Origin of the sequence: Anabaena sp. UHCC 0399 (genome assembly GCF_034931465.1) — a bacterium.
In the GTDB taxonomy this organism is placed as follows: domain Bacteria; phylum Cyanobacteriota; class Cyanobacteriia; order Cyanobacteriales; family Nostocaceae; genus Trichormus; species Trichormus minutissimus.
This window is the reverse complement of the sequence record NZ_JAYGGZ010000015.1, coordinates 64,163-108,510: the sequence shown is the minus strand read 5'-3', so window position 1 is coordinate 108,510 and position 44,348 is coordinate 64,163. Positions and strand designations below refer to the sequence as shown.

Genomic DNA, 44,348 nt, shown 5'->3' with positions numbered 1-44,348 from the left:
CTAAATTTCTGACTTGCCATCTAGAAAAAGAGATGCCAAAACTATAGGTAAATTCTGCAAATTTGGTACAGTCAGGAAAATAAAATGGCAAATTTTGAAATTATTGAACGAGAAAGTTTACGTTTAGTTAAAGTTACATTACAAAACGAAACAGTTCGTACTGAATCTGGGGCAATGTATTATATGCGTGGCAATATTACCATGCAATCTAAAGCACCCTCAGCCGGGGGCTTTTTAAAATCTCTAGCCACAGGAGAAAATATTTTCCGTCCCACTTATACAGGTACAGGCGAATTATATTTAGAGCCTTCATTGTCTGGATATCACATTTTAGAATTAGACGGTAATGAATGGATACTAGACAGTGGTGCTTATTGGGCTAGCGATGGCAATATTGAAGTCGGAATTGAGCGCAATAAATTAGTGTCTGGCTTAATTGGTGGAGAAGGTTTGTTTCAAACCAAAGTCAAAGGTAGAGGGACAGTAGTAATGGTGGCGCAAGGGCCTGTAGAGGTGGTCAACTTGCGAAATGAGCGATTAGTAGTGGATGGTAACTTTGCGATCGCCCGGACAAATACTATAAACTATCGCGTTGACAAGGCTACTAAATCTCTCTTAGGTTCAATGACCTCTGGCGAGTTTTTAGTTAATACTTTTGAAGGAACTGGTACTGTCTTGCTTGCACCTATACCTTATTGGCAAGTAATGATGTTACGCCAAATTACAGCAGCAATTCCCAACACTTCGAGGTAATAATTATCAGTTGATTGCAGCAAGGAATTAAAATTTAAGCATTTACTATGGCATATTTTTTGACTTAAAATTTTAATTCCTTTAATTCTATTGCTGAATCAGCAATTAACCAAAAGCAAAATTGTATAAAATTACAAAGTTAACTAAAGGCACAATCATTAACAAAATCAGCCAAGGATTTTTACCTAATTTCTTGACAATATTGACAAAGGCGATAATCAAGAAAATTAAAGCCACAAAATTCACCAGAGGTATGAATAATCCGATAATCCACCAAGGAGACTGATCGCCTGCTTTTAACATGATCCAAGTATTGAGAATGGGAACCCAAGCAAACCAAGCGTTAGCTTCTCCTAGCTTTTGATAAATTGTGTAGAAGCAATAAGAACCAAAAACATAGCCCACAAGCCCAAATATTAAACCAAATAAACCTCCAGCACCAGCTCCAGCACTTGAGTCACTTTGAGCTAAAAGATAAACTAAGCTCCAATCATAAGTAAGTAGAAACACTTTTATCCTTTGGGTAACATAGTAGTGATTGCCACTTTACTTATCTTATAAATATTGATTTAAATGATAATTTAACTAAAATTTTGGTTTTACGTAAATAAAATACACAGTGTAAAGTTTTTGCAACAAAAAGTTAATAGAATTACTCACCAAAATCAGACAACATCCCCAATTTCTAGCACTGCAAATTGATGCAGATGTCACAATCGGCGATGTTACCCAATTTCTCAATGCGCTTGTCTAGACGGAAATCAAATGTAAAATTTTTGGCTATTTGCTGCTTCGCTACAGCAATACAATTTAAATTTGTGCTGATGGGCGTGGATGGAAGAGGTGGTTGATGGAGAAACATAATCTTCTGGACTTGGCAAATGGCATTACTGAAAGCTGGAAAAGCTTTAACATCAGTCAAGTGAATGGCAATAATGTTCGCCTCAGAATCATGGAGGATGTAACAGCACGTTGGCATTCACACGATGCAAGTGATGAGTTGTTCTATGTGATCTCAGGTACTGTTCACATTGATACTGAAGACGAAACGCATACACTTAATGCCAATGAGCTTTTTGTAGTTAGAGCCAAAACTAAACATCGCGCTAGAGTTGAAGGAAGGGCAACAATACTTGTGATAGATAATATTTCGTGAGCAATGGTGATTTGTCTACAGTTTTTACAGGACAATTCATGTTTTAGAACCCTATGTGCATACCCTATTATCGCAGCTATCAATATCAAGGATGAAGGTTTAGGACTTTTGGCGGGAGGGCATCTCGCTACTGCTTCTGGAGAAAGAGTCAGACCAAGTAAAGGCACTGCTTTTACAAGGCATTTTTCTATGAAGGAAGAATCCCCACGCCTTTAGGCTGGGGAGTTGTCAAGCAACGCCCTTATGACTAGCTGCTAGAGATATTTATTGATATCTAGAATCACTATAATCCCGCTATTCTAATCAATACTACTGACAAAACAAATATAGCGGTAATGACCCACCACATTTTAAAAGCCACCAAATCAAATGTGCATCTAGGGGGTTTCTCTCACAGACTAGAACCTGTATTAACTATTGATTCTGGCGACACAATTGACGTAGAAACCTACACTGGTTACTACATTTATGACAAAGCACCACCAGAATTTATCACCCCTGAATTTTTAGATATCTGCAAAAACTTACCTCCAGAACGCAAAATTGCCACAGGACCCCATTTACTCACAGGGCCAATTTACATCAGGGATGCAAAACCAGGTGATATTTTAGAAATAAAATTAGAAGCGATCGCACCTAGTTTACCAGTCGGGTTTAATGCCATTCGTTCAGGTTGGGGAGCATTACCCAATCAGTTTACTCAACCTGCTTTGAGATTTATTCCCTTAGATTTAGTCAACAAAACCGCCGAATTTCCGATTAATAGCGGGATCAAAATTCCCCTCAGACCTTTTTTTGGGATTCTTGGTGTCGCCACCCTAGAAAATGAGCGATCGTCTGTTCCCCCTGGCTGTTATGGTGGTAACATCGACAATCGCGAACTACAAGCAGGCTCACGCATATTTTTACCTGTTTTCGTTCCTGGAGGATTATTTTCTATCGGTGATGGACATTCTGCACAGGGAGATGGGGAAGTAAATGTCACCGCCATCGAAACTTCTATGAACGGCCGGATTCAAATTAAACTCCGTGAAAATTTACCAATTAAAACACCCATTGCAGAAACACCAACTGATATTATCACAATGGGGTTTGCTCCAACATTAGATGCAGCTTTAGAAATGGCTCTGAAAAATATGATTGATTTTCTAGAGCATTTTGTCAATTTATCACCAGAAGACGCTTATGTTTTGTGTAGTTTAGCCGTCAATTTTCGCATCACCCAAGTTGTAAATAGTCCCAACAAAGGTGTACATGGTATGCTTCCCAAAGCTATCTTGTCACCTAAAATCAGTTTATAGTTAAGACAAAACTCACAGTTTTCTATGTCTAATTTACTCATTCAACTATTGCTAATTGGTTTAGCTGCTGGCGTTGCAGGTGGAATGTTTGGCATTGGTGGTGGTGCAATTATGGTGCCGGCAATGGTGTTATTAATGGGAATGGATCAAAAATTTGCTACTGGCACATCCATCGCCGCCCAAGTATTACCAATTGGGATTTTAGGAGCAGCAGTTTACTATCGTAGCGGTAAAATTGATATTAAATATGCAGTGATTATAGCTATTGGGCTAGTAATTGGTAATCTGTTTGGAGCGATGTTTGCCAATCAGCCATTTATAAGCAGTGCAATAATGAAAAAGCTTTATGGCATATTTTTGTTAGCTATTGGTATACGGTATTTATTCATACGTTAGGGAGATGGGAGATTGGGAACTAGGAAAACATTCTCCCTTGATTCTCCCTTGTCTCCCCTAAACCCCTTACTGTAATTTCTCAGTGGGGAAAGCACCCGATCTGATAGCTAGGTTGACATTTTGCCCTTTACGTTTTAATGCTAATTGCAACTGTTCGCCGACTTGCGTATTTTCTACTGCTCTTTGAACACTACTAGCATCGGTGACTGATTGACCGTTCAGTGATTGTATGACATCACCTGCACGTATTCCTGCTTGAGCAGCTGGTGAGTTTGGCATCACTCTGACAATTAAGACACCTTTATCTTCATTAATACTCAAACCACTGTTAGGGTCAGAGTTGATATTTTCCTTGATTTGCGGAGTCAACCCGACCATTTGAATACCCAAGTAAGGGTGTTGTACTTTACCTGTAGCGATTAATTGGTTAGAAATTCGTTGTACTGTTTTAATCGGGATGGCAAAACCTAGTCCTTGTGCGCCTTGGATAATAGCTGTGTTCATCCCAATCACCTCACCACGAGCATTGAGTAATGGCCCGCCAGAGTTACCAGGGTTAATGGCTGCGTCAGTTTGAATATATTCTACGCGCTTATCAGGTGCGCCAATTTGATTACTAGAGCGTCCAGTTGCGCTGATGATACCTGTAGTTACTGTATTATCTAAACCTAAAGGATTACCGATCGCGATCGCCCATTCTCCTGGTTGTAGTTCGTCAGAGTTACCCAATTTTACTATTGGTAAATTCTCAGCCTGAATTTTGATCACCGCTACATCGGTTAATTCATCTTTGCCTAACACCTTACCTTGAAAGCTACGCCCATCTTTGAGTATGACTCTCACGGTATCAGCACCATTAACTACGTGAGCGTTGGTGAGAATACTACCATCTGCGCTAATGATAAAGCCAGAACCAGTACCACGTTGTACTCTCTCTTGGCGTTGCGGTACTTGAGAACCCAAGAAGTCACGGAAAAATGGGTTGTTAAATTCTTCAGGTAAGGATGTTCTGACAGTGCGAGACGCTTCAATTCTCACTACAGCTGGCCCCACTGTCTGCACTACCTGCGTGACAAAGTTAGCATCTGTCAAAGTTGGTAAAGGTGGTGCTGCATCAACTCGACTCACCGCCAAGTTAGATGCACTCTTGGTTAACTGCTGATGGTTTCCAGCTAGATAACCACCTGCTAAGGTCATCCCCGAACCTAGAAACACTAGTGATAGAGAAGCGGCTGTTTTTTTCCAAGGTGCGTAATTATGACGTTTACTATTTAATGGGTGAGAATCATCTTGTACTTGGTTTTGCATGGCTATCTTAAACAATATCAATATGTATTACTAATGTAGCGATGCTTTATTACAGTTATGTTGCGCTCATATTGCGGCGATATGAAGTCAATATTAATAATGAAACTGTTTCGTTAGCGATCGCAACACCCTACGTCCGCGATAAAATTCTCAAGCACCAGAGCGGACTTCATTCCCATGCAAATCAACTGGCAACCTGTGAAAACCTATGAAGATATCCTATATCACAAAACCGACGGTATCGCCAAAATTACCATTAACCGTCCCCACAAACGTAATGCTTTTCGACCGAAAACCGTCTTTGAACTCTATGATGCTTTCTGTGATGCTCGCGAAGATACTACTATTGGCGTAGTTTTATTTACAGGTGCTGGCCCCCATACTGATGGCAAATACGCCTTCTGTTCAGGTGGTGACCAAAGTGTGCGAGGACAAGCTGGCTATGTAGATGATGCTGGCGTTCCTCGCTTGAATGTGTTGGATTTACAACGCCTGATCCGTTCCATGCCGAAAGTCGTGATTGCCCTTGTCGCTGGGTATGCGATCGGTGGTGGACACGTTCTCCACTTAATTTGTGACCTAACTATAGCCGCAGATAATGCAATTTTTGGTCAAACAGGTCCGAAAGTTGGCAGCTTTGATGGGGGTTTTGGTGCTAGTTATATGGCCCGGATAGTTGGACAGAAAAAAGCACGAGAAATTTGGTTTCTTTGTCGTCAATATGATGCCCAACAATCTTTAGATATGGGTTTGGTAAATTGTGTTGTCCCAGTAGATGAATTAGAAACAGAAGGAATTAAATGGGCAGAAGAAATTTTAGAAAAAAGTCCGATTGCTATTCGTTGTTTAAAAGCTGCATTTAACGCCGATTGTGATGGACAAGCTGGTTTGCAAGAACTGGCCGGAAATGCCACTTTGTTATATTACATGACAGAAGAAGGCTCTGAAGGTAAGCAAGCTTTTCTAGAAAAACGCCCGCCGAATTTCCGCAGTTTTCCTTGGCTACCTTAAACGACTTCCAAGTAAGCAGAAGTAGCAGGGGGAGCAGAGAAAACAGAGCCACTGGAAGAGGAAAAATATGAGCATTCTCTTCGCTCTCAAAATTGGCTAATTTAATTTCTGTAATTTCTGAAACTAAAAAATCGCACCTCTAGACAGGGTGCGATTTTTCCAAATGTTGCACTTGACAGCACTAAAAATTTTAAAATCAAATTTTAATTTGTTACAGACTGCACATAGAGTCAGGTAATATTAATGTTGGTTAGATAAATACTGTCTCAACTTTTGTTTGTTCAGAAGTGGCGGCAGTCTTTTCCTGAGTAGAAACAAAAGTATCGTGATCTAAAGTTGATATTTGACAATCAGATTTAATTAAAACTGGTGTAGCATCTGGTAAACTCCAAGCATCTTCCAACGTTTCCCAAGACGGGGCAAAAGGTGGCAGTGCTAAAGAGCAAGCCTTCCAATTAGCTTGGACTGGTGCGCCCAACTGTTGGCAATTTCCACCACGACGGCCTTCTGGCTTATAGTGGCGGCAATATCGACAGGCAGATGTCAAATAATTAATAGGTTTCATTTGGGTTCATCTTTAACGCCGTCTAGGGCTAATTTCTGTCTTTTTATTTTCCTTCTAGATATAAATACGTAATGAACCCATAACCCGTGATTATATCTAGATCATAGCCTTTTTCTGCTAAAATAAACTTTAGATTGTTTTTAGATTTGTGTTATATTTTTCAATATTTGCTGTAGTGGTCACATATAAATTATTGCCTATAACTCATTGGGGATCAACGGTAAAAACAAAGTTTTAAATGTTATGCAAATTTTCAACTAATCTATAATATGTATCTTTTGAGCTATTTACTTACCATTTTATAGGATATACAAGTAAATTTAAATACTAAAAGTAGATTTTTAGCTCAAGCCTTCAAATATTGTTTGATGATTGTTTAACACTACATAAGGCACATACACCCCAACGCTGAAGTTCACCGGGTGGTGTGGGAGATTGACATTGAGAACAAAGGGGTAAGCCTTGCGATCGCGCCTGCCTGATCCTAGACCAAGACTCAAAAGCCTGATTGGCATTTTGCTCAGTAGTTTTACTAACAGTGGAATAATTATGAATGTCACCTAAGTAACTAGGATGTTCGCTGGGTAAGAAACTAGGTTGTGGCTGTGATACCTCTTTTGACTTTTGCCAGCCAGCAGTAGAAAAGCGCATATCCACCAAAGACATAGATAACTTTGCATTTAACTTCACAAGTAATGCTTGACGGCTAAATGTCAAATTCTGCGCCCAAGCCGCGCTAGAAGTTGCCACGCGTAACACATCACGCTGCATTGATAATGGGCGAGAGTGTTTAGCCGCAACCGTACCAACAATTTCTGCCCAGGACTGGATGAGAAGTTGAAATGGGTCTTCCCGCCATTTAGCTTGCTGTTCCAGAATACCTAAAATATCATTAATTGGTTTCAAAGACATCTTGTCAAAAAGTAGTAAAAATAAAGATTAGTTCTGGGATCTATACTAATCAACAATTTTCGTTACGATTGGCACAAAATTATCTAAAGTTAATCCAGCAGCCCACGTTGGAGGCATGAGGCAATGAGTCAAAAACCCCTGATCGATTCTGGTACGCGATCGCCTAAAAAACCTAGTTTGAAGCCAGCATTAGCAGCAGCACTAGGGAGTTTAGAAGTACAGTTAGAGCAAGAATTAGCCCGTTACCGCCGCTCACGGATGGGAGTGAGAACAACCAGCCAGTCCTCAGTACATACTTATGTCAGCAGTCCGCCTCAAGATGTGACGACAAAAACTACCACAGTGGGTAATCCTCAGCCCCCAAGAGTAGAAATTAGAAACGATACAACCCCTGTTCCTGAAACCCCACCAGAACAATCAGCACTAACAACTACCAACAAACAAACACCAGAACATACATCGGTATCTACTCACACCGAATCCAACATCCAGATTCCTCTACCTCTACCCAACCTTGCTATTAGCATAGTTCCGGCCAGTACCCAGACCAATCAAAATGACAAGCTTTTAACGAATGACACTCCTAGTCAGCCGGATGACTACCTAGAATCTAGTGAAGCACTACTACGTAGTTTAACGGATGAGCAGTCATCAGCCGACAACCAACCAAGCAATTCTAGTGATAGTCTACTATCACCTTTGGGTATAGGTTCTATGCTGCTGTTATTATTAGCCAGTCTGACATTAGGCTATGTGGTATTTAACCCGAAGAGTTTACCCCAACTAAATCTGAGTAAATTATTCAACAGTAACTCCTCTCCCAGGAGCGAAAATCCAGACGCAGTTGGAACAAATGCCCAGCCCCAACTCCAGCCAGAAGTCACACCCATACCCAAATATCCCAACCTAGCCGCCCAAGAATTTCCTGAAGTCAGAGACCCTAATGATGTAGTTGGCTTGCAACCAAAAATTCAACCAACAATAGCACCATTAAACCCCCTTGCCATCCCCACACCGGTTATTCCTCCTTTAACACAGGTACAGCCGTTACCACCATTGAATATATCCCCAACACCCTTACAACCCCTACCGCAACCCACAGCTACACCAACCCAGTCAAACGTAGAAATCAAACCCGCAGCAGATGGACGATACTACATAGTGACCGACAATCAAGAAGCAAGTTCTCTGGCGGCTGCACGAAAAGTAATTCCGGATGCTTACTTATCAAGTGGTAATAAATTAATTTACTTGGGCGCGCTGAAGACTAGAGAAGAAGCACAACAAAGGCTAAAACAACTACAAGCTAAGGGAATTAAAGCCAGGGTACAGCAGCCATGAGCAGTAATAATTTGCGATAGGATGGTTAAGACATATAGAAAATCGCCTATCTGTTAACCGTCGCTTCGCTCAATTCAAAATTATTTTTTGGAATTTTGAATTTGGAATACTTTACATAGCCGAGAAGTATTCCCACGACAAGCTCAGTAAAAGTTTTAAATTTCCCAAAGGGAATGACTGGCAAAGACCGAATGGAGAGCTGACATGGAATTAATCAAGCGTATCATGCGAGTGATTAACGCTAATCTCAATAGTTTGCTGGGCAGTACCGAAGATCCAGAAAAAATTCTGGAACAAACCGTCATGCAAATGCAGGAAAATTTAGTGTTGTTGCGGCAGGGAGTAGCCCAAGCGATCGCCACCCAAAAACGCACTGAACGGCAAGCTGCATCTGCCCAATCAACAGGAGAGGAATGGTATCGTCGCGCCCAATTGGCTCTCAATCAAGGTAATGAACCCCTAGCAAGAGAAGCCCTAACTAAACGCCATGCCTACCTAGAAACTGCAACAGCCCTGACTAACCAAATACAGCAGCAAAATGATGTAGTAGCCAGACTTAAGCAAGATATGCGGACACTAGAGTTAAAAATTTCCGAAGCCAAAACTAAAAAAGATATGTATATTGCCCGCGCTCGTGCGGCGGAAGCATCCTATAAACTGCAAGATATGCTAAGTGAAGCCTCTGCTACCAGTAGCTTGGGTGCTTTTGAGCGTATGGAAGAAAAAGTTTTACAAATAGAAGCTCAATCAGAGGCGATCGCTCAACTGGGTGGTGATGACTTAGAAAAACGATTTGCCTCTTTAGAAGCTACTAAGGACGTTGATAGCGAACTAGCAGCTATGAAATCTCACCTCTTACACGACACTGAAAATACACAGCAACAAAAACTGCCCCCAATTTAAGCATCTGAAAAATAAGAATCTGAAAAATTGGGCAACTTTTAAATCTAGGAGATATCTTAGCAATTATATAGGTGTCAGGATGTACTGATCCAAACCGGAAAGATTACATTAAAAATGGAAGTTATTAAATAGTAAAAAAGCGAACCACCCAACCAAGCGCGTAAACTTCACAAGGGAAAACAAAATTATGGGATTATTTGATCGGATTAAGCGAGTAGTCGGTGCTAATCTCAACGATTTAGTCAGTAAAGCCGAAGATCCAGAAAAAATGCTAGAACAAGCCATCCTGGAAATGCAGGAAGACTTGGTGCAGTTGCGTCAAGGCGTAGCTCAAACGATCGCCGCTCAAAAACGCTCAGAGAAACAATATAATGACGCTCAAAACGAAATTAATAAGTGGCAACGCAATGCTCAACTAGCACTGCAAAAAGGTGATGAGAACCTAGCAAGACAAGCTCTAGAACGTAAAAAAACTTATACCGAAACTAGTACAGCCCTCAAAACTAGCCTAGATCAACAAAGCACCCAAGTTGAAACCCTCAAACGCAACTTAATCCAACTAGAAAGCAAGATTTCTGAAGCTAAAACCAAGAAAGAAATGCTCAAAGCTCGGATTACTACCGCCAAAGCCCAAGAACAACTGCAAAACATGGTAAGCGGTATGAATACCAGCAGTGCCATGTCAGCCTTTGAGCGAATGGAAGAAAAAGTCTTAATGCAAGAAGCCCGCGCCCAATCATCCGCCGAACTTGCAAGCGCAGACTTAGAAACCCAATTTGCACAACTAGAAGCTGGTAGTGATGTTGATGATGAATTAGCAGCAATGAAGGCATCTTTAGCACCTGCAACCCCAGTCAACCAACCCCAACTACCTCCACAACAAGAACAACAATCCACTGCACCTAAATCTAATGATGTGGTTGACAGTGACTTAGAAGCCCTACGCAAGCAATTGGATCAAATGTAATACTTGCAACATAGTAATTATAGCTAGTCCCACGCCTCTCGGTTGTGGGATTTTGTCTTTTAGTCATTAGTCAACTGTCATTACGCAAAACTTCTTTCCCTCATCTCCTTACCTAATTAAACAGAAATGGCTTGACAGATGAAATCATCCGATTCAACTCGATTCTATTGTGTTGGAGAAGATTATGCTCCCATAAGTGATTCTTGTTTTCTGAGCAATCTAGTGCAAGAGCTTCCCCGATACCTTCAAAATCTTTTCTCATGTCTCTCCTTAAATTTTCTGGTTCAGACAGCACTCCAATCACGAATACTCTATCAATTAGATCCTCTGGAATCTGATTCTGTATATAACTCAATCGTGTTTGCGGCTGCTCATCAAAATCAATCAGCAAAATAATCATCCGTTTTGAAAATTTTCGCATTTCAGGGACATGAACTACCGTGAATTGCTCCAAAACCTTTTGCCAACCCCTAGCAGGTGGCAAGACTTGAATAGCTCGATTGTTAAGGTTGGGATCAAGAATAAATCCGTTGGCAATCTGGCGATTAGCATCGTCTTCCGGTAAGACAAAAATGTGCGGCTGGTATTTATTGATGCTCATAGTTCTATATCGCCACGAATCAAGGCATCTACGAGATCACCTTGAACAGAAATATCACTGAGCCGTCTGACTAAAGTTGGCTCTAAGTGATTTTTTCGCTGGAGAACTAAGGTATTTTCATCGGAAGATTTGCGGATGGCTTCAGGATTATGAGATGTCACCAAAATTTGACCACTAGCTTTAAATGAGCGTCTCAGTGATGTGACAAAATGCCCAACCTCCGATAAAGAGAGATAGTTGTCAGGCTCATCCCAGAAACAAAAAAGTGGCCCATAGAATTTGTTAGCAGCTAAAACAACAGCGCAAAGAAAAAAGCATTTCTCCCCGTCAGATAAGTCTTTAAATTCAACACTAAGATTGGCATGATTGACTTCAAACCGAACAATCATGCTTTTAGAGTCTTTGCCAATCTGTTCATTCAGAAAATCCTGAATGTCAGGCATAACTTCTCGCAGATATTTGTCAACCTGTGTGTAAGCAGCAGGATAACGACTCAGTAATCCAGAAATCCACTCCCCAAAGTTTACAGCATCACGCCTTGGTTCTAAAGTTTCACCGTTGGAGTCTCCTGTCATCAAGCTGGGAATTGGGGCTAAAATAATTATCCGAGCTAGCCAAGTCTTGAAGATACGAAGGGGGTCAGTTTCAGATTGCTCCTGAATTACTGGCAAGGCGACAAGATGCCAATCTACTAGAAATTGAGCTTCTCGATTTTGTACACTATTATGAAGAGTAACTTGGGCTGCTTTGCGCGAGTATATGGGTTCTCCTCCAACTAGTAATCGCTCTTCCAAAACTCGCAGTTCTTTAAATTTTTCTGGCAACTCTAAAGCCAATATATATATATATATTTTATTATTCAGTAATACTTCTATTTCAAAGCGGATGGGAACATCAGACCTACCACGAACAAAATCTTTTGACTGAACCAGTTGCCCAACTCTATTTATACCTCGACCGATGGACTGAAGTACTTCTAATGCAATGGCAATAGTTGATTTACCTGTACCATTTTTTCCAATCAAGAGAGCAGATGACATCCCTTTTATGGGCAGTTCAAAGTTTTCTAGGCATCTGAAGTTGTGTACATATAGTCTTTGGAGCATAAAAAAATGATTCCCAGGAGTGGAAACTGAAAGAACTTTTTGATCTACCTAATTCGTAAATAAGCGTTGCCACGAATATCCTGATAATTCGGGTACTTTACTGATATAGACGGGGATTAGCTACATATTAGATGACAATAACATCCTGCTCACCAATCGTTAACATTAGCAAATATCTATGCAATATAGACTAGGGACTGTTGACAACTTTGGGATACAGTAATTTGTGTGCCAACTTTGATCGATGCCAACTAATGGAGACTGCAATGAGTAAGGGTGTAATCACCATCAGCGATGCTGAGTTTGAAACTGAAGTGTTGCAAGCCGAGCAACCTGTATTAGTTTACTTTTGGGCTTCCTGGTGTGGGCCTTGTCAACTGATGTCGCCACTGATGAATTTTGTTGCTAAAACTTATAGCGATCGCCTGAAAGTTGTGAAACTAGAAATAGATCCTAATCCTGTCACGGTGAAACAATACCAAGTAGAAGGTGTCCCAGCCCTCAGACTGGTTCAAGGCGAAAAAGTCTTAGTATCTGCTGAAGGGGTGATCGGCAAAGAGAAATTACTCAATCTCTTGGATACGCACTTAAATAATAATTAGTTCCTAGTCCATAGTCTTTAGTCTATAGTAACGACGGTTGACTATGCCAATTTTAGATTTTGCGGAAAGTTCTGTAGGCGGGTTTCCCAACCTAGGAACGCCACTTGATACAAGCCGGGAAACCCATCCAACGCAGTGGCTCAACTTTTCAAGACGGATTTTGGATTTTGGATTGCTTCTTTCTAAAATCGCCAATCTAAAATTTAAAATTGATTGACTAATGACTAATGACTAATGACCATTGACTAATGACTAATGACTAATATGCAATTTGCCCAACGTTTACAACCCCTGCAATCTAATGTATTTGCTGATATGGATAGAGCTAAGTCATTGGCTCTCTCAGCAGGGAAAGAGTTAATTGATTTGTCCCTGGGGTCTTCTGATTTGCCAGCTGAAGCCCACGTCATTGAAGCGATCGCGCAATCTCTCTATGACCCTAGTACCCACGGCTACTTGCTGTTTAACGGTACACGGGGGTTTCGGCAAGCGGCTGCTAATTGGTATGAACAAAAGTTTGGGATCAAAGTTGATCCTGAAACTGAGGTACTGCCTTTAATCGGTTCTCAGGAGGGTACTGCTCATTTACCTTTAGCTTTGCTCAATCCTGGAGATTTTGCCTTACTACTCGATCCTGGCTACCCTTCCCATATGGGCGGAGTCTATTTAGCTAGTGGGCAAATCTACCCTATGCCCTTGAAGGCTGAAAATGATTTTTTGCCTGTGTTGAGTGATATTCCTGCTAATGTTTTAGCCCAGTCGCGGATGATGGTATTGAGCTATCCTCATAATCCCACAGCCGCGATCGCACCCTTATCTTTCTTTAAAGAAGCCGTTGCCTTTTGTCAGCAACATAATATCGCCTTGGTTCACGATTTTCCCTATGTAGATTTAGTTTTTGAGGAGACTGAGGACAAATCAATTCAAAATTCAAAATACTCCTCCGGAGAAGCAAGCTACAAAATTCAAAATGAAAGAACGTTTGAGACTGGGGACTCGGAGAAAGCCCTTGTGCCTTCGATTTTGCAAGCTGACCCCGATAAAAGCGTCTCAATAGAGTTTTTCACCCTTTCCAAGTCTTACAATATGGGCGGTTTCCGGATTGGTTACGCCATCGGGAATGCCCAATTAATTCAGGCTTTACGGCAAGTCAAAGCAGCCGTTGATTTTAATCAGTATCGGGGAATTTTAAATGGTGCGATCGCAGCTCTCACAGGCCCCCAAGCCGGAGTGCAAACGGCTGTGAATAGATTTCGTCAACGTCGTGATGCTTTTATCAATGCTTTACATCGTATAGGTTGGTATGTACCCACACCCAAAGCCACAATGTACATTTGGGCGCAATTGCCATCTCCTTGGAGTCAAAATTCTGTAAAGTTTTGTACCCAGTTAGTTCAACAAACTGGTGTAGCTGCTTCCCCTGGTGCTGGCTTTGGCAAATCTGGCGAAGGATATGTTCGTTTTGCCCTAGTCCATGAACCTGCTGTACTAGAAACCGCCGTGGAGAGAATAGCCAAGTTTCTCTAGTTTTATGAGTGGAAGGGGAGACAAGGGAAGAGGGACAAAGTAGACAAGGGGGAGCAGGAGGTATGGGACTTCCCAGTAAAAAAATATCCCGTCGCTTTTATTTCAGAAATTGGATAATTTATTTTTTGGAGTTCCTTTAGGTAGCAGAAGAACAGAGGAGAACAAATTACATAGGTAATCTCACAGTGGGAAGGCATTTGTTACAAAAATTCGTATTACCAAATACATCAAAATATAGCGTCTAATCTTTCATGATTTTTTTATTAACAATAGTTGCATTGCTAAATGTGCTTTACCTGAGTAATCTTCAGATAATACCTGCAATAATGTCTTCATAAACTGGCCTTACCAAATTTTATAGGGACTTGTAATATTAAAAGTTTTAGATTATTGTCCTGCCTACTGCCCTCTACTACCTACCTCTTACTTTAAATTACTACATCTAGGATGTATTAGCTTTTTTTATTTATCATCATAAATTCTTGGTAATTTAGCTTATTTAAAAATTACTTGGGCTGAATATTCACTTTGGTAGTAGAATTACGATGTTAAGTTTTATATCCTAAGTATTAGGGACATAAAACGGCTAGGCGCAAAACCTGTAACTTTGTACGCTGCCGTAATAGGTTTTAACTAGAACACAGTAAAGAGAGGACTTGACAAAATGGCATTCACACAACCAGCGTTACCTTACGACTTTAATGCTCTAGAGAACTATGGCATGAAAGCTGAAACCTTCGAGTATCACTATGGTAAGCATCATAAAGCTTATGTAGATAACCTTAATAAGCTGACCGACGGTACAGAATTGGCTGATAAATCCCTAGAAGAAGTCATTCAAATCTCCTTTAAAGATTCTTCTAAAGTAGGAATTTTCAACAACGCTGCCCAAGTCTGGAATCATAGCTTCTTCTGGAATTGTTTAAAACCCGCAGGCGGTGGCGCACCTACCGGTGAACTGGCCGCTAAGATTGAGAAAGACTTTGGTAGCTTCGACAAATTTAAAGAAGAGTTTTCTAACGCTGCTGCAACTCAGTTCGGTAGTGGCTGGGCTTGGTTAGTTGATGATGGTGGGACACTCAAAGTAATGAAAACACCAAACGCAGAAAACCCTCTAGCTCATGGCAAGAAGGCAATCCTAACCTTAGATGTTTGGGAACACGCCTACTACATTGACTTCAGAAATGCTCGTCCAGGATTTATCAAAAATTTCTTGGATCAATTGGTAAACTGGGACTTTGTTGCTGAAAATCTAGCTAAAGCCTAATTTACCTTAGTAATCTTTTGAGATGTTGCTAATATTTCTATAAATCAACAGTCACGACTAAATATCGTGGCTGTTTTGTTCTCTAATTGGCGTGGATAGCGATCGCATCCTCCCATAATTTAATATTATGTTAAATAAGTATTGCAACAATTATTACAAATGAATAGCAAAGAACTCGCACAATACATGGAAGCAACCAATAGTATTGCCAAACCCTGGCTATTGGTACAGTTGCGGCTGAAAAAACTCCAAGAACGCAAAGCCACCATTTCAGAAGATACCTACGCTAATGAATTAGCAGATATTCACCAAGATTTAATGAATTTAGGTGAATGGTGGCGTGGTATTGAAGAAGAAGTTTTTTAATAGGTGACAGGTGATAGGTGACAGGTGATAGGTGACAGGTAACAGGTGACAGGGAATCGACTTGATTAAGAAGCGTTTAGTCATTAGCTCCATCGACTATTGACTATGGACTAATGACTATGGACTAATGACTATGGACTAATGACTAATAACTAACTCTTATGGATTATCGGGATGCAGGGGTTGATGTAGAAGCTGGTCGAGCTTTTGTAGATCAAATTCGCAATTTGGTTCACAGCACTTTTAGACCAGAAGTGCTTGGTGGACTGGGTGGTTTTGGTGGTTGTTTTGAACTTCCAGGCGGTTACAAACAACCTGTATTGGTTTCTGGGACTGATGGTGTGGGGACAAAGCTAAAAATCGCCCATATTCTCAACCGTCACGATACTGTGGGGATTGATTTAGTTGCTATGTGTGTCAATGATGTGTTGACATCAGGGGCTGAACCATTGTTCTTTTTAGATTATGTCGCCACAGGCAAACTAGATAAAGAGCAGCTAACTCAAGTAGTGGCGGGTATCGCCTCTGGGTGTAAGCTGGCGGGTTGTGCTTTGTTGGGAGGAGAAACAGCAGAGATGCCTGGTTTCTACCAAGTTGGTGAGTATGATTTGGCTGGTTTCTGTGTAGGAATTGTGGAAAAAAGCCAAATGCTCAACGGTTCGCAGGTAGAAGTTGGAGATGTGGCGATCGCACTTGCTAGTTCTGGGGTACACAGTAATGGTTTAAGCTTAGTTCGTAAGGTTGTCAGCGATGGGGGCTTTAGTTGGGACGACACACCAGAATTATTAGGTGGTGCAACTATCGGCGAAGCATTCATACAACCTACACGCATCTATGTCAAACCTGTTTTGGCTGCACGGCAAGCAGGCATAGAAATTCACGGAATGGCACATATTACAGGCGGTGGCTTGCCGGAAAATTTACCTAGGTGTTTGGGCAAAGGTCAATCTATTAAAATTAACCCTAACAGTTGGATGATTCCCCCGCTTTTTCAATGGTTAGCTGAAGCTGGGTCTGTAAGTGCGGAAGCAATGTATAACACTTTCAATATGGGCATTGGTTTTGTACTGCTCATCCCACCCCATCAAGTAGAACAGACAATTAAATTCTTTGAAGCAGAGAATATTCCCGCTTTTGTGGTTGGGGAAGTGATGACTGGTGAAGGTATATTGACAGGATTGTGAAAAAGTTAATTTTGATACCATAATTCAGAGGCATTACTAGATTGGTAGGGCGTGATAGCTCTACCAAAAACAGGATTTAGAGATAATTTACACAGTATTTATCTATGTATCTAAAATAAAAATATTCAAAAAATTGTTACTGATACTTATGAAGGCGATTGGATATACTCATGACCGTAAGCATTTAGATTTGCTAACGTAGTCTTAACATATTGAAAAAATCTGACTGATAAAACTGAGAAAATAGCTGTTCAGCACTAACTAAAGGTGCTGTTAAATGCTCATTTCTGGGTGTGGCGTGTTGGTGTGTCAGGAATCACGTATTTTTATTCAGAGAGGGTTATGGTAGTAAATTTTGCCCGGACATCTGCTTCTAGTGAACTTCTACAGCAAGTTTTCCAGAATATAGATGCCCAAAGTTGTCCGAGATTATTTAACTTTCATATGCACACTGTCTACTCAGACGGTAGATTACAGCCAAGTGTGTTGATGGAGCAAGCGATCGCTATTGGCTTAAACGGCTTGGCGATTACCGACCATCATACTATTGGTGGCTATGAAGTGGCAAAGGCTTGGCTAGAAGACTGGAAATGGAATAATCCCGGCGCAACCACTCCGCACCTATGGAGTGGTGTAGAAGTGAACGCCAATTTATTGAATGTGGAAGTTCATATTTTGGCCTATGGTTTTCAGCCAGGACACCTGAGTATGAGACCTTATTTACAAAGAAAGGTGACTACTGATCAGGAATATGAAGCAGGTAACGTGATTGCGGCGATTAAAGCATCTGGGGGATTGGCTGTATTAGCGCATCCTGCACGTTACAAGCGATCGCACCTTGACTTAATTCCGGCAGCCGTGGAATATGGGATTGATGGTGTAGAAACATTCTATGCTTACAACAACCCCAACCCCTGGAAACCCAGCGTCAAAGAATCACAGCAAATACAACAACTGGCTCAAGAATATGGGCTGTTAAATACTTGTGGTACTGACACTCACGGTTTAAACCTCCTGCAACGTCTGTAATTAGGGTGTAGGGGTGTAGGGATTAAGGAAATGATGATGTTTACGTTAATTTTATAGTCATCACTCATTCTTTGGTTAAAAACCTATACTTGTTAGTCCCCAGTCCCCAGTCCCCAATCCCCACTTAATTCTGATTGTTGTAATCTTTTTCTAATGCCTGAAGAATCTTGAGATATAGCTGTTCAACTCTTTGAATTTGGACATCTCCTATTGACGCATAGTGAGTTAAGCTAGGCGAACCATTAACTTCGATAATGACATAATCTACCATTGGTCTGGTTATATCATGGGTCATAATATCCAAACCTATTAATCTTAAGCCCATATCTTTAGCGACATTTAAAGCTAGTTTTTGAAAGTCAGGATGGATGCTTTCAGTGACATCTATTGCTTCTCCACCACTAGATAAATTAGCGTTGTCTAAAATATGGATGATTTTACCATGAGGAATAATACTGTTAAAATTGAGATTCTGCCTTTTTAGTTTGCGTTTGATGCGGAAATCATCAAAATCTATAATTTTTTTTCTACCGCTTTGTATAAAATTTTCTTGCTTTTGTTGAAGTAGCTCTAAAATATTAGATTTACCATCACCGATCACAGATAAAGGTAGTCTTTGATAGGCTGCTATTACTTCATTCTCTACGACTACAATTCTATAATCTTTACCTACATAAAATTTCTCTACAATTAACCCTGAATTAATTCGCAATATTTTTTTAACTACTTGATAATACTCTGTTTTATTATGAACTTTAGTAACTAATTTTCCCTGACTGAGATTAATTGGTTTAACGATTACAGGAAATCCTAAACTTTGAGCATATTCAAATCCAACATCTATATTTCTATCATTAGCAATCTTTTCACAAAATTTATGGCTAAAAAATGTTTTTCCTTGAGTAACTTTATATCCAAAATGCTTGAGAAAAAAATTAGAATAACCTTTATCTTTTGCTATCTCGGCTGATCCAAAACCATTAATATTTAATTTCGTAGTGCTAAAAAATGCTTTATGCCCGTTTTTAAAAGTAATATGTCCAACCAATTGATATTCTGGGTCTATGACGACTACTGCACCTATCTGGGGTGCAATTTTTTGAATTATTGACGTTACTAATGGCATTTTATGTTTTAAAAGTATAATTTATTGCCCAGATTGTAACTAACCTACCACTATCGGTCAACTAATAGGTGATTTTGGGTTGACGAAAGTTACGATTTTTAAGGTTGAGACGTAGCATCGTTACAGTTTATTATTTAGTAACATTTTCTTCATAAAGAAACATTTGATTAGTTCTTGATGATGCAGATAAACTTGTTTCTAAAAAAAATAGCCTACTCAGTATGATTTAAGACAATTAAATTTGTTTTTTTACTAGTATGTGCTGAATTCTATAAACTTATACCAATAATTCCAAAAATTATTAACTAAACTTTTGAGCAAAGATATAATTTCTCCTTCTAACCTTTACAAGCAAAGATTTTGAAGTTCATACTGAATAGGGATTTCCAAATTAGTTAGTCTAAAATATAGCACTCGGTGTTGACAATTTATAAATAATCGAATAACAAGGTGGCAGCACTATAAAAAAGGAGCTAGTGAATTTCTGTAAGAGGATTCACTAACGCCTTTACTGAAACTTAATACGGTTAAGATAATCATGCCACAAAATACTGAATACAAAGCACCAAGCTCTGAAACTCAACCAAAGGATTACAAACAACGCCTAAACTCGTGGGCAATTGCACGATTACTTCCTGATGCCAGTCGTGAAATTGTGGCGCGTTTTCGTAGTCGTTATGACGCAGATGGTTACATACAGCATCTGAATCAAGTAGTCCCAAATGCTTCCTTCATGGTGGTTTTTGATTGTCAGCCTCAAGAAGCAGCGATTTAGAGTGTGATTAGTTTAAAAGCTAAGAGTAAAGGGGTATGGGGGTGCTTCTATTTTTGGGTTAAATGAGTCTAAAATTATGCCTTAAGAAAGCTTTATAAGTACCTTGGGGAAGATGCCATTACTGAGTAAATCAGTATCCAATATATCATGGCAAAAAGTGGCATCTTATTTCCAGGGAGACTGATTTAATGAATTTACAGGCGATTTGGCAACTTTTTCAGGAAGCATTTAGAGAATGGAATGAGGATCAAGCTTCGCGCTTGGCGGCTGCTTTGGCTTACTATACGGTCTTTTCTATCGCACCGTTGCTAATTATGATAATTGCGATCGCTGGTGCAGTGTTTGGTGAAGAGGCCGCCAGAGGTGAGATTGTTAACCAAATTCAAAGTGTAGTTGGTAGACAAGGGGCAGAATTCATCGAGATCGCCATTCAAAATGCCAGTAGGCCACAGGCTGGAACAATCGCCTCTGTAATTAGTGTGGTAGTGCTGCTATTGGGTGCGACTGGTGTATTTACTGAGTTACAAGATTCCCTCAACACGATTTGGGAAGTAAAACCCAAACCAGGACGTGGTGTGAAGAATATCATTCGCAAACGTCTTTTATCCTTTGCGATGATCTTGGTGATTGGCTTTTTGCTGTTAGCTTCTTTAGTAATTAGTGCAGTATTAGCAGCAGTCGTGAATTATTTTAGTGGAGTATTACCAGGGATTGGTTTTCTCTGGCAGATACTGAGCTTTGTTATTTCCTTTGCGATCGCTACAATCATGTTTGGGCTAATTTTTAAAGTGCTACCTGATGTGAGACTAGCTTGGAGTGATGTGTTAATCGGTGCTAGTTTGACATCACTGTTATTTTCTATTGGTAATTTTTTATTAGGAAAATATTTAGGTAGTAGCAGTTTTGACTCGGCTTATGGTGCGGCTGGTTCACTGGTAGTTCTTCTGATTTGGGTTTACTATACTGCCCAAATTCTGTTTTTTGGGGCTGAATTTACGCAGGTGTATGCGAGGAAGTACGGTAGACGTATTGTCCCGAATCGTAACGCTGTTTCTATCAATGAGAAAACTTCAGCTAATCAACGAGAATAGAAAACAGTTCTGAGCGTTGAGTAGAGACGCGTTGACTCCTTGTGACTTCCGCGTAGCGGTACAAGCCTCTTTTTTATACGATGGATAAATGGTTTTATATTGATTGGCGTGCGGTTTTTGTTCCTAGTATCAGCGTACTGGAATTAGTAGTACGTGGGTCTCTAGTTTACCTAGCTCTGTTTTCGGTATTACGATTATTACCTAGCCGACAACTGGGAACTTTAGGAATTACCGATTTACTTGTCGTGGTGCTATTTGCTGAAGCTGCCCAAAATGCCATGGCCAGTAACTATACATCGATTACGGAAGGAGCGATTTTAGTAGGAACGGTGATTTTTTGGAGCTACTTTCTCAACTGGTTAGGCTACCAATTGCCTGCTTTTCAGCGATTTCTTAATCCTTCGCCCATGCTGTTGGTAAAAAACGGTCAGATGATGCAGCGTCATCTTCAACAAGAACTGATTACAGAAGATGAATTGATGAGTAAGTTACGTCAGCAAGGTGTGGAATTTTTAAATGATGTGAAGTTGGCATATATGGAAGCCGACGGTAGCATCAGTATCATTACACATGAATCAAAGACTAACTCCATCACCCCACAAAAAGGCCATTGAGAAGGGGTAAATAGACTGTAGAATATGACAGTTGTATTCTGCCGCGAACGTTGATTGAGCGTTATACTTTGCCCGAAATGGGCAACCTGTGGACTGAATCTTATAAGTTAACAACCTGGCTTCAGGTAGAGATTGCAGTTTGTGAAGCCCAAGCTGAATTGGGCTATATTCCGTCTGCGGCTGTTGAGGAAATTAAAGCGAAGGCGAATTTTGATCCGCAACGGGTGTTAGAGATAGAGGCGGAAGTCCGCCATGATGTGATTGCTTTTTTGACAAATGTCAATGAATACGTAGGCGATGCAGGACGTTACATTCACCTGGGATTAACCAGTTCAGATGTATTAGATACGGCTTTAGCATTGCAAATGGTTGCTAGTCTGGATGTTTTAGCGCAACGCCTGGAAGATTTAATTCAGGTAATTCGCGAAAAAGCACGGGAACATCGTTATACAGTCATGGCCGGCCGATCGCACGGGATTCATGCTGAACCCATTACCTTTGGGTTTAAGCTGGCTGGGTGGTTGGCGGAAGTGTTGCGTCATCAAAAACGGCTGCAAATTCTCCGGGAAACCATTGCAGTCGGGAAGATTTCTGGCGCGGTGGGAACTTATGCCAATATTGAGCCGAGAGTAGAAGCGATCGCTTGTCAAAAATTGGGACTCCAACCGGATACCGCTTCGACACAAGTTATTTCGCGCGATCGCCACGCCGATTATGTGCAGCAATTAGCCTTAGTCGCCGCCTCCATTGAACGCTTTGCTGTAGAAATTCGCAATCTGCAAAAAACAGACGTTCTGGAAGTGGAAGAGTTCTTCTCGAAAGGTCAAAAAGGCTCTAGTGCTATGCCTCATAAGCGCAACCCCATCCGTTCCGAACGATTGACGGGGATGGCGAGATTAGTGAGAAGTCATGCTGGTGCAGTTTTAGAAAACGTCGCTTTGTGGCACGAACGGGACATTTCCCACAGTTCCGTAGAACGGGTAGTTCTCCCAGATGCTTGCATTTTGACCCACTTCATGCTCAAGGAAATCACCGAATTGGTGAAAAACCTGCTCGTCTACCCAGAAAACATGGCGCGGAATCTCAACTGCTATGGTGGGGTGGTATTCAGTCAAAAAGTGCTACTAGCCTTAGTAGACAAGGGAATGAGCCGTGAAGAAGCATATGCGATCGTCCAACAAAACGCTCACAACGCTTGGAACAAGCCAGAAGGAAACTTCCACGACTTGATTACCCAAGACCCCCGTGTAACTCAAAAGCTATCACCAGCAGAAATTGCTGTATGTTTTGACCCTCAGCAACATCTGCGTCATTTAGATGAGGTTTACCAAAGGTTAGGAATTTAGGCAAAAAATATGAGAGGTTAACATCTGTTAGCCTCTAAGAAGTTGTTTGAAAAGTCGGAAGAGATATGAATCAATTCAAAATTCAAAATTCAAAATGAAGACTCTTGAGAATTAGAAAGAGAGACAGATGAGATAGTGTATCAATTGTATGGGTTAACAGAGGAAGAGATTCAAATAATTGAAGATAGTATAAAACAGAAAAAACTAGCAATTGCTATAATAAAAATAGACTAATTAACATTTAATTTATAATGGAAAACATTACCATTCAAGTTGACCCAGAAATTGCCAAAGCGTACCGAGAAGCAGAACCAGAAAAACAGCAAAAAATCCAAATATTTCTGAACATAATGCTGCAAAAAGCAGTCAGTCAAAAACCACTCTTAGATATCATGGAAGAAGCGAGTCAACAAGCAATTGCTAACGGAATGACCCCAGAGATTTTAGAATCAATTCTCAATGATGAAAACTAACCGTATTATGAAGTACGGAATGTGGGATCAAACAACCTCTTACATTAAATTCTGATTTTTAGTTTTCACACGTTGATAAAGTTCCTCCATCGTCTCAAGAAAAGAATTATCTTTCCGCCAAAAAGCTGGAAAATCACCTTCTTTTTTCACCAAAATCGCTGATATACCGCTATCATTGGCGACTTCAATAGTAGAAGGTAAACGTTTTGTCCCTAACCAAAACTCTCTTAAATTTGGCTTTTCACTCACAGATTGTTTTTCTAACTTTGGATAAAAAGATTTGCTAGGTTCAATAGTTAACTCTTGAGAATCGAATACTGTAGATAGTGCTTTACCCAAAGAAGAATCCGCTAACTTTGCTTGTAATTCTGCTTGCGAGAGTCCCCGCAATTCAAATAATAAAAATGGGTTGTTATCCAGTTGAGAAGCTACTAAATAATATACTCCAGCTATATGCTTGCAAGGATTGGCATAATCTGGACAAGAACATTTAGTTTTGAAGTCCTTACTACTATGGGGTAATAAATGTAACCCCATTTGGGAGAAATTTTCTTCAATATTTTCAGGGACTTCATTCAGCAACAACCGGGAAACAATGCTGGCTTTAGACGAAAGGCTTTTTATCGCTTCATTCCAGCGAGTTTTGGCAATTGGGGTAATTTCAATGACTATATTATATGTAGGTTCTTTGTAAACACCAAAGTAGGGATTAACTGAACCTCTAACTTGAGCCGTGATAATATTTTTATCAATTGCAAAACTTTTAACTTTACCACCACGAGCATAAGAACGTCCCCTTTGCAGGCGGCTATCATCAGTAAAATCTTCTAGTGCTTTGATAAAGCGATCGCCCCACCAAGTTCTGCTAAACTTATTCATATATTTACTCCAAAATTGTGCTTTTATTCAGGGCAATTAGTTGTTTAAAGGCTTCGTTATCTAATTCTGTCAGCCAAGATTCATCACTTCCCACTACTGCGGAAGAAAGTTTTTTCTTATCTTCAATCATTTGGTCAATTTTTTCTTCTAAAGTTCCAATCGCCACAAATTTATGGACGAAGACATTCTTTTTCTGACCAATCCGAAAAGCGCGGTCTGTAGCTTGGTCTTCCACGGCTGGATTCCACCAACGGTCAAAATGGAAGACATGATTGGCTTTCGTTAAAGTGATACCAACACCACCTGCTTTTAAGGAGAGAACAAAAACAGATGGTTCTGTATCGGGATTTTGGAAATCATTAATCATTTGTTCCCGACGTTGGCGACTTGTACCACCGTGTAGGTAGTAAGTATTGCAATGCAGATTGTGTTTGAGATATTTTTCTATTTGTTCGCAGACTTCTGTAAATTGACTAAATATGAGCAGGCTTTCACCCTCAGAGACAGCCTCATCTACCATTTCTACTAAGCGCGAAAGTTTATGCGATCGCTCCGGTAAAAATTCGCTACTATCTTGAAGGAACTGTCTGGGATGATTGCAAATCTGTTTCAATTTCATCAGTGTGGAGAGAATTAAACCTTTGCGCTTTATTCCCTCGGTTTCTTGTAATTTCTCTTCCACATCTTTGACTACTACTTCATATAATGAAGCCTGTTCTTTCGTCAGGTTAGTATAAAGTTTTTGTTCAACTTTATCTGGCAAGTCATTAATAATAGATTGGTCTGTTTTGACGCGCCGTAAAATTAAAGGTTCAACCAGTTTCTTTAAGGTAGTTGATTTAACTTTGTCGTTGTCCTTCTGAATGGGAATCTCGAAGGACTTCCGAAATTGTGCTTCTTTACCCAAGTAACCAGGATTGAGAAAATTAAAAATAGACCACAAATCAAGTAAGCGGTTCTCGACTGGTGTACCGGTTAAAGCTAGTCGGTGTTTAGCGGAGAGTTTGAGAATAGCTTTAGTCTGCGCTGCTTTAGGATTTTTAATATTTTGCGCCTCATCTAAAACTAGGCGTTGCCATTCAATACTACCCAGGAGTTTTTCATCCTTGCGCGCTAGGGTAAAGGAGCTAATGATCACATCATACTGTTTACAGGCGGCTTTAAAATCGGCAGAGTCTTGCAGGCGATCGCTACCATGATGCACCATAGTTTTTAAATGGGGTGCAAACTTGGCAATTTCTCTTTGCCAGTTACCGACAACGGAAGTCGGCGCGATTAATAATGTGGGTAGTTGGGAATTTTGGCTATCTTTCTCCTGGACTAATCTAGCAATTACCTGCACAGACTTACCAAGTCCCATATCGTCTGCCAAACAGCCATTTAATCCCAATTTTTCTAAATATTGCAGCCAAGCCACACCCCGCTTTTGATATTCTCGCAGGTTGCCTTGCAGATTTAAGTCTTCAGAAATCGGTTCTAACTGACTTTTATCTTGCAACTTCGCCATGATTTCTGATAAACCTGCGTCATACTCAATTTCCCATTCGTCCCCTGCTTCCGCGCTGCGTTGCATGAACTCCAGTAAGCTCATTTCCGGCTGTTCATCGCCGTGGGATTGCCAAAATTCTAGTAACTGCTGCATTTTATCCCGGTCTAATTCCATCCATTGACCGCGAAAATGCACTAGCGGTGCTTTAGCATTAATTAACTGTTCCCACTCTTGGGGTGTGACAGGCTGTTCACCAATTGCTAATTCATACTGATACTGCACCAGTGAGTCTAAACCAAAATAGCTTTTGCTTTCACCTTTAGTTGCAGCCTGCTTGCGGCTTGATGCTTTGAGGCGAACTTTTGCACGCCGACGACCAGCCGGAGTATACCAAGCTGGGACAATCACCTTAAATCCTGAGTCTTCCAACACCCAAGCACTATCTTTCAGGAAATCAAACGCCTCTTCTAAAGTTAGCTGCATTCCCGTGGGAGAGTCCGTTTCCAAACCTTGCCAAAGTTTGGGATACATCCGTGCTGCATACCCTAAATTCAGTAGTAAATTAGTATCAAAATCCTTACCAAATTCTTTGTTTACACCAGTTTTGGTTTTTTGGTTCATCGTCCAGTAATCAGCCAAAGCCAGCTTTAAAGAAGGGTCTTTTTTACTGGATACCAAAAATTGCATCTGCCAATTGTCTATTTGTTCCGCCGTGGGAGAGTGCAATTGGAAACACAGATGAAACGGTGAATCAGCTTGAGTACGGATAATTCTATTTTTCCATGCCAACCATTGCTGATATTCTTGGAGAACAGTATAAGTTCTGAGTGGGTTGTGTTTTTGAGGATAAAGACAATAATAAATCAGAGAATCAGCAATTTGTTTGTCAAAAGCGGCTGTAGAGGGTGTATTGGTAACTAAATTGTTGAGGAGACATTCAGAAAAGTGACGTAATAGAGTTTCCTGATCAAAAAATTCTATATTATCGCTCTGTATAGTATTTCCTGCCATACAAATCAGGGGCATATATTCAATATATTTTTGAATATTGGCTTCGTATTGCTCAGAAATAATTTCCCACCCAGCATATATCTCAAATTCCTGTGGTTGTGGGGACTTACTTTTTTTCTTAGTTGTTTTAGCTGCCGCTATAGGTCTATATTTTAGAGACGGAATATATTGGTCTTTGAGAATTATTTGTCTAAATTCTTGAGTGTAATGATACCAAAATAATAAATCTGATCCTAGTTGAAATTCATTAGCATTGTACAGAGCTAAAAAATGAATATCTTTGAGTGATTTAATAATATTAATCGCTGTTACTGATTTGAGAGAGCCAACCGTTTCATAACAAGTTACTTGCCAATATTGAAACTCTTCATATTCTTCAGGAACTTCGATTTCTAGATACTTGATTAATTCTGGTGAAGGTAAAGGTTGATTATTAGCTGTGGGTAGGGCAAAATATTGGGTAGATATGCGTTGTTTTAATTGTAATTCGCGTTCTTTAAAACCTAAAATTCCCGTTAAAAAAGAGATTAATTCCTCTGAAGATAGATGTCCAGGGTGAGCTTGTGGATGAGTATGCTTTTTTTTACTTATAGGAGTTTCTACCCATAGGTAAAACGAACCAGACTGCATAAAATCTGATGCTGTATTTGGTATCCACGAGCCATGCAGGACTTTCATCTAAACCTCCCTTGGAGTCCTACCCGTTACTGAAGGGTTAGGTGATGTTATTAAGAATATTGGTGTTTGTGGACTTTTTAGAAAGTGTCACACTTTCCCATTACTTTACCAAAAACTAGAAACTTTTTTACATCTAGTTTAGTCACTCTCTTGTATCAACTTGGTAGGTAGTGTTGAGGAGCAAGTATGAATAGAGCAATTATTGCCAAATCAATCATCACATCAATAGGATGTTTAGCTTTATTCGCTCCTAGTCCCGCAGCAGCGCAAATCATCCCTCAACCTTGGGTTTCAGTCGGCGGTAAAGATGGGGATACCACCTATGCTGTCGGCGCGAGAGCTGTGAATTTAGGTGTAGAGTTAGGTGTTGGCCCTGATGGTGCTACAGGGGTAGATGTGCTGAGATTTTTGAGTTTACCAGTATTTTCCCCTTATGTGGGAGTGGGATATTATTCTGAAGATAAAGGCGTGGCTTTGTCTGGTGGTATGCAGGTAAATGCAGGCGATCGCTTCTTCATCGGTGCTGGTTATAATTCTGTACGGGGAGTCAATGGACAGTTGGGAATCCGATTTTAACCACCAAGGCGCGTAAGCAAGCTGGAAGTATGAAGCAACTAGGGACAAAGGAAAAAGCATCAAAAATCTGTAGAAGTCTCCGCTAGCAACGAACTCTGAGATGTAGAGACCCATAGTTCATTAAATATGGCTAAGTACAAAATACTAAATCTACCTTGGAAACACTCCGCTTTCCTCCACGTTTACCCCTGTATTCCTCTGTGTTTGAAAAAGTACCAAATAGTGCAAAATTGTACTTAGTAATTTTAGTCTGAGACCTTAATGGTGCAGAAAACTTTCTGGAGTCTCAAGTTGAGAAAACCGTGACACGTGAGAACTCAATTCGCGTCTCGACGTGCGCACGTTTTTTGAGGGAAGCAGAGGCAGACGGAGGACTCTTTTGAGGTAATGTGGGTAAAATTCCCCATATATCAAGTCTTCAGGACGTTTCTGCACCACTAAGGGACAAATGACAGACCTTGCCAATTGTCTTTAATTCTCTTGACCTACTTAATTACAGCTTTTTTGTTTTTCTCCAAGGTCTTTTAACCCTTTAATTTCACTCTTAATCTCTTCGAGTTCTTTTTTCAAATCCTGAATTTCTTCTTGAAAATAAGCCTGAATTTCAGATCCATGATCTTGAAGAAGTCCCCTAATAAAAACTCCCAAGATATCTTGAATAGGTCGCCAAAATCCTTGCAAACGTTCTTGATCTTCTGATAGCAAATTGATATAAGTATCAAAACTATGGGGAAAAGGAATACCACCCAAGAATTCTAATGCACCGCCAAAATCAAGGGAGACGCTTTGAGAACCCAAACCAATCACCCCGTGAGCTTCCCCAACAGGGACACAGTTACCTAAATAAAGATCCCCAATTCTCAGACCATTACCTGCAAACATATTTAAAGGGAAGGGAACAGGTAAAGGTAAGTTAGGTACAGGGTCAAACCAGTTTTCTACCCGATAGCTCATCCCTTCACCTATTTGCTGGTTGTAGTATTTGGCGAAGGAATCATTACCAACTTTCGGTGCGGCAATAGAGTATGCTTTTGTCGTTAAATATGAATCTTTAATGTATCGCCGCAAAGATAAGGCACATAAGTGGGCTAATCCTCCTCCTAAACTATGACCTGTTACGTAAACCTCTAAAGGTTCAGTGACAGCTTCTAGTTGTAATAAGGCTTTCTGTTCAACGGCTAAAATGTTGTCGAGTTCTTCATCATTGCCAATTTCCCCATCTGATAATGCTTCTTTGATTAGTGGCTTGACTAGTTGCTCAAAATCAGTTCCTAGTCTAATTGTGCCAGCATTAGCGATCGCTGTTACGCAAGCTAGTTGTCTTTCGGCACTCAAATGATGCAATTGCTGAAAATCTTTTGGTTTTAACTGACCGGCTAAAGTTCTAAAAAAGATTTTTATCTCATCTGCAACTGACTCAAAAGCTAAAAATAATCCTTCAACAACTTTAATCTTGGGATCAGTCATACTAGCGTATTTAACTAAATCCCATTTTATATCTGTAGCAATGTCTGTAAGTTCCACACTACCCCGGTCAGTCAAAATAGAACCCCGGAAAACTACAGCATATTGATGAGCATCCTTTTTTTTCAAGATAAAACCACGAACATTTGTTTCATCGTTGCGAATGCTATGAGCAAATTCCCAGCCTTGACTACCATGAACTGAGTTATAGATGCCTTCAATTTCAGTATCATCAACAGACCCATCATCTTGCTGAAAAATTTGATAAATTTGTTTGCAAAACTTGGCCATTAATATAGCTTCATCAAAGCTAAAACCAGTTTGTAATTTCTGAGGTACAGTTGTATTTTTCATATTTTCTTGATCACGATGATAGTTATCTGCTAGTTAGAGGATGGGAGGAGCAAAAATTTTTGCTACTTAATTTTGCACTTCTTCAATACAAGCCGTTAGCTTTTGGGCTAATACTTCAACATGAGGTGATCTTAATAAATTGAAGTGATGACCGGGAATTTGATAAATCTCTAATCCTTGTGTCGCTAAATCAAGCCAGCCTTGAGTGGGTTCTTCGTGACTGCCAAATCGAGAGTTGGTAGAGAATAGAGTAATTCTACCTTGATATAACTTTGATTTGTAATTAATTAAAGCTTCACTGTTAGCCTGGAGAATGTGCAGAACCCTCTGTAATACTGGTTGGCGAAACTTCATCAGCCTCGATTCATGTTCTACTACCTTAGCGATTGACTCTGGATTAATCAGACTAATCAGATGCCAAAAATCCATTGACTGCTGAGTTTTATCTCCAACAAAGTAGAGATAAAAGTAATCATAGATGTACGGCCAGCTATGTTGTAATGATGAGGTCAAGAAAAATCTCAATAAATTTAAGAAGTTAGTAGTTCTGTCAGCAGAAAGTGGTGGCGTATCTAGCAAAATTACTTTGGCTATCTGTTGTCCTTGCTGTTCTAGCTGAGTGGCCATTTCCAAAGCCACGTAAGCACCAAAAGACCAACCTGTTAAAAAGTATGGGCCGTTTGGCTGAACCACACGCAAAGCCTGAATATAACGAGCTGCCATATCTTCGATTTTATTTAATGGTTGCTCTCGTCCTTCAATTCCTACTGATTGCAGTGCGTAAAATGGTTGGTCTGAGTTGATGAGACGCGCTAATTCATAATAGGGAAAGACCACTCCGCCAAGTGGATGAACGCAAAATAAAGGTGGCTTTGTCCCATTTGGCTGGAGGGGAATTAAACAGGTGGGTAGGTCGAAATTAGTAACGTCTGCCTTAGCTAAGTAGTTAGCCAGGGCTATGATGCTAGGATGCTCATAGGTTACCGTACTAGAAAGCTTGTATCCTAGCCATTGCTCTAGTTCGCCCGCAAGATTTACTATTGCTAGAGAATCTAGACCATAACGAGCCAAGGATTTCTGCACATCTATTTCTTGGGGAGTAACTTTGAGCAAATCTGATAACTTAGCAACTAGCCAAGCTTGTATGGCTTCTTTGGTTTGAGTTGCTTGTGGGGAAAAGGTCTGCTCATGGGCATTATTTTTATCAGGTAACAGGTGGGGTCTATTTTCGTGAAGATTCTGTCGCCACTCTCCCACAACATTTAAATTTCCCGTCAAAAATCCATTTTTGCAACCATGACGCTGAATCTTACCACTGGATGTCTTTAAAATACTTGCCGTCTTCAGCAGCAATACCGCATAAACTTGTAACTCATGCTGCTCTGATACTGCTTCACAGATTGCTCCAACTACTTCATCAACATTTAGTTGCCGCAAGTAATTGCGATGCACTTCTTGAACTACGACTAGTCTTTCTTCTCCCTCGACTTCCACCGCAAACGCAGCACCGGAATCAGGTCGTAAAGCTGGGTGACTCTGCTGGATTGTTAGTTCAATATCTTGGGGATAATGGTTGCGACCTCTAATAATAATTACATCCTTGAGCCGCCCAGTGATAAATAATTCGCCATCCTTTAAAAATCCCAAATCCCCAGTACGCAGAAATGGTTGTTCTTGAGTGTCTCGTAATTGTGCCTTAAAGGTTTCCTCAGTCTGTTCTGGTCGCTGCCAATAACCCTGAGTTACACTACGTCCTGATGTCCAAATCTCCCCGACTTGATTGGGAAGGCATTGCGTTAGGGATTCTGGATCAGCGATGACGATTTTGGTATCAAGCCATTCGCGTCCACACCCTACTAACTGCCTCACATTTTGGGTATTTGATGATGCTTCTACAATTTGATTTTGTGCTAATTCATCGGCTTTAACGGTACAGTAAACTGGTTCTGCTTCGCCTAATCCTCCAGAAATCATCAAGGTTGCTTCAGCCATGCCATAACAGGGATATAAGAAGTTAGAACGGAAGCCACAAGGCTGGAATTTTTCGGCAAATCGTTCTAAGGTGTGGCGGCGGACGGGTTCTGCACCGTTGTAGGCGAAATGCCAAGTGCTGAGATCGAGGGTTGCTAATTCCTCCTGTGTAATCCTGTTGATGCACAGTTCATACGCAAAGTTCGGTCCACCAGAATGAGTTGCTTTGTAATGTGAAATTGCCTGTAGCCACCGAATTGGTTGCTGCACAAAAGCTGTCGGTGACATCAAGATGACTGGTACTCCTGTGTACAGGGGTTCGAGAATCCCAAGAATCAGCCCCATATCATGGAAGCTAGGTAGCCAGGAAACAGGCAGACTTTCTGGTGTGAAGGAAAATGCTTGCTTCATATATTCACAGTTATGCAGCAAGTTGTCGTGACTTACCATCACCCCTTTTGGTGTGCCTGTAGAACCAGAAGTGTATTGCAGAAAAGCTAAAGTATCGCTGTTAAATTCTGGTTTTTGCCAATTTGGGGCTTGGTTGCTATCTATATTATCTGTAGCTAGAGTGTGCAGTGTGTTTAGTTCGGAATCTTGGACAAAGCTACGCTGGATATCCTTTAACAAAGAATTAGTTGTGAGTGCGACCTTTGCTGAAGCATCGGATACGATCGCAGATAGCCTGGTCATTTTTTGATTCTGTCGGGGTGGATAAGCTGGTACAGCTATCACACCAGCATATAAACACCCCAAGAAGGCAGCGATAAATTCTAGTCCTGGTGGATAAAGTAATAAAGCTCGTTCACCCGTTAATTCCAGAGATTGTAGCTGGGAAGCGATCGCTCGTGACAGTGTATCTAACTCTTGATAAGACAGTCTAAATGTTTCTTTTTCGCCTTCTTGAAGAAAAATATAAGCTATTTTGTCAGGCTGATGTATCGCTCTATAACTCAGAAGCTCTATCCAAGTTGAAAATTTAGACATAGATTTTTGGTAGCTTTAATCTAACTTAAAGTAAGATTTTACTGTTTTTTAGAAAATAGGCAAAAAATAAGCAGGTAGTCTCATATCTTGCACCTGCTTAGTGGTGCAGAAAACTCCTGAAGATTTGATATAGGGGGAATTTTATGGAGACAAGGGTGACAGAGGGGGGAAAGCTTTGGCAAAAGTATTCCCTCAAGTAGTAAGATAAGCCATATATAGAGATATCTTTAGATAGATGTCACCAGGAAACAAAAAGCAAATTAAAGTATCAGTTTTGTCGATTGGCTAACTAATACTGGGGTTATCAGTAAAGCATTAAAGTTATTAATTTAACAGGAATCTCCTTATGGAGCAAGGATTAAGGCTACTCATTCAATTAGTGATAGAGTTTGCACCTGTGGTTGTCACTCTTATACAAAAGAGAACGGAAAAAAGTCTAGATACAACTAAATACCCACTTCCTCAAGCAATTCAAGCATTTATTGAAATTGCTAATGTAGCCAAACCGAAAAAAAGCGTAGAGATAGGATTTGAGAAAGAAAAGCTTTTCCAAAAGCAACTAGCAGTTTATTATCGTGAAACACAATTAGAAGTAACCAAACAAGAAAGGGAGACGGCTCTAAATTTACCAGAAATTAATAAAATTCTCGATAACTGGCCTTTAAGATTATATCCTTCACAGATATTAGAATCTCATAAAGATTATGGTTGTACACCATTAAAAATTTTCCTAGCACCACCGCAAGTAAAATTTGATGAATTTGACTACAATAATAATGAGAATGCTGGTATGGAAACAATGCTAGCAGAGGGAATCAGGGAGTTCATCAACAACAACTACTCCCTACATAATCCCATTAGACCAACAGAATTTTTAGCAGGAGCTTGGGATAGTAAACGTTTCCACAGTGAATCTAGCATTAAGGCTTTATTCAGCACCTTAAAAACAGAGCCAGTTTTAATTTTAGAAACCGAAAATGATGGCGATTATTTAAATTTTCGTATCGCTTATTGGGGTTTAGAACAAACAAATTATTACTATAAAACTATTTCTCGTATCCCTTACAAAGAAATTTTGCAACAATCTGCAAAAAATCGGGCTTTGGAGTGGAGAAAAATCCGCGATGATTTATTAAACTTGGGAGAAGATATTGACGAAATTAATCGGTTTGGTCAAGATAATGTAGTTAATTTAGCTATTTTAGAGAAAGCCGAAAAATGGCAAGAGCAAGGAATTGATATTAGTAAATTAGGTTTAAAATATCAAGTTAATCATCAAGATTTTGAGCAACTTTCTCACGTATTAATTACCTGTCATAGTTTAGTAGCTGCATGGGTAGCAGATATCTATCATCTAGTGCATCATGATGTCCCCCCCCTCCTGCCAGAGTTACTCTCAAACTTACTCAAAGACACTTTTGATTTACAATCAGTGCAAGCGATCGCTACAAGCTATCAGCAAATTTACCAAGCTCTATCAAAAGAGCGGCTTTATTGGATACCAGAATTAGCTTTACAATTAGCTCAGAGTTTAGCTCATTTACCCGATCGCACCTGGTCACAAGCACAGGTAAACTACTCCATAAATACTTGGTTAGATTTACATCAAGTCTCACTCCAAGAGTTGGCTAACCCCTTAGAGGCGATGCAGTCGGCTATCAAAATCGAAGATGAGGAGTATGTACAAAAGTTAAAGGAATATTTCCTCACCGTCAACGATAGACAGAGTGTTCTAGATGTTGAAAAATTATTAGCAGCGATCGCACATCTCAAATACAAACGTACCTTAGCAACTCCCGATCTAGGTTACACCCTTACAGGACATTCCGGTAAAGTCACATCTGTCGCCATTAGTCCAGAGGGTGAAGTCTTAGTTAGTGGGTGTACAGACCAAAATCTCAATATCTGGGATATCAATAATGGTAACTTTGTCAAGACTTTAGCCGGGAATCTAGGCGAAGTTTCATCAGTCGCCGTCAGTCCCAACGGTGATTTTGTCGCTGTCGGTAGCTGCGAACACCCCAGAAGTAACGTCAAAGTCTGGGATTTAAAAACAGGCAAACTACTGCATACACTCCTAGGACATCAAAAACCCGTCAATGTCGTAGTGATTAGCCCAGATGGACAGATTTTAGCAAGCGGTAGCAATAAAATCAAAATCTGGAATTTACATAAAGGCGATCGCATTTGCACCCTTTGGCACACATCAGCCGTTCATGCGATCGCCATCAGTCCCGATGGTACAATCCTCGCCAGTGGGAGTTCCGACACCAAAATCAGACTGTGGAATCCCCAGACAGGCGACCCTTTACGTACACTTATCGGTCATGCTGGTGATGTGAAAGCGATCGCCATGAGTCCTGATGGACAGTTACTTTTTAGTGGTAGTGCTGACAGCACTATCAAAGTTTGGCACTTAATCACAGGTAAGCTGCTTTACACCTTAAAAGAACACACCGACGAAATCACATCCTTAACCGTAAGTCCTGATGGACAAACCCTCTTTAGTAGCAGTGCAGATACAACCATCAAAATTTGGCGTATTTCCAGCTGTGAAGCCATAGAAACCCTGACTGGACATTCCAAAAAAGTTAATACTATTGCTCTGAGTCCCGATGGTAAAATTCTCGCCAGTGGGAGTTCTGATCAAACCATCAAAATTTGGCAGATAGATAAAATACATTGAAATAACTCTGAGAACAAACATCATGTTTATTCCCATCATCAAAGAACACATCGAAATTACTCCTGGTGTGTGTGGCGGAAAACCCAGGATTGCTGGACATCGCATTAGAGTTCAAGATATTGTAATCTGGCATGAACAAATGGGAATGTCACCCGATGAAATTCTTTATCATCATCCGAGTATTAGCCTAGCTGATGTTTATGCAGCCTTAGCTTATTATCATGATCACCAAGAAGAAATTCGGCAACAAATTGCTGCTGATGAAGAATTTGCTCACCAACTGCAAGAACAAAACCCATCATTATTACAACAAAAAATAAAGCATCGTCAGCATGGCTAAGTCTAGTTTGATTATGCTTTATCCCCGACGATAAACATCTCTACGATGACCAATTTTAACCACTCTAACTATTAATAAATCATCTTTAACTTCGTATAAAATACGATATCTACCCACACGTACACGATAGGAGTCTTCATCACCCTCTAACTTAACTACGCCATCAGGGCGTGGATCGTTTGCTAAATCGTAAATTTTATCTTCTATTTTAAGCTTAATATCTTCAGGCAGCTTTTTTAATTGTTTAGCTGCCCTACTTGTAATTTCTATTTGATAAATCATGCACTCTCTTGCTTATATTCTTCCCAAGAGATAGTAGTATCATTTTTTGCTACGTAAATATCTTTCATATCCTCCTCATCTTCATTTTTACGAATTTTTAGTAGCTCTAGAACATCTTCTAAAGTATCTTCATAAGCTTGTTCTAATTCTTCGTAAATAGCTGCAATTAATGCTTGTCTAGTTGTTGTTGTTTCCATTTCTCTACCTCATTATTTTTTAATATTCATTCCAATAACCAAGCAAACAATTCCTTCACTGTCAGTTGCAATTCACTTGCAAACGATAGCTAGCCAGTATCGTATATTCTCGCAGGAGAGCAGCACACATTCTCTACATGAATGTGACCGTACTATAGACTTGAATGTAATTGTAATTCTGGTTAGCTGATTCGTAAGTATTTCTGCTATAAAATCAACGGCCAGATTTATAGCTATTCTAAATCATCTAAAATACAGGTTTTTGATTCACCTACTATTCTACCAATTCCATCAATTCTTCAATCGTCACTTCAAAAGTACGAGCTATCTTATAGACTGCACTTAAATCAACTGTATTCAGTACATCACGCTGAACGTAACTTTTCAATGTATTGTAATTAACTCCAGAACGTTCAGCAACTTCTTTTAGCGTCCAACCCTTCTGTTGAGCTAGTTCTCGAATTCGCAGCTTGACATAACCCATTTTATGGTTGACAACGGTGCATATGCGCCTGATAATATCTGTGTACATCAAAAGCGATCGCTCGTCTTGCCTGGAAAACAACAGAGCGATGTCTAACGACAAGCCACTTCGTGCCTACGCCATTCCTAAAACATCCCACAAAGTGGGGAAGTATTAACCTATGATATCAACCTCAAAGCCAAAATCAAATAGTCATCCTTGGTGTATTATTCGGCAACTACCCAATATGCAACGAATGGTAGTAGCGCGGTTTCATCGTCGTCATGATGCAGATGCTTATATGCAAATTCTTGGGCGATTGCTACCTATAATCACCCATGTGATTGTGTTTGACTCCAAAATTCTAGAAATCTCAGAAGTATTGGAGAATATTTTAGTATAAAATACGACAAAAAACCGGGGTACTTTTAAGTTTCCCGGTTGATTTATATCAATATCAAAAATTTTCGCAGGAGCAAAATATTACCCCTATTTATCTTTGACTAAAATTAAACTTTAGCAGCAGCCTTGGTGATCATATTGAGTTCACCTTTAGCATACTTAGCAGCAAACTCTTCCAGAGTAACTTGCTTAATCTTGCTAGCATTACCAGCAGTGCCGAATTGTACATAGCGTTCAGCACAAACCTTCTGCATATATGTGATAGAAGGCTTGAGGAAGTGACGGGGGTCAAATTCCTTGGGATTTGCTGCTAAAGCTTCGCGCACAGCCGCAGTGATAGCCAAACGGTTATCGGTGTCGATGTTAACTTTACGAACACCACTCTTAATACCTTTTTGAATTTCTTCTACAGGTACACCGTAGGTTTCAGGAATCGCACCGCCGTGTTCGTTAATCAAGGCGATTAAATCTTCAGGAACGGAAGAAGAACCGTGCATTACCAAGTGGGTGTTAGGTAGACGACGGTGAATTTCTTCAATGCGGCTGATAGCCAAAATTTCGCCGGTGGGTTTGCGGGTAAACTTGTAAGCACCGTGGCTTGTACCAATAGCTACAGCCAAAGCATCTACTTGGGTTGCTTCTACGAAGCTAACAGCTTCATCGGGGTCAGTCAACAGTTGGGAGTGGTCGAGTGTACCTTCAAAACCGTGTCCATCTTCAGCTTCACCCGCACCGGTTTCCAGAGAACCCAAGCAACCGAGTTCGCCTTCTACACTTACGCCCAAGGAATGAGCTACATTGACAACTTCGCTGGTAACTTTAACGTTGTACTCGAAGCTGGCAGGGGTTTTAGCATCAGCTTCCAAAGAACCATCCATCATCACGCTGGTGAAGTTGTTCTTGATAGCTGAGTAGCAGGTAGAAGGAGCATTACCATGATCTTGGTGCATGACAATGGGAATCTGAGGATAGGTTTCTACCGCAGCCAAAATCAGGTGGCGGAGGAAGTTTTCACCTGCATAGTTACGTGCGCCGCGAGAAGCTTGTAAAATTACGGGGCTATCTGTCTCAGCCGCCGCCTTCATGATTGCCTGAATCTGTTCTAAGTTATTAACGTTAAAAGCTGGGATGCCATAACCGTTCTCAGCTGCGTGTTCCAACAGTAGCCGCATTGGTACCAGCGCCATAGATAGTCCTCCTAATATTGATTTTCAGCTAGTCGTTATAAGACAAGCGTAACTATTACGCTAATCTTAAGACTTTTTTCAACTTATAGGAAATTATAACTAGTGTCGGGTGTTTATGTTGAAAAAGTTTACGCCATTAACAATCAAGATGCCCTATACTTGACCGCAAATACTGTAAATGATGTAACGCCACGGTTATACGGTTTGGTAGTCTGGTATGCTGGATATCTATCTCAAACTGCGAGTTTCTTGACAAATGTCGCGTGTTCGGCGGATTGTAACCCGCTTTGTAAAACAGCCAATACAGACTGAATATTTCCGGCTAATAAATCTGCGATCGCTAACCACAAACCTGGAAAAATCCGACTGCGCAAAATTTTATCATCATCAGGGACTAACTCTAAATATTCACCCTGTTCTAAATAAAACCAACTCAGTTTTTGCTCTAGAACTTGCCAGACGATATATTCTTTAACTCCATTGCGGCGGTAAGCCTGTTTTTTGCCATGAAGGTCAATGGCGACACTGCTGGCGGCAATTTCGATAATTAACTCTGGTGCGCCTTCGATATAGTCATCATCACTTAGTCTTGTTTGACCGCCTGCTTCTGGCGTGATGATAAGTACAGCATCTGGTTGGGGTTCATTATCCAAATCTAGGCGCACAGTTGGTTCAACTCCCAAGGCTACACCAGGAGTAGCGGCTTCATAAGTACCAAGCCATGTAAGAATCCAACCATGCGGTTGACCGTGACTTCTAAAACGCAAAGCAGCAGGCATAATGTAGACAATTCCTTCGATTAATTCGGCTTTTCTCAGGTTAGACATAGCGTTGTAGCGACGCTCAAATTCATACCGGGTGAGTTTGTCGCCGTTTTCTAGAAGGGGAATTGTCCGATGCTTTGGAGGTGTTTTTACCATGACGATCGCATCTTGGTTGAGCCTATGCCTATCTTATATTTTTTCTGTGGTTGCTTGAAAAAACTACCAAGTTGGGTCAGTAAATAGATGGATGGTTAATTCTTCATCTTTTGGTGGTACAGATGTAATGCAAGCACGAATAGTATCTCCATCATCAAGGTCTACTGTGCAAGCATGACAAGTCCCCATCAGACAACCAGTGGGAATGAAAACCCCAGCTCTATCTGCTACATCTAATAGGGGTTCTCCTACTTCAGCATCAATGCTGATATCATCTGGCAAAAAGCGGACACGAACATTCATGAAATCTAGCCTAACTACGACAAAAAGGGTGTTAAATCTAAGTGGGTTTCAACTTCAGTCGCCAGATGGTCTAGCATCTGCTCCCGTTGTTCTCGGTAGTTGGCAACACCTGTAGGCAAAGATTTCAATCCTCGTTGTTGGCGGAGGCGATTGAGCCAAGCGCGTCGCCAAGGGCCATTATCAAACAGTCCGTGGAGATATGTACCCCAAACTGATTGACAGCTATCTACCAATCCTAAGTTAGCATCATCAAATAAAGCTTGATAGGCCTGAGTATCTCCTTGAGGTTCTATACGCGATCGCCCCTGATGAATTTCAAACCCAGTTACAGGTAATCCCGCTTGGGGGAAATTTGAGCTAACTTGACGCTGACGGGCAATTTTCTGGCCGGTAATCACGGTTTTAATGGGCAAGAGATTTAAGCCTTGATATCTGCCGGCTTGTCCTTCCACACCTTCCGGATCGGCGATGATTTGTCCTAGCATTTGGTAGCCGCCACAAATACCCAAAACTGTCCCACCAGAAGCAGCATAGTTTTGAATTGCTTCAGCCATACCAGTTTTTTGCAGCAGAATTAAATCTGCAATTGTGGTTTTTGTCCCTGGTAGTATCACTGCATCTGGATGTCCTAAATCATGCTTTGGACTCACGTATCTTACTGATACCGTTGATTCTGATTCCAGGGGGTCAAAGTCGGTAAAGTTGGCAATTCTGGGTAGGCGAATCACACTGATATTTACATCAGTCTGGGCTTTTGATGGTTTACGGTCGAGTAAATCTAGGGAATCTTCGGCGGGGAATAATTCTTGCAGGTATGGTATTACACCAATCACAGGAATTTTTGTCCGTTCTTCTAACCATTTAATTCCCGGATCTAAAATCGATCGCTGTCCCCGAAACTTGTTAATTACTATACCTTTAATTAATTGACGTTCATCTGGATCAAGTAATTCTAGTGTGCCAACAACGTGGGCAAAAGCTCCTCCACGGTCAATATCAACTACTAGTATGGTGGGGGCATTTAAATATTTTGCTATCCGCATATTGGTCAAGTCGCGGTGCTTGAGATTGATTTCGGCTGGACTTCCCGCACCTTCGCAGACGACGACATCAAATTCTGTGCCTAAATGCTGTAAAGATTCTTCAATTGCCCGCCAACCCATTTCAAAATATTGCTCGTAATAGTCAGCCGCATTAACTTTACCTACGTACCTACCTCTGATAATTACCTGAGATGTCATATCTCCTTGAGGTTTGAGCAAAATTGGGTTCATTTCTACCCAAGGTATAACACCTGCTGCCCAAGCTTGTACTGCCTGGGCGTAGCCAATTTCTCCTCCATTGGCTGTAACGTAGGCATTTAAAGCCATATTTTGCCCTTTAAAGGGGGCTACTCGCCAGCCACGCCGTGACAAAATCCGACAAATAGCTGTAGTTATTAGTGATTTCCCTGCGTGGGAAGTTGTCCCCACTACCATAATAGATTTCATAGACACTGTTACTTATTCAAAATAAGGGATGAGACTAATTCGTAATTCGTAATTTGTGTGAGTTTTAGCATAAAGGCTGGAAATCTCCAATGCCCATCGTAGACTGAGAGCAAATATTCCGCTTCAAATTGAGGAAAATAAGCAACCCAGCTTAACAATTTCACCAGTTCTCAGCGATGAAAATGGTAAAGAATTAATAAATGGGTTGATGTTTCTCCGTATTTATTGTTCCCTGAAAATACTTAATCCTAACTTTTGGCTGGTTTCAGCTATAAAGGGAGTCTCAACCAACGAATCACGGAATTATATAGGCGATCGCGCCATGAGGGAGCAGGTAAGTTTTGACCTTGGTATTTTTCGCTCAGTTGATGACCTAAAGGAGTAAGGCGAAAACCATCTGTAATCCCCTGTCCATCGACTTCGCGCCGCAATATCCCTACTTCGATTAACCAACCCAAATCGTTATCACAGGACAATTCTGACAGAGGTTTTTGGGTGTAGCCATGTTTGACACCATTTTCTGATGCGATCGCACCCAAGGCAACACTCTGACGACGCATAGTCTCAAATAATTTGATTTTGAAGGGAGAACAAAGCAGTGATTTTTCAGCCCTTTTGACGCTGCTAGGCGGATAAGTCAGGATTTTGGAGTTTTGAGAGTTAACCACGGGCATAGTTTTATCTTTGGGAATGAGTCATTGGGAATGGGGCATGGGAAATGAAATTTTTCTCCTCTGTCCTTAGCCTTAGTTTTTACACTAATGTCATGAAATTATTGTAAATTATTGTAAAATCTCAAAGTCATCAACAATCTAAAACAGGAAAGGTTCATTATGCCTCTAACGGTTGGTACAAATGCACCTGCATTTACCGTCAAAGATACTAACGGCAACACCGTTTCATTATCTGATTTTGCTGGAAAGACTGTTGTTTTATATTTTTATCCCAAAGATGACACCCCAGGCTGCACTAAGCAGGCTTGTAGCTTCCGGGATGCTCAACCAGATTATCAAGGCAAAGATGTAGTTGTTCTGGGAGTTAGTGCTGATGATGAAGCTTCTCATCAGGCATTTACCCAAAAATATAATCTGAATTTCCCCTTATTGGCTGACACCAACCAATCTCTCATCAAAGCTTACGATGTTGATGGTGGTGGCTATGCCAAACGTGTTACTTACGTCATTAGTCCCGAAGGTAAAATCACTCACGTTGATGCTAGCGTCAACACAACTACCCATGCTGGTGATGTTTTAGCTGCTTTAGGGCTGTAGGTGAGTGCTGAGTAGTGAGTGCTGAGTGCTGAGTGCTGAGTGCTGTTAGCGGTAGCGGGGCGTTTAGCCCGTGCTGAGTGCTAAGTAGTGAGTAGCTAGCTAGTAGGTTGGGTAAAGGGTAACGCAGCCCGATATGGATTTTGGAAACCCAAAATGGATCTCGGTGTTGGGTTTCGTTCCTCAACCCAACCTTGTATCTTAAGAGAAGTAGGATGTTTTTCAAGAGTGCTGAGTAGTCGCTTGACTCATAACTCAGCACTCTTATTCACTTAAGGTTGAACTGCTGGCTCGTTAACACTTGGACTAGTAATAATTGGTAAAGGGAGTATTTGCCCTCGCTGCTGATTATTGGTATTTGCTCGGTTTTGTCTTTCTCTAAATGCCTTGGCGGCTTCATCTATTTGTTGGTTTTGCTGGTTAGCATCCCAAGAACCAGTTCCTAAAGTTGCTCGATGAATCAGGTCAAACATATTGAAATTGCCATTGCTAAAGTCAATATTATTTTGTTGATCTGCATTATTGCCACCTGCGTCTACTGTACCAAGTTGAGCAAGGCTAGGCTGCGCTGTGAGTAAAGAAGCAAAACCAACGCTGGCAACTGTTGCTATTACAAGTTTAGTGATTGCTGAAAGTGATTTTTTCATAAGTTCCTCTAACACCATCCTTAGTTGTGAGTGCTGAGTGCTGTTAGCGGTAGCGCGGCGTTTAGCCGGTGCTGAGTAAAAAATTACTAGCCTCTAGCCTCTAGCTTCTAGCTTCTCATCCCTAAACTCTTTTTCAGTTAGCAATGTATGAATATAAAGTTGATAGGGACTGCTTTTATATTACGCAAGAGTTCGGCGAAGTTGGGGTTGAATGCTTAGTAAAGCAACTAAAGCAAACCCAAATAAGATTAACAATGCACCACCAAAGGTAACCTCACCCCAAGGTGCTTGCATGACTACACTACTCAATCCCCAAGTGCTGTGAGTATAAAGATAGCGAATGGGTTCAATGGCGTAGCTGAGAGGATTAAGGGTCGCAACAATCTGCAACCACTTGGGCATGAAGGATAAAGGAGCGAGAGCTGTACTTGCAAACAGTAATGGTAGGTTAGTAACAAAAATTACTGCGATTAATTCAATATGTCCGGGTAGGGCAAAAGCTAAACCCAGGGAAATAGCAGTAACTCCCAATGCTAGCAGGAAGACGATAAGAGCGATCGCACTCAATCCCATAGCATCAGGTAGCCCAGCACCCAGAAATGCCGCCGCACCAATAATTACAGCAGCTTGTAGTAAGCTCTGGCTAATAATAAAAATGGCTGATGCAAACACAATCGAAAACCGCGAAGCCAGGGGAGCAACTAACAAGCGGTTCAAAAAACCAAATTCTCGATCAAACATGACAGGTAAACCAGCATTTAATGCTCCCGCAAAAGCTGTGAATACTATTATACCTGCTGCCAAGAATTGACCGTAATTCGTCGTACTGCCGAATAAACCTTTAGGCGCGTTTTGGAACAACGCACCAAATAATACTAACCACATGACAGGCTGAACAATACCCGCCAATAAAGTAGAAGGACGGCGTTGTAATTGAATAAACAAGCGACGAGTTAAAGCTAATGTCTCTTGGACTAGTTCACCAAAAAAATTAGGGGTTGTTTCGGTGTTGGCTTGCGGTAATGTCGCTGGTT

47 protein-coding genes are annotated in these 44,348 nt (G+C 40.7%); 26 read left to right on the top strand and 21 right to left on the bottom strand.

Annotated features, from left to right (window positions below; all coding sequences use genetic code 11):
* Positions 1–84: 84 nt before the first annotated feature.
* Positions 85–753: an AIM24 family protein gene (locus tag VB693_RS10970; protein ID WP_323266289.1), complete on the top strand. Its 669-nt coding sequence runs from the start codon at positions 85–87 to the stop codon at positions 751–753.
* 105 nt (positions 754–858) lie between these two features.
* On the opposite strand, the gene VB693_RS10965 is transcribed toward VB693_RS10970, so the two are convergent.
* A complete protein-coding gene (locus VB693_RS10965) occupies positions 859–1,263 on the bottom strand; it encodes a DUF5684 domain-containing protein (protein ID WP_323266288.1) in 405 nt (134 codons plus the stop codon).
* A gap of 340 nt (positions 1,264–1,603) precedes the next feature.
* On the opposite strand from VB693_RS10965, the gene VB693_RS10960 reads away from it, so the two are divergent.
* The 3 genes from VB693_RS10960 (at position 1,604) to VB693_RS10950 (ending at position 3,606) form a co-directional block, all read left to right on the top strand.
* Positions 1,604–1,909: a cupin domain-containing protein gene (locus VB693_RS10960; protein ID WP_323266287.1), complete on the top strand. Its 306-nt coding sequence runs from the start codon at positions 1,604–1,606 to the stop codon at positions 1,907–1,909.
* A 335-nt stretch (positions 1,910–2,244) separates the two neighbouring features.
* On the top strand, positions 2,245–3,210 hold the full coding sequence (locus tag VB693_RS10955) for an acetamidase/formamidase family protein (protein WP_323266286.1): 966 nt from the start codon (positions 2,245–2,247) through the stop codon (positions 3,208–3,210).
* 24 nt (positions 3,211–3,234) lie between these two features.
* On the top strand, positions 3,235–3,606 hold the full coding sequence (locus tag VB693_RS10950; RefSeq protein WP_190696129.1) for a sulfite exporter TauE/SafE family protein: 372 nt from the start codon (positions 3,235–3,237) through the stop codon (positions 3,604–3,606).
* A gap of 66 nt (positions 3,607–3,672) precedes the next feature.
* Here VB693_RS10950 and VB693_RS10945 read toward each other — a convergent pair whose 3' ends face one another.
* Complete coding sequence (locus tag VB693_RS10945) at positions 3,673–4,914, bottom strand: HhoA/HhoB/HtrA family serine endopeptidase (RefSeq protein ID WP_323266285.1); 1,242 nt, start codon at positions 4,912–4,914, stop codon at positions 3,673–3,675.
* Between the two features lie 41 nt (positions 4,915–4,955).
* Between VB693_RS10945 and VB693_RS10940 the strand changes: the two genes are divergently transcribed.
* Positions 4,956–5,126 carry a hypothetical protein gene (locus VB693_RS10940; RefSeq protein WP_323266284.1) on the top strand — a complete coding sequence of 57 codons (171 nt, stop codon included), beginning with the start codon at positions 4,956–4,958 and terminating at the stop codon, positions 5,124–5,126.
* Entirely contained in the window at positions 5,092–5,925 is an 834-nt protein-coding gene (menB, locus tag VB693_RS10935) for a 1,4-dihydroxy-2-naphthoyl-CoA synthase (protein ID WP_323266283.1), read from the top strand. Before VB693_RS10940 ends, menB begins: the two co-directional genes overlap by 35 nt.
* A 250-nt stretch (positions 5,926–6,175) precedes the next feature.
* Here the strand turns inward: menB and VB693_RS10930 are convergent, their stop codons facing one another.
* Both VB693_RS10930 and VB693_RS10925 read right to left on the bottom strand, forming a co-directional pair.
* Positions 6,176–6,490, bottom strand: a complete 315-nt coding sequence (locus tag VB693_RS10930; protein ID WP_190696111.1) for a hypothetical protein — start codon at positions 6,488–6,490, stop codon at positions 6,176–6,178.
* A gap of 354 nt (positions 6,491–6,844) precedes the next feature.
* Complete coding sequence (locus VB693_RS10925) at positions 6,845–7,402, bottom strand: DUF721 domain-containing protein (RefSeq protein ID WP_323266282.1); 558 nt, start codon at positions 7,400–7,402, stop codon at positions 6,845–6,847.
* Positions 7,403–7,525: 123 nt separating this feature from the next.
* Between VB693_RS10925 and VB693_RS10920 the strand changes: the two genes are divergently transcribed.
* The 3 genes from VB693_RS10920 to VB693_RS10910 all read left to right on the top strand — a co-directional run bounded on the left by VB693_RS10920 (position 7,526) and on the right by VB693_RS10910 (position 10,613).
* The gene (locus VB693_RS10920) at positions 7,526–8,743 is read left to right on the top strand and encodes a hypothetical protein (RefSeq protein ID WP_323266281.1); all 1,218 of its coding nucleotides are present in this window, start codon (positions 7,526–7,528) and stop codon (positions 8,741–8,743) included.
* 204 nt (positions 8,744–8,947) lie between these two features.
* Positions 8,948–9,646: a PspA/IM30 family protein gene (locus tag VB693_RS10915; RefSeq protein ID WP_323266280.1), complete on the top strand. Its 699-nt coding sequence runs from the start codon at positions 8,948–8,950 to the stop codon at positions 9,644–9,646.
* A 187-nt stretch (positions 9,647–9,833) separates the two neighbouring features.
* Positions 9,834–10,613 carry a PspA/IM30 family protein gene (locus VB693_RS10910; RefSeq protein WP_323266279.1) on the top strand — a complete coding sequence of 260 codons (780 nt, stop codon included), beginning with the start codon at positions 9,834–9,836 and terminating at the stop codon, positions 10,611–10,613.
* Between the two features lie 112 nt (positions 10,614–10,725).
* On the opposite strand, the gene VB693_RS10905 is transcribed toward VB693_RS10910, so the two are convergent.
* The gene (locus tag VB693_RS10905; protein WP_323266278.1) at positions 10,726–11,214 is read right to left on the bottom strand and encodes a hypothetical protein; all 489 of its coding nucleotides are present in this window, start codon (positions 11,212–11,214) and stop codon (positions 10,726–10,728) included.
* Positions 11,211–12,320: an AAA family ATPase gene (locus tag VB693_RS10900; RefSeq protein WP_323266277.1), complete on the bottom strand. Its 1,110-nt coding sequence runs from the start codon at positions 12,318–12,320 to the stop codon at positions 11,211–11,213. The genes VB693_RS10905 and VB693_RS10900 overlap by 4 nt, the downstream gene beginning before the upstream one ends.
* Positions 12,321–12,586: 266 nt before the next feature.
* On the opposite strand from VB693_RS10900, the gene VB693_RS10895 reads away from it, so the two are divergent.
* The 7 genes from VB693_RS10895 (at position 12,587) to VB693_RS10865 (ending at position 18,295) form a co-directional block, all read left to right on the top strand.
* Complete coding sequence (locus VB693_RS10895; RefSeq protein ID WP_323266276.1) at positions 12,587–12,922, top strand: thioredoxin family protein; 336 nt, start codon at positions 12,587–12,589, stop codon at positions 12,920–12,922.
* Between the two features lie 43 nt (positions 12,923–12,965).
* Positions 12,966–13,139 carry a hypothetical protein gene (locus tag VB693_RS10890; RefSeq protein ID WP_323266275.1) on the top strand — a complete coding sequence of 58 codons (174 nt, stop codon included), beginning with the start codon at positions 12,966–12,968 and terminating at the stop codon, positions 13,137–13,139.
* 47 nt (positions 13,140–13,186) lie between these two features.
* Positions 13,187–14,449, top strand: coding sequence for an LL-diaminopimelate aminotransferase (locus VB693_RS10885; protein ID WP_323266294.1), 1,263 nt, complete (start codon positions 13,187–13,189; stop codon positions 14,447–14,449).
* Positions 14,450–15,113: 664 nt separating this feature from the next.
* Positions 15,114–15,716: a superoxide dismutase gene (locus VB693_RS10880; protein ID WP_323266274.1), complete on the top strand. Its 603-nt coding sequence runs from the start codon at positions 15,114–15,116 to the stop codon at positions 15,714–15,716.
* A 159-nt stretch (positions 15,717–15,875) separates the two neighbouring features.
* Positions 15,876–16,082 carry a hypothetical protein gene (locus VB693_RS10875; protein ID WP_190696076.1) on the top strand — a complete coding sequence of 69 codons (207 nt, stop codon included), beginning with the start codon at positions 15,876–15,878 and terminating at the stop codon, positions 16,080–16,082.
* A gap of 161 nt (positions 16,083–16,243) precedes the next feature.
* Positions 16,244–17,266: a phosphoribosylformylglycinamidine cyclo-ligase gene (gene purM / locus VB693_RS10870; RefSeq protein WP_323266273.1), complete on the top strand. Its 1,023-nt coding sequence runs from the start codon at positions 16,244–16,246 to the stop codon at positions 17,264–17,266.
* Positions 17,267–17,608: 342 nt separating this feature from the next.
* Positions 17,609–18,295, top strand: a complete 687-nt coding sequence (locus VB693_RS10865; protein ID WP_323266272.1) for a PHP domain-containing protein — start codon at positions 17,609–17,611, stop codon at positions 18,293–18,295.
* 124 nt (positions 18,296–18,419) lie between these two features.
* Here the strand turns inward: VB693_RS10865 and VB693_RS10860 are convergent, their stop codons facing one another.
* Positions 18,420–19,421 (bottom strand): cyanophycin synthetase, encoded by a 1,002-nt coding sequence (locus VB693_RS10860; protein ID WP_323266271.1) that lies wholly within the window; start codon positions 19,419–19,421, stop codon positions 18,420–18,422.
* A gap of 538 nt (positions 19,422–19,959) precedes the next feature.
* On the opposite strand from VB693_RS10860, the gene VB693_RS10855 reads away from it, so the two are divergent.
* The 5 genes from VB693_RS10855 (at position 19,960) to VB693_RS10835 (ending at position 23,720) form a co-directional block, all read left to right on the top strand.
* On the top strand, positions 19,960–20,196 hold the full coding sequence (locus VB693_RS10855) for a hypothetical protein (protein WP_190696069.1): 237 nt from the start codon (positions 19,960–19,962) through the stop codon (positions 20,194–20,196).
* Between the two features lie 188 nt (positions 20,197–20,384).
* A complete protein-coding gene (locus VB693_RS10850) occupies positions 20,385–21,287 on the top strand; it encodes a YihY/virulence factor BrkB family protein (RefSeq protein WP_323266270.1) in 903 nt (300 codons plus the stop codon).
* An 80-nt stretch (positions 21,288–21,367) separates the two neighbouring features.
* Entirely contained in the window at positions 21,368–21,901 is a 534-nt protein-coding gene (locus VB693_RS10845; RefSeq protein ID WP_323266269.1) for a DUF421 domain-containing protein, read from the top strand.
* 50 nt (positions 21,902–21,951) lie between these two features.
* The gene (purB, locus tag VB693_RS10840; RefSeq protein WP_323266268.1) at positions 21,952–23,247 is read left to right on the top strand and encodes an adenylosuccinate lyase; all 1,296 of its coding nucleotides are present in this window, start codon (positions 21,952–21,954) and stop codon (positions 23,245–23,247) included.
* A gap of 251 nt (positions 23,248–23,498) precedes the next feature.
* Positions 23,499–23,720 (top strand): hypothetical protein, encoded by a 222-nt coding sequence (locus tag VB693_RS10835; RefSeq protein ID WP_027402947.1) that lies wholly within the window; start codon positions 23,499–23,501, stop codon positions 23,718–23,720.
* Positions 23,721–23,759: 39 nt separating this feature from the next.
* Here VB693_RS10835 and VB693_RS10830 read toward each other — a convergent pair whose 3' ends face one another.
* Complete coding sequence (locus tag VB693_RS10830) at positions 23,760–24,599, bottom strand: SWIM zinc finger family protein (protein ID WP_323266267.1); 840 nt, start codon at positions 24,597–24,599, stop codon at positions 23,760–23,762.
* A gap of 4 nt (positions 24,600–24,603) precedes the next feature.
* Positions 24,604–27,777: a DEAD/DEAH box helicase gene (locus tag VB693_RS10825; RefSeq protein ID WP_323266266.1), complete on the bottom strand. Its 3,174-nt coding sequence runs from the start codon at positions 27,775–27,777 to the stop codon at positions 24,604–24,606.
* Positions 27,778–27,963: 186 nt separating this feature from the next.
* On the opposite strand from VB693_RS10825, the gene VB693_RS10820 reads away from it, so the two are divergent.
* A complete protein-coding gene (locus tag VB693_RS10820; RefSeq protein ID WP_323266265.1) occupies positions 27,964–28,353 on the top strand; it encodes a hypothetical protein in 390 nt (129 codons plus the stop codon).
* Positions 28,354–28,842: 489 nt separating this feature from the next.
* On the opposite strand, the gene VB693_RS10815 is transcribed toward VB693_RS10820, so the two are convergent.
* Both VB693_RS10815 and VB693_RS10810 read right to left on the bottom strand, forming a co-directional pair.
* Complete coding sequence (locus VB693_RS10815) at positions 28,843–30,171, bottom strand: lipase family protein (protein WP_323266264.1); 1,329 nt, start codon at positions 30,169–30,171, stop codon at positions 28,843–28,845.
* Positions 30,172–30,237: 66 nt separating this feature from the next.
* Positions 30,238–33,129 carry an AMP-binding protein gene (locus VB693_RS10810; protein ID WP_323266263.1) on the bottom strand — a complete coding sequence of 964 codons (2,892 nt, stop codon included), beginning with the start codon at positions 33,127–33,129 and terminating at the stop codon, positions 30,238–30,240.
* 346 nt (positions 33,130–33,475) lie between these two features.
* Here VB693_RS10810 and VB693_RS10805 point away from each other — a divergent pair, with 346 nt between their 5' ends.
* Both VB693_RS10805 and VB693_RS10800 read left to right on the top strand, forming a co-directional pair.
* Positions 33,476–35,815: a WD40 repeat domain-containing protein gene (locus tag VB693_RS10805; protein ID WP_323266262.1), complete on the top strand. Its 2,340-nt coding sequence runs from the start codon at positions 33,476–33,478 to the stop codon at positions 35,813–35,815.
* A gap of 22 nt (positions 35,816–35,837) precedes the next feature.
* A complete protein-coding gene (locus VB693_RS10800; RefSeq protein WP_323266261.1) occupies positions 35,838–36,155 on the top strand; it encodes a DUF433 domain-containing protein in 318 nt (105 codons plus the stop codon).
* 18 nt (positions 36,156–36,173) lie between these two features.
* Here VB693_RS10800 and VB693_RS10795 read toward each other — a convergent pair whose 3' ends face one another.
* The 3 genes from VB693_RS10795 to VB693_RS10785 form a co-directional block, all read right to left on the bottom strand.
* Positions 36,174–36,437: a type II toxin-antitoxin system RelE/ParE family toxin gene (locus tag VB693_RS10795; protein ID WP_323266260.1), complete on the bottom strand. Its 264-nt coding sequence runs from the start codon at positions 36,435–36,437 to the stop codon at positions 36,174–36,176.
* Positions 36,434–36,634, bottom strand: coding sequence for a hypothetical protein (locus VB693_RS10790; RefSeq protein ID WP_323266259.1), 201 nt, complete (start codon positions 36,632–36,634; stop codon positions 36,434–36,436). The genes VB693_RS10795 and VB693_RS10790 overlap by 4 nt, the downstream gene beginning before the upstream one ends.
* 274 nt (positions 36,635–36,908) lie before the next feature.
* Positions 36,909–37,118 carry a helix-turn-helix transcriptional regulator gene (locus VB693_RS10785; RefSeq protein ID WP_323266293.1) on the bottom strand — a complete coding sequence of 70 codons (210 nt, stop codon included), beginning with the start codon at positions 37,116–37,118 and terminating at the stop codon, positions 36,909–36,911.
* A gap of 160 nt (positions 37,119–37,278) precedes the next feature.
* Between VB693_RS10785 and VB693_RS10780 the strand changes: the two genes are divergently transcribed.
* Positions 37,279–37,500: a hypothetical protein gene (locus tag VB693_RS10780; RefSeq protein WP_323266258.1), complete on the top strand. Its 222-nt coding sequence runs from the start codon at positions 37,279–37,281 to the stop codon at positions 37,498–37,500.
* A gap of 106 nt (positions 37,501–37,606) precedes the next feature.
* On the opposite strand, the gene fba is transcribed toward VB693_RS10780, so the two are convergent.
* The 5 genes from fba to VB693_RS10755 form a co-directional block, all read right to left on the bottom strand.
* Positions 37,607–38,686, bottom strand: coding sequence for a class II fructose-bisphosphate aldolase (gene fba, locus VB693_RS10775; RefSeq protein WP_190696029.1), 1,080 nt, complete (start codon positions 38,684–38,686; stop codon positions 37,607–37,609).
* Positions 38,687–38,919: 233 nt separating this feature from the next.
* Complete coding sequence (locus VB693_RS10770; protein WP_323266257.1) at positions 38,920–39,606, bottom strand: Uma2 family endonuclease; 687 nt, start codon at positions 39,604–39,606, stop codon at positions 38,920–38,922.
* Between the two features lie 63 nt (positions 39,607–39,669).
* Entirely contained in the window at positions 39,670–39,909 is a 240-nt protein-coding gene (locus tag VB693_RS10765) for a 2Fe-2S iron-sulfur cluster binding domain-containing protein (RefSeq protein WP_323266256.1), read from the bottom strand.
* A 14-nt stretch (positions 39,910–39,923) separates the two neighbouring features.
* Positions 39,924–41,399 carry a cobyric acid synthase CobQ gene (gene cobQ, locus VB693_RS10760; RefSeq protein ID WP_323266255.1) on the bottom strand — a complete coding sequence of 492 codons (1,476 nt, stop codon included), beginning with the start codon at positions 41,397–41,399 and terminating at the stop codon, positions 39,924–39,926.
* Positions 41,400–41,668: 269 nt separating this feature from the next.
* The gene (locus tag VB693_RS10755) at positions 41,669–42,073 is read right to left on the bottom strand and encodes an Npun_F0494 family protein (protein WP_323266254.1); all 405 of its coding nucleotides are present in this window, start codon (positions 42,071–42,073) and stop codon (positions 41,669–41,671) included.
* A 159-nt stretch (positions 42,074–42,232) separates the two neighbouring features.
* Here VB693_RS10755 and VB693_RS10750 point away from each other — a divergent pair, with 159 nt between their 5' ends.
* On the top strand, positions 42,233–42,670 hold the full coding sequence (locus tag VB693_RS10750) for a peroxiredoxin (protein ID WP_323266253.1): 438 nt from the start codon (positions 42,233–42,235) through the stop codon (positions 42,668–42,670).
* Positions 42,671–42,939: 269 nt separating this feature from the next.
* On the opposite strand, the gene VB693_RS10745 is transcribed toward VB693_RS10750, so the two are convergent.
* Both VB693_RS10745 and VB693_RS10740 read right to left on the bottom strand, forming a co-directional pair.
* Positions 42,940–43,314: a hypothetical protein gene (locus VB693_RS10745; RefSeq protein WP_323266252.1), complete on the bottom strand. Its 375-nt coding sequence runs from the start codon at positions 43,312–43,314 to the stop codon at positions 42,940–42,942.
* 180 nt (positions 43,315–43,494) lie between these two features.
* A partial coding sequence (locus tag VB693_RS10740) for an ABC transporter permease (RefSeq protein WP_323266251.1) occupies positions 43,495–44,348 on the bottom strand: 854 nt, incomplete at its 5' end.

Bases quoted from the DNA above. Each gene is read 5' to 3' on its own strand.
- VB693_RS10830 (WP_323266267.1), bottom strand. From the start codon at position 24,599: ATGAATAAGTTTAGCAGAACTTGGTGGGGCGATCGCTTTATCAAAGCA.
- cobQ (WP_323266255.1), bottom strand. From the start codon at position 41,399: ATGAAATCTATTATGGTAGTGGGGACAACTTCCCACGCAGGGAAATCA.
- VB693_RS10855 (WP_190696069.1), top strand. From the start codon at position 19,960: ATGCCACAAAATACTGAATACAAAGCACCAAGCTCTGAAACTCAACCA.
- VB693_RS10960 (WP_323266287.1), top strand. From the start codon at position 1,604: ATGGAGAAACATAATCTTCTGGACTTGGCAAATGGCATTACTGAAAGC.
- VB693_RS10900 (WP_323266277.1), bottom strand. From the start codon at position 12,320: ATGCTCCAAAGACTATATGTACACAACTTCAGATGCCTAGAAAACTTT.
- VB693_RS10815 (WP_323266264.1), bottom strand. From the start codon at position 30,171: ATGAAAAATACAACTGTACCTCAGAAATTACAAACTGGTTTTAGCTTT.
- VB693_RS10950 (WP_190696129.1), top strand. From the start codon at position 3,235: ATGTCTAATTTACTCATTCAACTATTGCTAATTGGTTTAGCTGCTGGC.
- VB693_RS10940 (WP_323266284.1), top strand. From the start codon at position 4,956: ATGCTTTATTACAGTTATGTTGCGCTCATATTGCGGCGATATGAAGTC.
- VB693_RS10800 (WP_323266261.1), top strand. From the start codon at position 35,838: ATGTTTATTCCCATCATCAAAGAACACATCGAAATTACTCCTGGTGTG.
- VB693_RS10805 (WP_323266262.1), top strand. From the start codon at position 33,476: ATGGAGCAAGGATTAAGGCTACTCATTCAATTAGTGATAGAGTTTGCA.
- VB693_RS10895 (WP_323266276.1), top strand. From the start codon at position 12,587: ATGAGTAAGGGTGTAATCACCATCAGCGATGCTGAGTTTGAAACTGAA.
- VB693_RS10745 (WP_323266252.1), bottom strand. From the start codon at position 43,314: ATGAAAAAATCACTTTCAGCAATCACTAAACTTGTAATAGCAACAGTT.
- VB693_RS10920 (WP_323266281.1), top strand. From the start codon at position 7,526: ATGAGTCAAAAACCCCTGATCGATTCTGGTACGCGATCGCCTAAAAAA.
- VB693_RS10750 (WP_323266253.1), top strand. From the start codon at position 42,233: ATGCCTCTAACGGTTGGTACAAATGCACCTGCATTTACCGTCAAAGAT.
- VB693_RS10955 (WP_323266286.1), top strand. From the start codon at position 2,245: ATGACCCACCACATTTTAAAAGCCACCAAATCAAATGTGCATCTAGGG.
- VB693_RS10890 (WP_323266275.1), top strand. From the start codon at position 12,966: ATGCCAATTTTAGATTTTGCGGAAAGTTCTGTAGGCGGGTTTCCCAAC.
- VB693_RS10945 (WP_323266285.1), bottom strand. From the start codon at position 4,914: ATGCAAAACCAAGTACAAGATGATTCTCACCCATTAAATAGTAAACGT.
- VB693_RS10755 (WP_323266254.1), bottom strand. From the start codon at position 42,073: ATGCCCGTGGTTAACTCTCAAAACTCCAAAATCCTGACTTATCCGCCT.
- VB693_RS10860 (WP_323266271.1), bottom strand. From the start codon at position 19,421: ATGCCATTAGTAACGTCAATAATTCAAAAAATTGCACCCCAGATAGGT.
- VB693_RS10845 (WP_323266269.1), top strand. From the start codon at position 21,368: ATGGATAAATGGTTTTATATTGATTGGCGTGCGGTTTTTGTTCCTAGT.
- purM (WP_323266273.1), top strand. From the start codon at position 16,244: ATGGATTATCGGGATGCAGGGGTTGATGTAGAAGCTGGTCGAGCTTTT.
- VB693_RS10970 (WP_323266289.1), top strand. From the start codon at position 85: ATGGCAAATTTTGAAATTATTGAACGAGAAAGTTTACGTTTAGTTAAA.
- VB693_RS10770 (WP_323266257.1), bottom strand. From the start codon at position 39,606: ATGGTAAAAACACCTCCAAAGCATCGGACAATTCCCCTTCTAGAAAAC.
- VB693_RS10795 (WP_323266260.1), bottom strand. From the start codon at position 36,437: ATGATTTATCAAATAGAAATTACAAGTAGGGCAGCTAAACAATTAAAA.
- VB693_RS10820 (WP_323266265.1), top strand. From the start codon at position 27,964: ATGAATAGAGCAATTATTGCCAAATCAATCATCACATCAATAGGATGT.
- VB693_RS10790 (WP_323266259.1), bottom strand. From the start codon at position 36,634: ATGGAAACAACAACAACTAGACAAGCATTAATTGCAGCTATTTACGAA.
- VB693_RS10780 (WP_323266258.1), top strand. From the start codon at position 37,279: ATGATATCAACCTCAAAGCCAAAATCAAATAGTCATCCTTGGTGTATT.
- fba (WP_190696029.1), bottom strand. From the start codon at position 38,686: ATGGCGCTGGTACCAATGCGGCTACTGTTGGAACACGCAGCTGAGAAC.
- VB693_RS10765 (WP_323266256.1), bottom strand. From the start codon at position 39,909: ATGAATGTTCGTGTCCGCTTTTTGCCAGATGATATCAGCATTGATGCT.
- VB693_RS10885 (WP_323266294.1), top strand. From the start codon at position 13,187: ATGCAATTTGCCCAACGTTTACAACCCCTGCAATCTAATGTATTTGCT.
- VB693_RS10925 (WP_323266282.1), bottom strand. From the start codon at position 7,402: ATGTCTTTGAAACCAATTAATGATATTTTAGGTATTCTGGAACAGCAA.
- VB693_RS10850 (WP_323266270.1), top strand. From the start codon at position 20,385: ATGAATTTACAGGCGATTTGGCAACTTTTTCAGGAAGCATTTAGAGAA.
- VB693_RS10835 (WP_027402947.1), top strand. From the start codon at position 23,499: ATGGAAAACATTACCATTCAAGTTGACCCAGAAATTGCCAAAGCGTAC.
- VB693_RS10930 (WP_190696111.1), bottom strand. From the start codon at position 6,490: ATGAAACCTATTAATTATTTGACATCTGCCTGTCGATATTGCCGCCAC.
- VB693_RS10825 (WP_323266266.1), bottom strand. From the start codon at position 27,777: ATGAAAGTCCTGCATGGCTCGTGGATACCAAATACAGCATCAGATTTT.
- VB693_RS10865 (WP_323266272.1), top strand. From the start codon at position 17,609: ATGGTAGTAAATTTTGCCCGGACATCTGCTTCTAGTGAACTTCTACAG.
- VB693_RS10915 (WP_323266280.1), top strand. From the start codon at position 8,948: ATGGAATTAATCAAGCGTATCATGCGAGTGATTAACGCTAATCTCAAT.
- VB693_RS10880 (WP_323266274.1), top strand. From the start codon at position 15,114: ATGGCATTCACACAACCAGCGTTACCTTACGACTTTAATGCTCTAGAG.
- menB (WP_323266283.1), top strand. From the start codon at position 5,092: ATGCAAATCAACTGGCAACCTGTGAAAACCTATGAAGATATCCTATAT.
- VB693_RS10810 (WP_323266263.1), bottom strand. From the start codon at position 33,129: ATGTCTAAATTTTCAACTTGGATAGAGCTTCTGAGTTATAGAGCGATA.
- VB693_RS10875 (WP_190696076.1), top strand. From the start codon at position 15,876: ATGAATAGCAAAGAACTCGCACAATACATGGAAGCAACCAATAGTATT.
- VB693_RS10910 (WP_323266279.1), top strand. From the start codon at position 9,834: ATGGGATTATTTGATCGGATTAAGCGAGTAGTCGGTGCTAATCTCAAC.
- VB693_RS10905 (WP_323266278.1), bottom strand. From the start codon at position 11,214: ATGAGCATCAATAAATACCAGCCGCACATTTTTGTCTTACCGGAAGAC.
- VB693_RS10785 (WP_323266293.1), bottom strand. From the start codon at position 37,118: ATGGGTTATGTCAAGCTGCGAATTCGAGAACTAGCTCAACAGAAGGGT.